Raw genomic sequence first — 48,018 nt, forward strand, 5'->3', positions numbered from 1 at the left:
CAGAATCGGCGACCTCATGCCGTGGCGCTTCCGCAAGGCGTCAAGCCCCCATCAATAGGGTGACGGCTCAGCGCTTACGCCTATTTGAGTGGTCTCATCGGCGGAAACGATCAAGATGCTTGCGCATGAAATCAGATCTTGGCCCTAGCTTCGTAGCGACCTGCCACGCACTTGTAGCGATTAACGTGCCAATCCTCAGACCGGTAAATGGGGTGGTTCGCCTTCCATTGCGCCAAGCTTGCTTGGCCACCGATCATGCACCCTTGGAGGGTAAGGCCCGGATCCAAGGACGAATTTGTGACAACCACCTCAGTGCAGTCCTGAGCGGTAAGGTGACAAAGCACGGCAATCACAGTCACGAGCATGATCCGAAATCCCCCAAAAAAATAACCAATCGCTGGAGAATGAAAGCAATAGGCGCGAAGTCATGGTGGCAAAATTGCAGCGACCGATCCAACGGCTTCGGTGCTGGCTGCCGGCTGACGGGATCGGACGAAAATGAAACGAGATGTGACTGAAATATTCGCCTCGGGTCGACCATCTTGGCCGATCAGGATCAATCCGGCGCCGCCGTTTGCCACATTCAGAATAATTGGTTCGCCGCTCCATGTCTTGATTGGGTCCATTCCGATAGTGAGAAATTCGCCAACAGGTTGGTCGAAATATTGGAGGCGCAATTGCGGGCCGACTTCGGCCGCAGCGAGTTCAAGGCCCAGCCGCTGAGCGCTAGCGTAAACGTCGGCCAATGTAACGGTATCGGTGGTGAGACCGAGCTGCGCAGGCGATAGATCGACAAGCTCCACATTTGTCTTCTGTGAGCTAACGGTGAACATTGGCCGAGCAAGGATTTCAGCTGCCTGACCACCGACATTGCAGCCCTTGCTATCGAGCTCGTTGCGCAACGCAAGAGAGTCGGCGAAGGTACCTATTGTAATAGTCTTCCATGTCGCAACGTCACGAGCGGACCTGATATGCAGTTCGGGCACTGTGGCCGAGCGCGTCTTGAGCTTCAGTTGGTTCTGCAAGACATCGCGGGCTGAGCATTGAGCGGACGCGGTGCCCGCGAAGGGAATGACGCAGGCTGCCCAGATTATGGAAGCTAAAACGTAGCGGCAAACCCGCGTTGCGCTTGAATGGTCACTGCCTGCCGCGCACCGGGCTCGGCTTCTGAAAATAGACATGGCTATAGCTTTTTTTGAAAGCGTTGGACAAAAAAGCCCGCCTCCGAGTCAATGGGAAGAACGGAGGGAAATGACGTCCAATGAACATTCCCCGGCCGACTTTTGAAATGCGTCCGGAGGCGGGGCCTATGGCTAAAGTATTCCAATTTCCAACTGGCAGACGGCAGTCCGTAAGCCTGATAACCCGCCCGCCCCATCAGTCCAAAAGGGGGAATGATGTCTGTGAAGGATAACACTCCGAGCAAATCGGCTCAACAGTTAAGGACCTGCTTAGGGTCAGAAAACGAAGACCTCAAATTGAGCAAATCTGGTCCGCTGGCGCTCGCTGGGCGGTCCCTGAATTCCAGTGCCTATCTAACGCAGAATTTGCGCATCCTAGGGCACAAGAAGACAAGGCACCAAGGGGAGAGGAGAGCGCCCGCCATCAGTCTGATAGGCATATCCGTTTGATCGAGGGCTTGATTGCCCTGTCTGATGACAAAGACGACATTTCCCCCACATCGATATCCGGTGTGATCCATTGCCAATCATCGAATTCCAAACAATCCCATCTTTTTAATCGTTCAGACTGACGAGGGAAGCACCTATGGAATTCCCTCAATCTGTGAGTTTGAAGTATCCTGTGAATGGCCCTGACACGCCTTTCGATGTCGACGTGCGGTTTGGGGTAGTCGAGCTTGGCTTGCTTGATCGTCCGCAGGATTATTTTTTCCCGGATCGGGAGATGATTTTTGACATCGTATTGTTCTGCGAAAACCTCCGAGGCGTTACGCGTAAGAGGGTCTAGGAAATCTCTAAAACCTGCGATCTTCGTCGCCCTCGATGTCTCTAAGCGGGGCTCAACGTGGATGGCTTCACACTCGCCCGTCAGCTTGGAGTGCCGGTCGTCGTAGAAAACGTCATATTTGCTCGGCTTGCTCTTTGCGCCTTTTAGCTTGCGCGAGTATCGGCTGGCGTCGATCTCAAACTCGTCTTGATCTCTCCGGTGCCGCTTCAGTCTGATATGATTGCGGGCAATTTCCCACGCCTCCTCGCGGGTATGCCCTTCGGTCGGCTCAAAATCGAACGCTGGATGGATACGATACAGGTTGAGGCTTTGGTCAGCAGCCCGCTTATAGCGGTACAGTATCTTGAATGCCTCTCGCGAGGGCAGCTGGATAATCAGCACGTATCGCCAGATTGTTTTGCAGTCCTCCTTGTCCGACTTGATGCGCCAGACGACCTTCGCGCAATTTAGGCCGATGGCTTCGAGTAATTTGAGGGGAAAAAAGCGCCGTGACGAGACGCCTATCGTGTCATGATAAGGAATGACGCGCGCGATGGCATCTCGTGGCTTGTTCGCGTTCTGGTAGTGCGATAATGTGGAGGGCATCGTTGCATGTTTCCAGCGTGCATCGGGGAATTGAGCTTCCAGGTTGCTCGGTTCAAAGGAGAAGGCCCCACGCTGCGACAACAGCATGGGGCCATTTCTTTTTAGGTCGAGACCATCTCGTCGGCATCGACACGACGGTATGTCACGCCGTTCAAGACAATGACGGACCCGAGGTCGGGTAGGAGCCTGCTCACCTTGTTGACTTGGGCGAGGGCGAGAACATCTGTGACTTGGAACATCCATCGGGAGCTCTGTGCATCGTTGAGCTTCCGGCCTTTGAGTTTTCCGCGACGTTCAAGATTGCGAACTGAGCTGTAGCTGATGCCGAGCAGTTCGGCTGCCTGTTGCCGATCGCACAATTGGGCGTCTGCACTGAGGGGCCGGGCAGGAGGAGGAAGTTTTTGGGAGGGAATAGTCGGGCGGCTTTTCATAGCGGCATCCAATGGCTACCGCATCCCATCTTCGATGGGCTGCGAAAGAAATTGGATCGCGAAGCTGTCGCAATCGAGGACCGTGACACCGCCGACACAGTCGCCACCGCTCATGCGGTCATGTCACTAGCATGCACAAATTAACAAGGCGGTGCAAGGGGATATCCAGAGGAAGACAAATGCCCCGTCCGGGGGCGTTCTCCAGACAGGGCGCGCGCCTCGACAGGAGCGGTCTGGAGCCGTTTTTTCGATCCCGGGGAGGGAGGAGATAGGGGGACGCCCAAAAACAGCGCGTGCCCCTTCCGCTGCGTCCTCTCGGAATCAGTTCTGACGACTACGTTTCGCCTTCAGACGGACGACATTCCCGGCGGGAGGATTGACGAGATTGGAGACGTGGGCGGCGAGGGCAGCAACGGCATCTGCGATCTCGGGCAGGAAGTCGTAATGCGAATAGGTCCGGGCGACTTTCGTGCCGACGGAGTGGCCGATACTCGCCTCTTTAACTTCGTACTGGATGGGTGGTTTAAGGGTGTCGAGTGTGGTGCGGAATGTTCTGCGCAGGTCGTGGGTCGTAAAGGGTCGAGAGTGTGGAAGGGCTTCGCGCATCTTGTCTTGCAGCACCTTCGTCATTTGTCCCCAAGCGTTGAACGCGCCTCGCCCGCGAAGCGCCGGGAACACGAAGGGGCATTTGTAGAGCCGGGGTTGGGCTTGGATGAGTGTCAGCGCGAGGGCAGGTAGTTTGATTTCGGCAGGATGCCCCTTAGCGCCCTCAACGACTGGAAGATGCCACACGCCGCCGCGCAAATGGGTCCATTCGAGGGTGTTCGCCTTCTCACGCCGTTGTCCGGTCAAAAGAAGGAAGCGGCAAAGCGCGCCGAACGTCCCCATGTCCGCAGTGACGCGCCACAAAGTGACGATCTCCTCGGAGGTGAGAACCCTATTCCGAGCGCGCTTGTCGTATTTGGACATGCCCTTGATGACCGGGCTCACGTAGTTTTCGGTTGGATCAAGGTTTAGCGCATAGAAGTTCGCCATTGTCCGGAAGATCGTCAGGATGGCGTCTCGCATCGACGGGCTTTCAATGGTGTCGTCGAGATGCTTGATGAGCTGCGCTCGCCTGACGAGTGCAAACTCCTGATCCTTAAACGCCGGGATCAGGTGCTTCCGGATACGCTGCTCGGCGACCTTTGCAGTAAGATGGCCCCCTTCTTTGACGTGCTTTTCGATGAAGGTCTCGGCGACATCCTGGAACAGCGACGGAATGTCGTTATGCTTCGCAACGGCTTTTTGCGGATCGCGGAGGAAATCGATTGCCGCATTCCGGGCCTCTGCGATGGTCATGACGGGGTATCGGCCTAGTTTCGTAACGCGCGTCCGTCCGTTCGGGAGATACCACATGACGCGCCACGTCTTGGTTCCCTCAGGGTTGACACGGAGGATGAGGCCGCGCACACGGTCGTCATAGTGGTCCTTAGGGACGAGTATGGGCTGGCCTGCGTTGTCGAGGACGACGTGTAGCTTGCCCTCGTCATCTCTCTTCATCTTCTCGGCGGGCTTGAGGGTGCGGATTTTAAAATCCGTGAAATCAGTCCGTTCATCGCGATGTGACATTGTTGGGAACGCAAACAATTGTTGAGGACAGGTCGAGTGCAACGCGTTGACAGGCAGCGACAACGCGCAACAATCAGTATACACGAAAAATGGAAAAATACGAGTAAAAACATGAACTTAACTGTTATCCAGTGGCAGGGCTTGACAGCCCTTAGCAAGTCGAAGACCTCACAATCCGCAATAATTATTGAGTATCTGGTTCCCTCTGAATTTCGCTAAAAACCGAGCGTGTCGTTTAGGCGATTTTTCGACGATTTGGGGGATATTGATCCGCATGTGCGGGATTGTCGGCATTCTCGGGCGCGAGCCGGTTGCAGAGCAATTGGTGGATTCGCTCAAACGTCTCGAATATCGCGGCTATGATTCCGCGGGTGTCGCCACTCTCGAAGGCAAGCACCTGGCGCGCCGCCGCGCCGAGGGCAAGCTGAAGAATTTGGAGAAGCGGCTGGAAGCCGAGCCGCTGAAGGGGACGACCGGCATCGGTCACACCCGCTGGGCCACGCACGGCAAGCCGACCGTCAACAACGCCCATCCGCATGCGACCGATCGCGTTGCGGTCGTGCATAACGGCATCATCGAGAATTTCCGTGAGCTGCGCGAGGAGCTCGAGAAGAAGGGCACGGTGTTCCACACCGAGACCGACACCGAGATCGTGCTGCACCTCGTCGACGATCTTCTGACGCGCGGAAACAAACCGGTGGAAGCGGTCAAGCTGACGCTGGCGCGCTTGCGCGGCGCCTTCGCGCTCGGCTTCATCTTCGCCGGCGACGACGACCTCATGATCGGCGCCCGCAACGGACCGCCACTCGCGATCGGCTATGGCGACGGCGAGATGTATCTCGGCTCGGACGCCATCGCGCTCGGCCCGTTCACCGACACGATCAGCTATCTCGAGGATGGCGACTGGGTGGTGCTGACCCGCAAGGGCGCCAACATCTTCGACAAGGACGGCCAGTCCGTCGAACGCGACAAGATCAGGCACGCCGCCTCGACCTCGCTGGTCGACAAGGCGAACTACCGCCACTTCATGGCGAAGGAAATCCACGAGCAGCCGGAAGTGGTCGGCCATACGCTGGCGCGCTATGTCGACATGGCGACCGAGCGGGTCTCGCTGCCGGTCAAGCTGCCGTTCGATTTCAAGGACATCCAGCGCATCAACATCACGGCCTGCGGCACCGCGAGTTACGCCGGTATCGTCGCCAAATACTGGTTCGAGCGCTTTGCGCGCCTGCCGGTCGAGGTCGATGTTGCCTCCGAATTCCGCTACCGCGAAGCGCCGCTGCGCAAGGGCGATCTAGCGATCTTCATCTCGCAATCCGGCGAGACCGCCGACACGCTGGCGGCGCTGCGCTACGCCAAGGCGGAGGGCGCGCACACGATCGGCGTCGTCAACGTGCCGACCTCGACGATCGCGCGCGAAAGCGAGACCGTGCTGCAGACGCTGGCCGGCCCCGAGATCGGCGTCGCCTCGACCAAGGCCTTCACCTGCCAGCTCATGGTGCTGGCAAATCTGGCTATCGCGGCCGGCAAGGCGAGAGGCGTATTGTCCGATGAGGACGAGACCAAGCTCGTTCACGGCCTCGTCGAGATTCCGCGTCTGATGTCGGATGCGCTCACCACCGAGGTTCAGATCGAGAAGCTCGCGCACCGGATCGCAAAATCCCGCGACGTGCTCTATCTCGGTCGCGGCACCAGCTTTCCGCTGGCGCTCGAAGGCGCGCTGAAGCTGAAGGAAATCTCCTACATCCACGCCGAGGGCTATGCCGCCGGCGAGCTCAAGCACGGCCCGATCGCGCTGATCGACGAGACCATGCCTGTCGTCGTGATCGCGCCCTATGACCGCGTGTTCGAGAAGACCGTCTCCAACATGCAGGAGGTCGCGGCCCGCGGCGGCAACATCATCCTGATGACCGACGCCAAAGGCGCTGCGGAGGCGACGGTGAATTCGCTCGTCACCATCGTCCTGCCCGACATGGCCGCGGCCTTCACGCCGATGGTCTACGCCGTTCCGGTCCAACTGCTCGCCTATCACACGGCGGTCGTGATGGGCACCGACGTCGATCAGCCGCGCAATCTCGCGAAATCCGTGACCGTGGAATAGGCAGAAGGGATTCAGGTCGCGCTCTTCCAAAACCTGCTAGAAGCCCCTAGCTTGGACGAAGCGACCGACCTGGAACCCGAATGACCACCCGCGACGACGCGCCAGCGCCTCTTGATCCTGCCCCGGAACCGCATACCGGCCTGATGGGCCGGTTTCGCAATTATTTCCTGACTGGGCTGATCGTCACCGGTCCGATTGCGATCACGCTGTATCTGGTCTGGTGGTTCGTCACCTGGGTCGACGGCGTGGTGCGGCCATTCGTGCCGCTGGCCTATCGGCCGGAAACCTATCTGCCTTACGGCGTTCCCGGCTGGGGACTGATTGTCGCATTCTTCACGCTGACGCTGGTCGGCTTCCTCGCGGCGAACCTGATCGGCCGCACGCTGGTCGATGTCGGCGAGACTTTCCTCGGCCGGATCCCGGCGGTGCGCGCAATCTATCGCGGCCTGAAGCAGGTGTTCGAGACGTTGTTCTCGGGCAAGGGTTCGAGCTTCCGCAAGGTGGGCCTCGTCGAGTTTCCTTCGCCCGGCATGTGGTCGATCGTGCTGATCTCCCAATCGCCGAACGAAGAGGTTTCACGCAGCCTGCCGGGGCAGGAGGAACATGTCTCGGTGTTTCTGCCGTGCTCACCGAACCCGACCACCGGATTTTTCTTTTACGTGCCCAAGAGCAAGATCATCGAGGTCGACCTCACCGCCGAGGATGCCGCAACGCTGATCATGTCGGCCGGCGTGGTGCAGCCCGGCTCGGCCCCGGACCCGAAGAAGGCCGCCGCGCTCGCGGGCATGGCCAATGCCGCGCGCATTGCCAATGCCTCCACGCTCCAGCCCGAGCCTGCGAAGGCGGAGTAGGGCTATTCCCCGGCGGGATAGCCTGCGGTCACGCAGGCGTTTGCGTCCTCTGCTATCGTTCCAGTCGGACCGAGCGTCACGCTTGGAAGTTGAACTGGAGCGCCTCGATGTCAAAGACCATTGCGATCCTCGCGCCCGGTGCCATGGGCAGCGCGGTGGCCCGTCGCCTTAGCGAGAACGGCGCGCGCGTGCTGACGTCTTTGAAGGGACGCAGCGAGGCGACGCAGCAGCGCGCGGCGGATGCCGGCATGATCGGCGCCGAGGACGATGCGATCGCGGGTGCCGATATTATTCTCTCGATCGTGCCGCCGGGCGAGGCGGAGGCACTGGCGGAGCGACTGGCCGGCCTGATCGTGAAGCGGGCGAAGAAGCCGGTCGTGGTCGACTGCAACGCCGTCAACGTCGACACGGTGAGGCGGATCGAAGAGATCATCGGCTCGGCGCAGGCGCCCTTCGTCGACGGCGGCATCATCGGCTTCCCGCCGCAGCCGGGCGGCAAGAGTCCGGCCTTCTACATGTCCGGCGAGCACGCCAAGGATCTCGCCGTTCTCAGGGATTTCGGGCTCGACATCCGCATCGTCGAAGGTCCGGTGGGTGCCGCCTCTGCGCTCAAGATGTCCTATGCCGGCATCGTCAAGGGTCTCGCCGGCATTGGCTCGGCCATGGTGGTCGCGGCGACCAAGGCGGGAGCCGCGGACGCGCTCCGCGACGAGCTCGCGCTCAGCCAGCCCGCAATCCTGGCGCGGCTCGAGGTCGCACTGCCGGACATGATCCCCAAGGCCTATCGCTGGGTCGCCGAGATGCACGAGATATCAGGCTTCCTCGGGCCCGATCATCCGGCAAGCCAGATCTACGAGGGTTTTGCCAAATGGTTCGAGCATCTCGCCGCTGACGCGAAGGGAGAGGCGGTCGATGCGGCGCTGCTGAAGGCGTTGCCGCCGGTGTCGCGAAGAAGAAGGCCTGATGATCAGGCTTTCGGGCCCGAAGCGTCAGACCAGTTGACCATTACCGCGTCCAGGCGATCGCGATCCCGTGAGCTGACTTCATGTGTCCTGAGGGACCGAGCATCCCGCGCATCACGACGTGCATGATGCAGCATAAATCGGAGCTCAGCCCGGGATGCCGCGCGATCGTGGATCGCGACACCGCGCCGCCGCAGCAGGCGGTCAAGACGGACCCCGATCTGGAGTAAGAGTCGCCACAAAATCCGTGATGTCCCGGTCGCTTCCCAGGCGCACGACTGGGACCTCGGCGCCATATTTTAACCGTTCCGCCTCGATGACCGGCGCACGTTCGGTGCCATATCGCCAGGCCTCGCGCATCAATTTCCAGTCGAACTGCTCCGGGCATCCCTTCGGCAAATCGGGCCTCATCGCGTCGCGATCGACAGCCGAGCGCCGGAGAATGCGCCACTGGCACAGCCAGCGCGGGCGGTCGATGACGACCAGAAGCTCGGCACGCGCGAGCGTGAGATCGAAGGCCAGTCCTGAGAAGCTGCCATCGACGACCCATGCATCGGCCGCGATCGCTTCACTGACGCGGAGGCGAAAGCCTGCCGTTTCGGATGGTTTCCATCCCGGCCGCCAATAGAGCACGTCGAGATGGATGACCGGCAGCCCGAGCTTTCTCCCGAGCTTGAGCGCAAGAGCAGTCTTTCCACTTCCCTGGCTGCCAACGACGATGATCCGGCGCATGATGCGAGGGTTTCACGAAATTTGCCGCATTGAAAGATAGTCGCGCGGGCCGAACTGATCGAGGCGTGGAGAGTCCATCCACATCGTCAACGCGAGCGGCATCTGCTATTGTTTTACGGACGCAGGATTTCTGCGATGGGAGTTCGAATGCGGGTTTTGGTGATCGGCGCGGGCGCGCTCGGGGGGTATTACGGCGCTTGCGTCGCGCGGGCAGGTGGCGACGTGACGTTTCTGGTTCGCGCGAAACGAGCCGAGCAATTGCGCCGGGATGGATTGCGGATCGTGAGCCCGCATGGCGACTTTGCCGTGCAGCCGAAGATCGTCGAGGCCAGCGATCTCAAGGCGCCCTACGACGTCGTGCTCGTCGGCGTGAAAGCCTACTCGCTCGACGACGCAATGAGCCAGTTCGCCCCCGCCGTCGGCACCAACACCATGGTTCTGCCCATCCTGAACGGGTTGAAACATATCGACGCTCTGACCGCGCGGTTCGGCGCGGCGTGCGTCCTCGGTGGCTTGGCCAATGTCAGCGCCGGGCTCGATGCGGATGGCCGTGTCGTTCAGTTCATGGCCAATCAGACCATCGTCTTCGGCGAGACCAAGGGGGCGCTGAGTGAGCGCACGCTGGCTTTGGAGAAGCTGTTCAACGTCCCCGGGATCGACGTGCGCGCCAGCGAAGCGATCATGCAGGACATGTGGGAAAAGTTCGTCCAGCTCTCGACGCTCGCCGGCGTCACCTGCCTGATGCGCGCAAGCATCGGCGACATCCTGGCCGTTCCGAACGGCGAGCAATCAATCTTTCGCTTGTTCGCGGAATGCTGCACAGTTGCGACCGCTTCGGGTTTTGAGCCGCGGGCCCCGTTCATCGAGTTCGACCGAAAACTGTTCACGACCCTGGACTCGCCGCTCAAGGCCTCGATGCTGCGCGACATCGAGCGCGGCTCGATGACCGAGTCCGAGCATATCCTGGGTGATATGGCCAACCGGGCACGGTCGCTTGGCATCGAAACGCCGCTGCTGGATCTGGCACGGGCGCATGTTGCGGCTTATGAAGTCGGGCGCCGGAGAGCCGCGAGCTAGCCAGCCCCGATCAAGGGGATCGCCTCGTCCCGCTCGTAGAGATACAGCAGGCACCTTAGCGCCTCGCCGCGCTCGCCTTTCAGCTTCGGATCGTCCTTCATGATCCGAAGCGCCTCGTCTCTGGCCTGCGTGATGAGCTGGCCGTGGACCTCCGAGCGCGCGATGCGGTACCCGGGCAGGCCGCTCTGGCGCACGCCCAGCACATCGCCTTCGCCGCGCAGCTTCAGATCCTCCTCGGCGATGCGAAAGCCGTCGGTGGTCTCGCGGATCACCTTCAGCCGGGCCTTCGACATCTCGCCGAGCGGCTCGCTGTAGAGCAGGATGCAGGTCGAGGCCTCCGAGCCGCGGCCGATGCGGCCGCGGAGCTGATGCAGCTGCGCGAGGCCAAAGCGCTCGGCATTCTCGATTACCATGATGGTCGCGGCCGGCACGTCGACACCGACCTCGACGACGGTGGTCGCAACCAGAAGGCCGATCTCGTGGGCCGCGAACTGCCCCATGACACGGTCTTTCTCGATGCCTTTCATCTGGCCATGGACCAAACCGACACGATCTCCAAAGCGCTTTTGCAGGCTCTCGAAACGCTTGGTCGCATTGGTGAGGTGCTCGGTGCCTTCGGCCTCGGATTCCTCGACCAGCGGGCAGATCCAGTACACCAGCTTGCCGGACTCCAGCGCGCGGCCGACGCCGTCCATGACCTCACCGAGCCGGCTCATGGCGACGGCACGGGTGTCGATCGGCTGGCGGCCGGCGGGTTTTTCGCGGAGCTCGCTAATGTCCATGTCACCGAAATAGGTGAGCACCAGCGTGCGCGGGATCGGCGTGGCGCTCAGCACGAGAACATCGACCGCTTCGCCCTTCGACGTCAGCGCCAGCCGCTCGCGCACGCCGAAGCGGTGCTGCTCGTCGACGATGGCGAGCGCAAGATCGCTAAAGAGCACGTCGTCCTGGATCAGCGCATGGGTGCCGACGAGCAGGTCGATCCCGCCCTCGGCAAGCTGGGTGATGATCTCGCGCCGCTCCTTGCCCTTTTCGCGGCCGGTGAGGATCGCAACCCGCATGCCGGCGCGCTCGGCGAGCGGCGCGATGGTCTTGATGTGCTGGCGCGCCAGGATCTCGGTCGGGGCCATCAGCGCGGCCTGCTTGCCGACTTCGGCGACGGCCGCAGCCGCTAGCAGCGCCACCACCGTCTTCCCGGAGCCGACATCGCCCTGGAGCAGGCGCAGCATGCGCACGGGCTGCGTCAGGTCGTCGGCGATCGCCTTCGCGGCGTTGCGCTGGGAGGGCGTGAGGGCATAGGGCAGGGCGTCGATGATCTTGTTGCGCAAGTGCCCGTCGCCGGCGTTGCGCACGCCGGCAGGCCGCCGCAGCTGCGCGCGGATCAGCGCAAGCGCGAGCTGGCCGGCCAGCAGCTCGTCGAAGGCCAGGCGTGACCAGAAGCGCTGATCGGGCAGGATGTCCGTCAGCTCGACCGGCTGGTGCACGCGATTGAGTGCTTCCGCAACAGGCGGAAAATTGCAGCGGCGCAGCACCTCCGGGCTGATCCATTCGGGCAGCGCAGGCAGCTTGAGCAGCGCCTGCGCGATTGCGCGGCGGAGCGAGCCGAGCGCGAGACCCTCGGTGAGCGGATAGACGGGATCGATCCCCGAGAGTTTCGAGATCGCTTCCTCGTCCAGCACGCGGTCGGGATGCACGATCTGCGGGATGCCGTCATACATCTGCAACGTGCCGGAAACGAAGCGCTTCTCGCCCACGGGCAGCAGCTTCTCGACATAGCCGGGCTTGGCGCGAAAGAACGTCAGCACGACATCGCCGGTATCGTCGCTGGCATAGACCAAATACGGCGCGCGCACATTGCGCGGCGGAGGCGGGCGGTGACGATCGACGGTGACCTCCAGCGTCACCATGGCTCCCTGGACGGCGTCGCGGATCTTCGGCCGGGCCCGGCGGTCGATCACCTGGCTCGGCAGATGCAAGAGCAGGTCGACCAGCCGCGGCGTCTCGCTCCGGCTGAGCAGATATTGCAGCAGCTTGTCCTGCTTCGGACCGACGCCGGGCAGGCTGGTCACGGGAGCAAACAGCGGATTGAGCAGGCTGGGGCGCATGAGGGCGAATCTAGGATCGTTTCGGCCCGTCATGCCCGGCTTTATGCCGGGCATCCACGTCTTTTTTCGTGGCGCCTCCAGCGGGTGCCGCCATGCCAAATCGAGGGCTGACACCGGCAGTTCCAGTGGCTATATCACGGCGGCCCGGCACGTCCGGGCTTTCGGCGTTTGACTGGATTTGAGACATGACGGGAACGACACGATCGAGCAGCGGCCTGGATGATCGCCGCAAGCGGCTTCTGTTCCGCTGCTGGCACCGCGGCACGCGCGAGATGGACCTGATCCTCGGCCGCTTCGCGGATGCTGAGATCGGCAACCTGTCTGACGCGGAGCTCACCGAGCTCGAGACCCTGCTCGAGGTCAACGATCCCGATCTCTATGCCGCCATCACGGGTGACAAGCTGCTGCCAGCCGAGGTCACCGGCGCGCTGTTCGCCCGCATCAAGGCCTATCCGATCGCGGACCGCCAGTCGTGAAGCAAGGGATGAAATCTCCTGCCGAGCTGCTCACGCCCGGCCGCGCGCTGACGCTTGCCAATGTCGCCGAGGGCGCCGAAGGCCTCATCGTCTCAGATCTGGCGCGCGCGATCGCGGCGCGGCCGAAGAAGCCGGCTGTCAGCCTCGCGGTGGTCTGCCGCGACGGCGGGCGCATGCAGCAGCTCGAACGCGCGCTGCAATTCTTCGCGCCTGATCTGCCGGTGCTGACTTTTCCGGCCTGGGACTGCCAGCCCTATGACCGGGTCTCGCCGCATGGCGGCATTTTGGCGCAACGCCTGACCACGCTGGCGCGGCTTGCGGCGCTCACCGGCAGCGACAAGCCGCTGATCGTGCTGACAACCGCGAATGCCGTTGTGCAGCGCGTGCCCGCACGCGAACTCGTTGCGGCGCAGGCGCTCTCGGTCGCACCCGGCAACGTGGTGCCGATGGACACCATCGTCGCCTGGCTCGAGCATAATGGTTACAACCGCTCGTCCACCGTACGCGAGCCCGGCGAATACGCCGTGCGCGGCGGCATTTTGGACCTGTTTCCGGCCGGCCTGGAGCAGCCCGTCCGCTTTGACTTCTTCGGCGACAGCCTGGAATCGATCCGCTCCTTCGATGCCGAGACCCAGCGCACGCTGCTCGACATGCGTTCGCTCGATCTGGTGCCGATCTCGGAATTCCAGCTCGTCACCGATACGATCCGCCGTTTCCGCATGGGCTATGTCGCCGAATTCGGCGCGCCCGAGCGCGACGATGCGCTCTACGAGGCCGTCAGCGAAGGCCGCCGCCATCCCGGCATGGAGCACTGGCTGCCGCTGTTCCAGGACCGGATGGACACGCTGTTCGATTACCTGCAAGGCGCCGCCGTCGCGATCGAGCCGCAGGCCGAGGACGCCATCCGCGAGCGCTTCAAGCAGATCCAGGACTATTACGAGGCCCGCCGCGATGCGATGGAGCATCCGGGTGGCGGCGCCATCTACAAGCCGCTGCCGCCCGACCGGCTCTATCTGACTGAGGAGGAGTGGAGCAAGCGCGAACGCGACATCCCGCTGGCGCGGCTGACGGCATTCTCGGTGCCGACCGACGGCACCAGCGTCGTCGACGCCGGCGCGCGCAAAGGCCGCGATTTTGCGCCGGAGCGTAACGACTCCACGGTCAACGTGTTCGAGTCTGTCGTCAGCCACGTCATGGCCCTGCAGTCTAGCCGCAAGAAGGTTGTGATCGCGCTGTGGAGCGAAGGCTCGCGCGACCGCATGACCTCGATGCTGCGCGACCACAAGCTGACGCACACCACCAGCGTCAACACTTGGCGCACGGTGCAGGCAACCCCGCGCAACGAGACCATGCTCGCCGTGCTTGGCCTGGAGAGCGGTTTCGAGACCGACGAGATCGCTGTCATCAGCGAGCAGGACATTCTCGGCGACCGTCTGGTGCGGCCGCGCAAGGCGAGCCGCAAGCTCGACAATTTCATTTCTGAGGTCACGAGCCTCACCGCCGGCGACATCGTCGTCCACGTCGATCATGGTATCGGCCGCTTCATTGGCCTTCAAACGCTGGACGTCGCCGGCGCGCCGCATGACTGTCTCGAGCTGCATTATGCTGCCGAGACGAAGCTGTTCCTGCCAGTCGAGAACATCGAACTCTTGTCGCGCTACGGCTCCGACCAGACCACGGTCGAGCTCGATCGCCTCGGCGGCTCCGGCTGGCAGACGCGCAAGGCCAAACTAAAGAACCGCATCCGCGAGATCGCGGGCGAGCTGATCAAGATCGCCGCCGCGCGCCATCTGCATGAGGCGCCGAAGCTGCCGGTGCAGCAGGGCCTCTATGACGAGTTCTGCGCGCGCTTCCCCTATGACGAGACCGAGGACCAGTTAGGGGCCATCGAGTCCACGCTGAAGGATCTCGAGCTCGGCCGCCCCATGGACCGGCTGATCTGCGGCGATGTCGGCTTCGGCAAGACCGAGGTGGCGCTCCGCGCCGCGTTTGCCGTCGCGCTCGAAGGCAAGCAGGTCGCCGTCGTGGTGCCGACCACGCTGCTGGCGCGCCAGCACGCCAAAACCTTCACCGAGCGCTTCAAGGGCTTTCCTGTGAACGTGGCGCAGGCCTCGCGCCTGATCCCGACCAAGGAGCTGAACCAGGTCAAGAAGGGCATCGCCGACGGCTCGATCGATATCGTCGTCGGCACGCACGCGCTGCTCGGCAAGGCCATCAAGTTCCGCGATCTCGGCCTCGTCATCGTCGACGAGGAGCAGCACTTTGGCGTCACCCACAAGGAGCGGCTGAAGGCGCTGCGGTCCGAGGTGCACGTGCTGACGCTGTCGGCAACTCCGATCCCGCGCACATTGCAGCTGGCGCTGACCGGCGTGCGCGAGCTCTCGATCATTGCCTCGCCGCCGGTCGATCGCCTCGCGGTCCGCACCTTCGTCGCTCCGCACGATCCGCTGATGATCCGCGAGGCGCTGCTGCGCGAGCGCTATCGCGGCGGCCAAGCGTTTTACGTCGTGCCGCGCATCGACGACCTCGCCGAGGTCAAGGATTTCCTCGACAAGAACGTGCCGGAGATGAAGGTCGCGGTCGCGCATGGCCAGATGCCGCCGGCGGTGATCGAAGACATCATGACCGCTTTCTACGACGGCAAGTTCGACATCCTGCTGTCGACCACGATCGTAGAATCCGGTCTCGACATCCCCAACGCCAACACGCTGATCGTGCATCGCGCCGACATGTTCGGCCTTGCCCAGCTCTATCAGCTGCGCGGCCGCGTCGGCCGTTCCAAGCTGCGCGCCTATGCGCTGTTCACGCTGCCGTCGCAGCAGAAGATCACGGCGCAGGCCGAGCGCCGGCTCACCGTGCTGCAATCGCTGGAGACGCTGGGCGCGGGCTTCCAGCTCGCCTCGCACGACCTCGATATCAGAGGTGCCGGCAACCTGCTTGGCGAAGAGCAGTCCGGCCACATCAAGGAGGTCGGCTTCGAGCTCTACCAGTCGATGCTGGAGGAGGCGATCGTCAACCTCAAGGCTGGCGTGTCCGAGCCCGCCGCCGACCGCTGGTCGCCGACCATCACCATCGGCATGCCTGTGCTCATTCCGGAGGATTATGTCAGCGATCTCTCGGTGCGGCTGTCGCTCTACCGGCGGCTCGCCGATCTCGACAGCGAGGAGGAGATCGAGAATTTTGGCGCCGAGATGCGCGATCGTTTCGGCGTGCTGCCCGACGAGGTGCGCTATCTCTTCAAGGTCGCCGCCATCAAGGCGTTCTGCCGCCAGGCCAATGTCGAGAAGATCGATGCCGGCCCGAAGGGCGCCGTCATCACCTTCCGCGACAATTCGTTTGCTCACCCTGATCGCCTGGTGTCGTTCATCAAGAGCCACGGTCAGGCCGCCAAGGTGCGGCCCGACATGAAGGTGGTGTTCCTGCAGGACTGGGAGACGCCGGAAGAGCGCCTCGCCGGCACCACCGAGATCATGCGGCAATTGGCGCAGCTCGCGAAGAGCAAGAAGGCGGCGTAGAGTCCGTAGTATTGCGGAGGCGGCGCACCACGATACAGGCTGCGCCGTGCCAAGGTCTGAAAACAGCGACATATCGGCACTTGCGGAATGACGAAGCAGCCGCCAGATTCCGAATTCACTAACTGAGTCCTGCGTACCGTATCCGTCGATCCGCGACTGGTTTACCGGCCGCGGTTTTTTTGTACCGGTTTGCGGGTTGGCCCGCACGTCGAAACAGGTGAGGTCGCGCGCGTGTCTATCAATACCGGTTCTAGCCAGGAATCAGAGCAGAACTCGGAGCACGACCACGACGATGTCATGTATCCGCAGGTCCTCCCGTTCGTGTTGATCCATACGGGATGCCTCGCGGCCATCTGGTCTGGCGTCACGTGGCAAGCGGCCGCGATGTGCGCCGCCCTGTATGGGTTGCGCATGTTCGGGATCACCGGCGGATACCATCGGTACTTCTCGCATCGATCCTACGCGACGAGCCGGGTGTTTCAGTTCATCCTGGCCTTCCTCGCGCAGAGCAGCGCTCAGAAGAGCGTGCTTTGGTGGGCTGCCAAGCACCGCCATCATCATCTTCACTCGGATACGGTGCAGGATGTGCACTCACCCCGGCACAAGGGTTTTGTGTTCAGTCATGTCGGCTGGATCTTTTACCGGCAGCATGATGCGACTGACCTCGTGAAAGTCGCGGATCTGGCGTCGTATCCCGAGTTGATGTGGCTGCACCGGCTGGAGCTGTTGCCTTCAGTCGTGCTCGCCGCACTGTGCTTCCTTGTTGCCGGATGGTCGGGGCTTGTGGTCGGATTCCTCTGGAGCACCGTGCTGCTCTATCACGCCACGTTCTGCATCAACTCGCTCGCACACGTGCACGGGCGCAAGCGGTACGTGACCGGCGATGACTCCCGCAACAATTGGCTGCTTGCTTTGCTGACGATGGGCGAGGGCTGGCACAACAACCATCATGCCTATCAGGCCAGTGCGCGGCAGGGTTTCCACTGGTATGAGATTGACCTCACTTATTACGTGCTGGTGGCGTTGTCCTGGCTCGGCATTGTCAGGGATATGAAGATGCCGCCCAAGCAGGTTCTGCGCAACGAGCATCGGTTGGGATCACGGGTGGTCAAGCAAGCGGCCGAGCAGCTCGCCGCCCGCTTCAACCCCGAGCACATCGCGCATGCCATCAGAACGTCGATCCACGAGACCGAATTGTCGGTCCGGGACACGCTCAGTCAGTTGCAGCACCACGCCGATTTGCGCCTGTCCAGCATGCCGACCCGCGACCAGTTGCTGGCCGAAGCGCAGCGCATGTTCGCCAAGACGATATCGCTGGACGACATTGTCGACCGCGCCTACGAGCTTCTGAATGATTCCGTCGGTTTTCTCCTGGCCGCTCCTGCGCCCGCCCTGGCGACCAACGCGAAATCCAAGGGGCGCGTTTAGCGCGCGGTTATTTCTTCTGGAGGCGTGGCGCGCGGATGGCTAGGACGCCGCGCGCGATGCATCGGCCGACAGCCGTCCGAGCAGCGACCTCGCCGTATCCGACGGCGACAGCGAGTCCACTGACACCACGGGATCGCTGCGCATCTCGTGCTTGCCGTTCGATGTGTGTTTCATTACCGCCGACAAGCGGCGGGCGATCATGTGCGCCGTGCGGAAGTCGGTCTCGGCGAACACCACGATGACAGAGCCGTCCTTCTGCGCCGCGCCAAAGTCCATCTGCCGCATCAGGCGGCTGAGGATGCGCGCAGCATCGAGTTGCGCGCGGGGATTACCGGGGTCGAAGGCGAAGCGTGCTACCGACAGGCCGCCGCCACGGACGAGCGTCTGCTCCACTGCCTTGGCGAAGTCGCGGGCGAAGGCTTCCACCGTCAAGAGACCGCTACGCGGATCGAGCCAGCCGCCGGCGTCGATCGAGCGCAGCGTGCGGCTCAGTTGCGCCTCCATGGCGTGCTGGCGGATCAACGGCAGTGCGTTGGCGGCGACCTTGGTGGGCTCGCCGGGGATCAGCTCGAGATTGGGCAAGTCATAGCTCTGCGTGAGCTGATGCGCGGTGACAACCACAGGCAGGTTGCGGAAACGCGTATCCTCCGCGAGCACCGTGAGAAAGGCGTCGGTGACGCGCGGGGTGAAACCGTCAGACAGAACGACACCGTCGATATCGCGTGTATTGAGATGCTTGGCGGCGGCCTCGATCGAAAGCGCGCCGACGACGCCGGTGCGCTCGCCGAGCGCGACCGACAGCGCAGGGTAGGCGGCGCCGCGGCCGATCAAGAGCACGATGGCATCGCGCACGGGATCGGCGTCCGGCAGAGCGACCTTCACCTCCGGCAGGCGGCGCAGCACGGTGGCATGCAGCGTGCGGATGCGGATCGCGGCGCGCAGGCGCGCGATCAGGCGTTCGGCGGCATTGCCGCGTGTGGCGAAAGGCAGCGCGTTGTGGGGCAGCGTTGCTTGCGCATCCAGCGCGACCAGCGGCAGATAAAGCGGCTGATCCGCGATCTTCTTCGCGAGCAGGGGCATGTACGGCTCGTGTCCGCCAGACATCGCCGCAAGGACGGCGGCCGGCTGCACCTCTTCGACGGCGCGCGACGCGCTCGCCCAATCGCTGTCGACGACGGGAAAGAGACGGGCCTCGTCCAGCGCCGCAAGGAAGGCTGGGCGCTCGGAATTGGACACAAAGAGGATCGGGCCCGCCTGGGACATCAGGATACTCTGATCACGCAATCGATGCTGCGCAATCTAGTCCGGCCGCCTTAATGCAGCGTCAATGTATCAGGCAAAACTGCGCTCAAACCGGGCCGGAGCGGTCGCGAAAAGCCTCAACCATCAGGGGGTTAAGACCGAGTTCGCTGAGCGCCTCGCGGGCGCGGGCATTGTCCTGGGCCCGGCCCGCCAACCGATGGCCCGAGAGCCGGTCGGGCAGGGCCGTCAGCAGCGCGCCCTGGCCGAGCCGGCGCGCCCATTCCTGCAGGTCGTTGGAGAGGAAGCGATAGCCGCCGACGGCCATGATGCCGGATGGCGGCGCAGTGATGCAGATTGCACCGCTGGCGCGGTCGATCCGGGCGGCATAGCCGGTGTCGACATAGTCGCGTGGCGGCTGGGCCGTCAGCGTCTCGCCGACCGGCTGCGGCGGCGCGTAGGCCGCGATCGGCACCATCGGGCCGCGCAGGCCGAGCGTGCCCTTCGGCGTCAGCAGGATCTCGCCGGCGATCGAGGAGCTGGACTGCTCACGTGGAGCGCCGTGCGGGCCGGGCATCACCGCGACAGGCACGCCGTCCTCGCCGCGCCTGGCGCCGAACAGACCGGCCTCGCCGAACAGGTAGACGTCCGTGAGCGGCGCATGCGGCGCGATCCAGGCTTCGCTCGCCGCCACCTGCTCCGGCGCGCGCCAGAGCCCGATGACATTGCGCAAGGTCGGCATCCGCGCCGCCAGACCGGAATCGCCGAGGCGCAGGGCGAGCTGGGCCGGCGCGATCAGCACGTCGCAGGCGTGCTCGTTGATTTGCTGCTCCAGCACCTCGCTCTCGAACGGATGATGCAGCGCCAGCGTGCCGCCGCACAACAGCCACGCCGCGAGCGAGGAGGCGAGGCCCGCGAACGACATCGGTGTGAACGCCGACATCACCGTGGCGCCCTGCTGGATGTCGGCTTCCAGCGACATCGCGAGCCCGCCCGCGATCAGGCTGAAATGCGGCCGCGGCACCGGGCGGAAACCTTCCGCCGTGACGTCGAAGGAGATCATCGCCGCCTTGCGGCCGTCCTGGATCACGGCGCGCGTGGTGCCGGGCGGGCGTGCCAGCACCTCGTCGAGCGAACCCATGCCTTCGGGCAAATCGGTGCCGAAGCCGAACACGTGGCGGATCGAGAAGGCCTCGGCGGCTGCGTGCATCGCGAGGTCGGCGTAGCTGACACTGTCGACCTTGCTCATGGTGACGATGGCGCGGGCCGCGGTGCGGTTGAGCGCGGCCGCCAGTTCCGCCTGTCGCCACAGTAGCGGCAGCACGGCCACGACCAGGCCGGCGCGATGGGCGGCCAGCACCGTCAGCACGAACTCGATGGTCGAGGGCAACTGGATCGCGATCACCGAATTGGCCGGTAGGCCCGATTCGACGAAATGCGCCGACAGCGCCTCGATGGCGGTGTCCGCCTCGGCGTAGGTCAGCCGCCGCGGCTGGTGGCCGGTGATGCGGGATTTGTTGAGAGGGTCGAGCAAAGCGGGCGCGTGCGGCTGCCGCATCAGCGTCCGCTGGAACAGCGTGTCGAGCGTCGGCGATACGGCTGGCTGGTTCACGGCGTCACTTCGCTGGACTGGCTTGAGGCTCACCCTTCGACCACCAAGTCTCCGGCAAATAGCCTGAGAGCGCAGTGGCCTGTGGTTGTTCTATCCGATTCCAGCGCGCGATCCATTGCTCGGATACGTTAAACAAGGGGATTGTGTAGAAGCCCGCCATCAAGGCGCGGTCGAGCGCCCGCACCGCATCGACGAAATCCGTATGATCACGGGCCTCCAGCAGGGCCTTGATCATGGCATCGACCGCGGGATCCCTCGCGCCCATATAGTTTCGGGTCCCCGGATTGTCGGCCGCCGCGCTGCCCCAATAGAAGTACTGCTCGTTGCCGGGCGACAGCGACTGATCCCAGCGGTTCTGGATCATGTCGAACTCGTAGGACAGCCGGCGCTGGTCGAACTGCACCGGATCGACCGCGCGCACGCTCACATCGATGCCGGCGCGCTTGAGGTCGCGCTGGAACGCGAGCGCGATGCGTTCCTGGTCGCGGGTCGTCACCAGCATCTCGAAGGTGAAAGGCGCTTTTGTCTGGCGGTTGCGCAGCACGGTGCCTTCGAGATCGTAGCCGGCGTCCGACAGCAGCTTCAGCGCTGCACGCAGCGTGGTCCGGTCGCGCCCCGAGCCGTCGGTGACGGGCAGGCGGTAGCTGCCATCCATGATATCTTCGGGGATCTGCGCCGCGAAAGGCTTCAGCAGCTCGCGCTCGCGCGCATCCGCGGGCCGAGCATAGGCCGACAGCTCGGAGCCGGCAAAATAGCCGGCGACGCGTGAATACAGCGAGAAGAAATAGTTGCGGTTGACCAGCTCGAAATCGAACAACAGCGTCAGCGCCTGGCGCACGCGGATGTCGGCGAATACAGGACGCCGTGTGTTGAACACCAGGAATTCCGAGGGCTGCGGCACGCCCGGCTTGAAGGTGTCGCGGATCACCTCGCCGCTCTTGGCGGCCGGGAAATCGTAGCCGTCGTGCCAGCGCAGCGGCTCGTTCTCGACGCGGAAATCATAGAGGCCGCGCTTGAACGCTTCGAACTGGCCATTGGCCTCGCGATAATAGTCGAGCCGGATCTCGTCGAAATTGAAGAGCCCGCGATTGACCGGGAGATCGCGGCCCCAGTAATCGGGATTGCGTGTGAGGGTGACGCTGGCGCCGGGCTTGACCGCCGTGACGCGGTAGGGGCCGGAGGCGATCGGTCCTGACAGCGTCGTCTCCTCGAAATTCGCAACGTCGACGGCGTGCTTGGGGAGGATTGGCATCAGGCCGAGGATCAGCGGTAGCTCGCGGTCGTCGGCCCCGGTGAGATCGAAGCGGACGGTGAGGGGATCGGGTGCCTCCGCCTTGGCGACCTTGGAATAGTACTGCCGGAGGTTCGGACGGCCATGGTCGCGCAGCAGCTGCCAGGAGAACAGCACGTCCTCGGCGGTCACAGGCTTGCCGTCGGAGAAGCGCGCACGTGAATCGATGTGGAACGTGACGTAGCTCCGCTCGTCATCGGTCTCGACGGATTTGGCGAGCAGGCCGTAGAGCGTGAACGGCTCGTCCTGGCCGCGCGCCAGCAGGCTTTCGACCACGTAGGCGCGGATCGGCTGCACCGCCAATCCCTTCACGATGAACGGATTGAGACTGTCGAACGTGCCGAGAATGCCCCAGGTCAGCCGGCCGCCCTTGGGGGCGTCAGGATTGGCGTAGGGCATGTGGGTGAAATCGGCCGGCAGCGCTGGCTTGCCGTGCATGGCGATCGCATGCAACTCCTCGGCCTGCCCAGCGCTTGCGATCAGGCCGACGCTGAGGATCAAGGCGAGGCTGCAAAGACGGAGACCGGGCCCCTCGAGCAGGCGCTGGAACATGAACATTCGGACACGTTGATTCGAGGGCTGGTGTAGGGAATCCTATCACAGGGATTTCACTGGGCGTCCGCCCGGATGTGGCCAAAGACGCTTGTCGGCATTGATCTTTCCGTCGACCACGTTAAGAAGGCACGCAATCGCGCAAGAGCGCCGAGCCCGTCACTGATCTGCCTCAATTGACGGGGAGAGAGCCGCGCCCAAGGCGGCTTGGTTCGGTGCTTCGGAGCGGTTCGGGCACTTCCCGTTCAGAAAGGGTTTTCTGCAATGAATTTCCGTTATTTGGCCGCGTCCGTCCGGCCGCGCGGGCGAGTTCTCGCTCTGTTGACGGCGACGGCATTGGCCATCCCGTTTGCCGCTGAAGCCCAGACCCCCGCACCGGCCCCGGGCGCCCCCAAGGCTGCCCCGAAAGCCGCTCCAAAGGCAGCTCCCAAGGCTGCTCCGGCGCCCGCGCCGGCTCCCCAGGCCCAGCAGGCTCCGGCACAGCCGGGTGCTCCGGCGGCGCAGGGTGCCCAGCCCGCCGATCAGCAGATCCAGCTGATCTACGCGCCCTGGACCAAGTTCTGCCTCAAGGGCCAGGATGCCAACGCCAAGCAGGTCTGCTTCACCGGCAAGGACGGTCGCATCGAATCAGGCCAGCCGGTCATCGCCGCTGTCATCATCGAGCCGGAAGGCGAGCCGAAGAAGATCCTGCGCGTGACGCTGCCGCTCGGCATGCAGCTCGTGCACGGCACCCGCATCATCGTCGACAACAACCCGCCGCTGCAGAGCCCGTATGTGATCTGCTTCCAGAACGGCTGTATGTCCGACTACGAGGCAACGCCCGAGCTGATCGCCAACCTGAAGAAGGGCCAGAACCTCGTGGTGCAGGCGATCAACGCCAACGGTGCGCCGCTGACCCTGCCTCTGCCGCTCACCGGTGAATTCCAGAAGGCCTATGACGGTCCGCCGACCGATCCGAAGGTGTTTGAGGAAACCCAGAAGAAGCTGCAGGAAGAGCTTCAGAAGAAGGCTGAAGAGCAGCGCAAGAAGCTGGAGCAAAACGGCGGGGCGCCTGGTGCACCCGCTGCAGCTCCGGCGGGCCAAAAGTAATCGGACTCAGTCCCGGACATGAAAAAGGCGCCCGATCGGGCGCCTTTTTTTGCTGCCTGCTTGATGGCGGTGAAGCTCAGGTCGACGAACGGCTTAGTTCAGCGACGGATTGCGCGGGCGGTAGCCGCCATCCTTGTTCTTGATGAAGATCTCGGCCACCTGGGAATGCCGGATCGGCTCGCCGGACTCGTCGGGCAGCAGGTTCTGCTCGGAGACATAGGCGACGTACTCGGACTCCGCGTTCTCCGCGAGCAGATGGTAGAACGGCTGATCCTTGTGGGGCCGGACCTCTTCGGGGATCGACAGCCACCACTCCTCGGTGTTGTTGAATTCCGGATCGATGTCGAAGATCACCCCCCGGAACGAGAAGATCCGGTGGCGCACGACCTGTCCGATCTGGAATTTGGCTGTCCGCGCTTTAATCATCCTTCGTCGATAGACCAGGATTGTGGCCGATGCTAGTGGCCTGATCTGGAATTAACCTGCCGTTAAGGGGCGGATAACCCCTAAGCCTTCAGAAAACACTTCATCAATGGCCGATATCCTCAATCTGGCGCTACCATATTTCGGCTTGATCTTCGTCGGTTTCGCTTGCGGTAAGGTCAAGTCCTTGCCGGAATCGGGGCTCGCCTGGATGAACTTCTTCCTGCTCTACGTGTCGTTGCCGGCGCTGCTGTTTGCGATCATGTCGAAGACGCCATTCTCGGAGCTGAACAACCCGCCATTCCTGGTGGCGACCACGCTGTCGACAATGGCGGCGTTCACCATCGCGCTGGTGGTCGGCAAGGCGCTCGGGAAGCTGACGCTGCGTGAGGCGACGCTCGCCGGCCTCTCCGGCGGTTACGGCAATATCGGCTACATGGGGCCGGGGCTGGCGCTTGCCGTGCTCGGGTCAAAGGCGGCGGCGCCGACCGCGCTCATCTTCTGTTGCGACAGCATCTTCCTGTTCACGATCGTGCCGCTGCTGATCGAGCTGTCAGACCGCGACCATCCCTCGATCGTGCACGCCTTCGGCGTGGTGCTGAAACAGATCGTGCTCAACCCGCTGATCATGTCGGCCTGTTTTGGCGCAGCCGTTGCCGCGCTGCATATCGAGCTGCCGGTCGCGCTCGACCGCACCATTACCTTCCTCCAGAACGCGGCCGCGCCGACCGCGTTGTTCGTGCTCGGTGTGACCGTTGCGCTTCGCCCGTTCGATCGCGTGCCCTGGGAAGTGCCCGGCGTGATCGCGGTCAAGCTGCTGATCCATCCGCTCGCAGCGTTCGGCCTGATGCTGGCGTTCGGCCCGTTCGCGCAGCCCTGGGCCGCCACAGCGATTCTGATGGCCTCGCTGCCGCCGGCGCTGAATGTGTTCGTGATCGCCCGGCAGAACGATGCCTGGATCGAACCCGCCTCCGTCGCCGTGCTGCTCGGCACGTTCGCGTCGGTGGTCACGCTGACCAGCGTGATGTGGCTGCTGCAGACCGGCCGGCTCGCGTTTCCGTAAAGGCCGCTTGCGCTATTTGCGCCAGGTCGGCGTCAGTCCCTCGCGCATGGCAAAGCGCCTGAGCGGGCCGATGGCGCCTAACAGGTGCATGCCGACGGCGCGGATCGGTTGGAGCGGCAGGAAATCGTTGAGTAGCGAACGATTGGCGATGTCGATCGCAAAGGTCCTGCTCAGAATGTCCGGGCGCCGCGCCCGGTCGTAACGCCTGAGCACCTCATCCGCGCCAGGGTCCTTTCCCGATGCGATGGCCTCGCCGGAGAGCCGGGCGATGTCGGCCGCATCTCGCAGGCCGAGATTGAGACCCTGGGCACCGATCGGGGGAACCACATGGGCGGCTTCGCCGACCAGCGCAACGCGGTCGCGCGCGAAGGATTGCGGCCGCTCAATCGCCAGCGGAAACACATTGCGGCCGGGCTCGACCGTCATGCGGCCGAGGATGGAATGCGACTGCTTCTCGATCGCGACGGAGAGATCTTCGTCGCTGAGGCCGCGAAGCCGCTCGGCCTCGGCGGGTGCCGAGACCCAGACCACGCTGGAGCGGTTGCCGGGCAGGGGCACGAACACGCAAGGGCCATGCGGCGTGTGGAACTCGGTCGAGACGTTACGGTGCGGGCGGGCATGAGCGACGTTGAAGGTCAGGGCGGTCTGCGTCAGGTCGCGCCGCGTCACCGCAATGCCGGCGGCCTCCCGGCACAGCGAATGCCGACCGTCGGCGCCGACCACGAGCCGGGCTGTCAGAAACTGTCCGGCGGCCGTGCGCATCGCGACGTCATCGGCTTCGATGACGACGTTTTCGGCCTCGTCGTCGAAACGCACGAGGTTCGGAAACTCGGCCGCACGCGCTTCCAGCGCCAGCATCAGCGAGCGGTTGTCGATATTGTAACCGAACGCATCGAGCGCGATCTCGTGGCAGGAGAATCGGACCTCGGGCGCGCGGAACAGCCTGTTGGTGTCGTCGACGAGACGCATCACCTCAAGGCTGGCCGCCTTGTCCTTGCAGCGCGACCAGACCTCGAGGCTCTCCAGGAGATCGACGGAGGCACCCAGCAGCGCGGTGGTCCTGTTATCTGCATAGGGCAGGCGTCGCGCGACCAGCGCGGTCCGCGCCCCTCGCTGCGCCAAGGCAATTGCCGCGGCAAGGCCTGCCGGTCCACCGCCGATGACGCTTGCGTCAAAATGTGTCGATGCGTCTGTCATGGAACGACATTTGACACGCCCTGCGGCAAATTCAAGCCCACCTATTTTGCCTGATTTTATGACCGATTGCGCGGCGCAACGCCGCGGTGGCGGATGTGCAAACCGGTCCCGTTCTGGTAGCAGAGGCCATGGATAGCCAAGGGGATTCCCTCAAGCCGACGCCCGTGGTCCGTGCCGCGGCGTTTTCGGTGCACATCTTCACCGCCTTCGGCGCGGCGATCGCGCTGCTCGCGATGCTGGAGGCCGTGCGCGAGCATTGGGCGGCGATGTTCGGCTGGCTGGGCGTCGCCCTCATCATCGACGCCATCGACGGGCCGATCGCGCGCCTGCTCGACGTCAAGAACGTGCAGCCGAACTGGTCCGGCGACGTGCTCGACCTCGTGGTCGACTTCGTCACCTATGTGTTCGTGCCCGCCTATGCGATCGTGGCGAGCGGCATGCTGCTGCCGGTGGCGGCGCCCTTGCTCGGCATCGCCATCATCGTCACCAGCGCGCTCTATTTCGCCGATCTGCGCATGAAGGCGGACGACAATCATTTTCGCGGCTTTCCGGCGCTGTGGAACGCGGCGGCGTTCTATCTGTTCCTGCTGCACTGGCCGCCGCTGTCGTCGACGCTGCTGGTGGCGGCGCTAGTGGTGCTGACCTTCGTGCCGTTCCACGTGCTGCACCCTGTCCGCGTCGTGCGGCTGCGCTGGCTGACGATGTCGCTAATCGTGCTGTGGGGCGTACTCGGCTTCTACGCGCTGGAGATGGATTTTCGCGTCGGCACCGGCCTAACGGTTGCGCTCTGCGCGATCGCGTTCTGGATCGCATTCAGTGATGCATTGATCCGCCTTGTGAGATCGTTCGGATGATGCATTTGTTGACCAGCCCCGAGGCCTGGGCGGCGCTGCTCACCCTGACCTCACTCGAGATCGTGCTCGGCATCGACAACGTGATCTTCCTGTCGGTGATCGTCTCGCGCATCCCCGAGCCGCTGGCCCATCGCGCCCGGCAGATCGGGCTGGCGCTGGCTCTGGTCTTCCGCATCATCCTGCTCAGCGTGCTGGTCTGGCTGATCGGCCTGACCGCGCCGGTGTTCTCGTTCTCAGATTATGATTTCTCCTGGCGCGATCTGATCCTGATCGGCGGCGGCCTGTTCCTGATCGCGAAGGCGACGCACGAGATCCATGCCGAAGTCGACGCCGACGACGAGGAAGGCGAGGGCAAGTCCGCTCGCAGCGCCTTCTTCTGGGTGATCCTCCAGATCGTCGTCATCGACATCGTGTTCTCGCTGGACTCGATCATCACCGCAATCGGCATGGCCCAGGACCTCGAGATCATGATTGCGGCCGTCGTGATCGCCTGCCTGATCATGTACATTTCCTCAGGACCCGTGGCGCGATTCGTCGCGGAACATCCGACCACCAAAATGCTGGCCCTGGCATTTCTGGTGCTGATCGGCGTTGCCCTAGTTGCGGACGGATTCAAATTCCACATTCCCCGCGGTTACATCTATTTCGCAATTGCGTTCTCGGCGGCGGTGGAATTCTTCAACGTGCTGGCCAAGCGCAACCGCAGGAAGGTCGGCAAGCCGTAACCGTTCCAATCTGGGGCGAGTTGACAAGGCGGGCGCGATGTCTTTCGCTGGCTGATGCGAAGAGGAGGTCAGGTGATGACCAAAGCGGTCCGTGTGCACAAGGTCGGAGGCCCCGACGCGCTGGTCTATGAAAGCGTCGACCTGCCGGCGCCCGGACCCGGCGAGGTGCGCATCCGCCAGCACGCGGTCGGCCTGAACTTCATCGACGTCTATTACCGCACCGGCCTCTACAAGGCGCCGGGACTGCCCTTCATCGCCGGCAATGAGGCCTCGGGCGAGGTGGTCGCCGTCGGGCCGGGCGTGACGAATTTTCATCCTGGCGACCGCGTCGCCTACTACCATAATCTTGGCGCGTACACGAGCGAGCGCAACATCCCCTGGGAGAAGCTGGTCAAGCTGCCCGATCACATCACCCACGAGCAGGGCGCCGTGCTGATGCTCAAGGGCCTGACCGTCTGGTATCTCCTGCACAAGACGTTCAAGGTCGAACCGCATCATCGCGTGCTGATCCATGCCGCCGCCGGCGGCATCGGCCTCTTGGCCTGCCAATGGGCGAGCGCGCTCGGCGCCCACGTCATCGGCACGGTCGGCACGCGCGAGAAGGCCGAGCTCGCGGAGGCCAATGGCTGCGACCACGTCATCCTCTACAACGAGGAAGACTTCGTCGCGCGCGTCAAACAGATCAGCCGCAACGAGGGCTGCGACGTTGTCTATGACGGCGTCGGCAAATCGACCTTTCCGGGCTCGCTGTCGTGCCTGAAGCCGCGCGGCATGTTCGTCTCCTTCGGCAACGCCTCAGGCCCGGTGCCGCCGTTCTCGATCGCCGAGCTGAACAATCACGGCTCGCTGTTTGCGACCCGGCCGAAGCTCAACGACTATATCGGCACGCGCAAGGAGCTGCTGGAAGGCGCCGATACGCTGTTCTCCGCCGTCATCAACGGCAAGCTGCACGTGCCGATCAACCACGCCTATGCGCTCAAGGACGCGGCGAAGGCGCATATCGATCTCGAAAGCCGCAAGACGACGGGTGCGTCGATCCTGAAGCCGTAGATGGCGGTCCCGCGAGGACTCGAACCTCGAACCTCCGCGTCCGCAACGCGGTGCTCTATCCCTTGAGCTACGGAACCCTGCCACCTCGGTTTACGCCACGCGTCTTGCCGCGCCGGCCTTGGTCAGGATGTCGTCGAGACAGCCAATCATCTCGGCGATCTCTGCCTTCGTGACGTTCAGCGCCGGCATGAAGCGCAGGCTGTCGAGCTGCGGCGCGTTGAGCAATACGCCGGCCTCGAACGCCTGCGCGACGATCCCGGACGCGATCGGCAGCTTGAGGTCGAGCGCGAGCAACAACCCGCGACCGCGCACGCCGCCGAGGCCATGCCGCGCCGAGACCTTTTGCAGCTCGCTTTCGAGCAGCAGGCCGGTCTCGGTGACCTGCTTCAGGAACTCCGGCTTACCGACCTCAGCGAGCACAGCGAGCCCGGCCGCGCACATCACAGGGTTGCCGTTGAACGTGCCGCCCTGGTCGCCGTGCTCGAAGCAGGAGGCGCGTTCGGTCGCGAGCAGCGCCGCGAGCGGCACGCCGCCGCCGATGCCCTTGCCGAGCGTCATGATGTCAGGCGCGATGCCGGCGTGCTCATAGTGGAACAGCTTTCCGGTCCGGCCCATGCCGGTCTGGATCTCATCGAAAATGAGCAGCAGGCCGTGGGCCTCGGTCAGCGCCCGCAGCTCGCGCAGGAACTGGTCGGTCGCAGGCCACACGCCTGATTCGCCCTGGATCGGCTCGAGCATCACCGCGACGGTGTTGTCGTTGATCAGCCTTTCGACCGAGGCAATGTCGTTCAGCTTGGCTTTCTTGAAGCCGGCAACCTTCGGTTCGAACAGCGGCTCGAACGCCTTCTTGCCCGAGGCCGACATCGTCGCCAGCGTCCGTCCGTGGAAGCCGCCTTCGAAGCTGATGATCTCGAACGCGCCGCCCTTGTGCAGGCTGCCATATTTGCGCGCGAGCTTGATCGCGCCCTCATTGGCCTCCGCGCCGGAATTGGCAAAGAACACCTGGTCGAACGCGCTTTTCTCGACCAGCGCCTTTGCAAGCTTGAGGCTCGGCTCGTTGTAGAAGGCCGGGCTCGGCGTCAGCAGCCGCTTCGCCTGCGCGGCGAGCGCATCCGCGATGACGGACGGGGAATGGCCAAGGCAGTTCACGGCCCAGCCCTGCACGAAATCAAGATAGCGCTTGCGGCTGTCGTCCCAGAGGTATGAGCCGGCGCCGCGGACGAACACGGCTTTCGGCCGTGCAGTGATGTCCATCAGCGCGTCATACGGATGGGTGGCGGTGGTCATGTCGAACTCCTCTGGAGGCGGGTGAAAAAGGACGCGAAAAGCAAGAAGGCCGCACTTTGCGGGTGCGGCCTTCTCGAAAACTTTGCTGAATTACTGGTTCAGCGGCGTCGTCGGACATGGCGCAACCCATCATCGTCGCTGGTGCGACGACGGAAAGCTGCGCGGCGGTTGGTCCGAGAGTTGATCATGGGGCGCGTCCGTACAGCCGAAGGGCAGGGCTTGTCAAGCCGGTCGTTTGCGAGCCATCCGCTCGCTCAGGTCAGATGCGCGGCTTCCTCGGCTTTCTCGTCCCCCCCAGTCGGCATCCGCGATCGCGCTGTCGATCAGCTCGCCGCGCATCAGCCTGAGCGGCGAATTCCAGTACAGCGCGATGTTGTGGAAGGGATCCGTCAGCACCTTGAAGCTCCACACCAGTCCGGTCGTGACGCCGCGCGCGGCGAACAGCTGCAGCATGCGCGCCAGCCCGCCACCGACGCCGATCGCAAGCCAGAGCACACCGACGTGGCGGACGAAGTCGAGGCGATCGACCGGCGGAGCAAACAGGCCGAACAGCGTCGGATACGCGTACAGTGCAGTCGGCGCGCTGCCCCAGACCAGCAAAAGGATGATCTTGCGCGTCTGGTTGTAGCCGACCTTCACCGCTTCCTTATATTCGTTGCTGACGTCATTGACCGCGTCGTAGCCATTCGGCTCGAAGAAGAAGTGCCCGGCCCTGGCGCGTCAGCATCGCGAGCCAGCCGACTAAACCGGCGAGCGCGGGATCCCTGAACAGCAACGCGTAGCAGGCGAGGAAGATGATCGCGCTGATGAGGTGCAGCGTCTGGTTGACAGTGCTCTGGTGGTAGAAGCGGTAATCGTCGAAGCGCTGCGTGCGCAGCATGTCCGGGAGACGGCTCATCAATAATCCTCGCTCGCGTTGAAAGCGCGCGAGGATTAGGACGAGTCCGTGACCTCTGCGTGAATGCAATATAGTGTCACATTGGCGCGCGGGAGGATTACTCCACGCCGTAATGTGCGAACTCGTCGGCGATGGCGGCATTGATCGCCTTCGCCGCCGCGATGTCGCGCTCGGCGCCTTCACCATCGCCCTTCTTTCGCTTCGCAAGCCCGCGGCCGTAGAGCGACGAGTCGAGCTTCGGCTTTGCGCCCAGGGCGGTGTCGTAGTCGGCGATTGCCGCGTCGAGATTGCCGAGCTTCAAATAGGTGAGGGCGCGGCTATCCAGCGTGTAGGGATCGTTCGGCCGCATCCGCAGCGACTGCTCGCAATCGGCCAGCGCGTCCTGCAGGCGGCCGAGGATCGCGCGCGTCATGCAGCGCGAATTGAACACGCCGGCGTAGCTCGCATTGGCCGCGAGCGCGCGATCGTAATCCGTGAGCGCCAGCGCATAATCATGCGCGTCGAAATACATGTTCGCGCGCGCATAGAAATCGCGGTCGTTGTTGGGGTTGAGCTCGATCGACTTGGCGAAATCGGCCAGCGCGCGATCGCGATCGCCGCGATCGCGGAAGATGCGCGCACGGTTGCCATAGGCCGGGCCATAGGTCGGATCGAGCTTGATCGACAGATCGAGATCCGCCAGCGCACGTTCGGCCTCGCCATGTTCGCGATAGGCCGTGCCCCGGTTGTAGAAGGCGAGCGCGAATTTCGGATCGAGCTTGATCGCCTTGTTGTAGTCGGTGAGCGCATGCTCATAGTCGTCTTTGCCGATGTAGGAATTGCCCCGGTTGTTGTAGTACCACGCGTCGTCGGGAACGAGCCGGATAGCGCGCGTGTAGTCCATGATGGCACGGTCGCGGTCGCCGAGATCGTCATGGACGATGCCGCGATTGAACCACGCGGCAGCATCAGTCTCGTCGAGATCGATCGAGCGGTTGAGATCGGCCAAGGCACGCTCGGTCTCGCCCTTGCGCCGAAACATCTCGCCGCGATTGGCGAGCGCGACCGCATTCGACGGATTGGCCTTCAGCACGACCGAGCAACCGGCGAGCCGCTGGTCGTCACTGACCTTGTCGGAACCGAAGCACCATTGCCGCGCCTGCGCCGCCGACGGGGATTGCGCGGCGGCCGGAAACGTGAGCAGGGTCAATGTGGCCGCGAGCGCGCGCAGCGCCGGCCGGATATCGATCTTGTGATTGCGTGTCATTTGTTTGCTGCGCAGAAACCTATGAGCCTCTAGCGCGTTTGTGATCTCGAAACGCGAATTGGTTCGAACCGGACCTCAGCCGGGACAGACCAATGGGGACGGGACCATCAAGATAGTTTTTAGCCTTGTCCGACACGCCTTATCCGATTGACCTCGACAGCATTCGCGGCGCGTTTCCGCCGGGCATCGAGGCGCCGCCCCTGCTGCTGGATTTTGCCGGCTGGCTGAACGGTCGCCCCTGGGGCAGCGTCGGCTGCTTCTCCCTGCAAGGCCAGTTCTCCGATCAGGCCCCGATCTTCGATGGCAGCCCCTTGCGCGACCGCTTCGCGCTGTTCATGCGACTGCCTGACGGTTCGGCCGTCGGCGGCTGGTATGGCGCTGGTCTCGACCGTGACGCCCCCCCGATCGTGGGACTGGGCTCGGAGGGCGATTACGAGTTGCTTGCGCCATCCCTCGACGCATTGCTGGCGAAACTGACCTCTCTGCAATTCGACAAGGCCTGGCACGATCTGCGGCCGCATGACGAGGTCGAGCCGCAGACCGTCGAGCTTGCGCAATGGCTTGCGCGACGCCCGGCCGGCGAACCTGTCGCCTGTGAGGACGGGGAGCTGCCCGACTTCCGCGGCTTCGTCGAGAAGTGGAGCCGGGACCGCGAGGAATATTGGGCCAATCACCGCCTGATGGCCGAGCTCGGCTGGCGGCTGGCCGCGCATCTGCCCAGGGGCAAGAAGGCCTGGGACAAGACTCATTTCGAGGTTGCTATATCAGGCAAGCAATACGAGGCGCGCGTGCTATCGCGCGGGCCGCAGCCCTTCGAGGAAGCTGCCTCGATCGAATCCCTGCTGCGCGACCTGCGCGAGGAGATGCGCCGCGCCCAGCCCGAGCTCGGACTGTGGTACGCGATGAAATTCGGCCTCTACGCCGACGGCCGCGTCATGCCGAATTTCGAATACGATGTGCGCCCGACCATCAACGGCGAGCCGGCGCTGCTCACTGAGGCCAAGGCCGATCTCGCCCGCGCCCCGCGTCCCGAGCGCTGGGTGCCGAAATGGCTTGCTGCGGGCTGATCGCGCCCCGGCAGGCACCCCTTAAGTGTTTGGTTAATGTTTCCTTGCTAGTCACTGGACCGCTTCGGGATGGGGGGAGCGGATGAGATTCTTCGGGCGACGGACAAGCCAGGACCGCAATGGTCAGGTCGGGCAAGCAGTCTTCGAACATTCGGTTGATGCGGTCATGGTGCTGGCGGGACCCAAGATCATCGCCTGTAACGAGGCGGCGGTCAGGTTTGGCGGTTATCGTAGCAAGGCTGATCTGCTGTCCCGGTCACCGGCCGATATGGCCCCTGAATTCCAAGCAGACGGCCGTCGCTCGTCGGACTGCGTCAAGGAGACACTCGCGCGGGCGATGAAGGAGGGGCACGCCCGCTTCGAATGGATCACGCGCCGAGCGGATGGGCAGATGGTCCCGGTGCAGGTCACACTTGTTCCCGCGGAGATCGATGGCCAGCCCGTCGTCATCAGCTTTCGGCGTGATTTATCGGAGCTGATTGCCGCGCGGGAAGAGAAGAAGCGCGCCATCGCCAAACTTGCCGGCGAATTCGAGGAAACCATCGGCTCCATTGCCAACGCCGTGTCGTCGGCTGCCAAGGACGTGGAGGCGACGGCCGGCTCGCTCAGCTCGACCGCCGAGAACGCCGCGCAGCGCGTCTCGACCGTCGCTGCCGCCTCGTCCGAAGCATCTGCCAACGTCCAGTCGGTCGCGGGCGCGACCGAAGAGCTGTCGAGCTCCGTTGCCGAGATCAACCGTCAGGTCGCGACTTCCTCAAGCATTGCCGGCGAGGCGGTGCAGGCATCCGCGCGCACCAATGATCTCGTGAGGAGCCTGTCGGAGGCCGCAGCCAGGATCGGTGCGGTCACCGAAATGATCAATGCGATTGCGAGCCAGACTAATCTTCTGGCCCTGAACGCTACGATCGAGGCGGCGCGAGCTGGCGATGCCGGTCGCGGTTTCGCCGTCGTTGCCGCCGAAGTCAAAAGCCTCTCCAGCCAGACTGCCAAGGCCACCGAGGAGATCAGCGCTCACATCAGTGCCATGCAGCGGGCGACCGACGATACCGTTGCCGCGATCCAGGGGGTCGGCACGACGATCGGACAGATCAGCGACATTGCCAAGACGATTGCCGTTGCCGTCGAGCAGCAAGGACAGGCGACCCAGGAGATCGCGCGTTCGGTCAGTCAGGCCGCTACGGGGACCAGCGAAGTCGCCAGCAACATCAATGCCGTGACGCAGACGATCGACGCCGCTGGCGCATCCGCCATTAACATGCATGGCGCGGCGGGCCAGTTGTCGCGCCATGCCGATGCGTTGCGCGACAAGGTGTCCGGTTTCCTTAAGGCCGTGCGCGCCGCATAGCCCACGGCGCTCGGTTGATCGTCAAAACCCCGCGACGCTGCCGTGCAGATCGTATTGATCCGCGCGCTCGATCTTCGCGGTGACGATCTCGCCGACACGCAAGGGACGGCGGCTCGACAGATACACCGCACCGTCGATCTCCGGCGCATCGGCTTTGGAGCGACCCTTCGCGACCGTCGGCCCGACCTCGTCGATGATGATCTGCTGGCGCGTGCCGACCTTGCGCTTCAGCCGGCGCGCCGAGATCTTCTGCTGGCGCGCCATCAGCGCGTTGTAGCGCTCCTGCTTGACTTCTTCCGGCACGGGATTGGCGATGGCATTCGAGGTCGCGCCCGCAACCGGCTCGTATTTGAAGCAGCCGAGGCGATCGATTTCGGCTTCATCGAGCCAGTCGAGCAGATAGGCGAAGTCGGCATCGGTCTCGCCGGGGAAGCCGACGATGAAGGTCGAGCGCAGCGCAAGGTCAGGGCATTCCTCGCGCCAGCGCTTGATCCGCGCCAGCGTCTTGTCCTGCGCCGCCGGGCGCTTCATCGCCTTCAGCACTTCGGGGCTTGCATGCTGGAACGGGATGTCGAGATAGGGCAGCACCTTGCCCTCGTTCATCAGCGCGATGACCTCGTCGACATGCGGGTAAGGGTAGACATATTGCAGGCGGACCCAGGCCCCGAGCTCGCCGAGCTCGCGCGCGAGGTCGAGGAACTTGGCGCGGACCTGGCGGTCCTTCCACGGGCTCTCGGCATATTTGAGATCGACGCCATAGGCCGAGGTGTCCTGCGAGATCACCAGTAGCTCCCTGACGCCGGCGCCGACCAGGCGCTCGGCCTCGCGCAGCACATCATTGGCCGGACGCGAGACCAGATCGCCGCGCAGCTTCGGGATGATGCAGAACGTGCAGCGGTTGTTGCAGCCCTCGGAAATCTTCAAATAGGCGTAGTGGCGCGGCGTCAGCTTGATGCCTTGCGGTGGCACCAGATCGAGATGCGGATTGTGCGCCGGCGGCAGCGCGCGGTGCACGGCATCGAGCACGCTCTCGTACTGCTGCGGGCCGGTGATGGAGAGCACGCCGGGATAGGCCTGTTCGATCTGCTCGGGCTCGGCGCCCATGCAGCCCGTCACGATGACCTTGCCGTTCTCGGCCATGGCCTCGCCGATCGCCGAGAGCGATTCCTGCTTGGCGCTGTCGAGGAAGCCACAAGTGTTAACGATGACGATGTCGGCCCCGTCATGCTTGCGGGCGAGCTCGTAGCCCTCCGCGCGCAGGCGCGTGATGATGCGCTCGGAATCCACCAATGCCTTGGGACACCCGAGTGACACGAAGCTGACCTTGGGCGCAGCCGTCTGATCCATATCCAAATCTGCCTGATTGACGGGCTTGAGCTAGTCCCAATTGCCCATAATTACAACCCTTTGCATGACGCTCCGGCATGCTATGGATGAATCGCCTGCCGTGAGTGAGCCATGAGCGCCGAACAGTCGCCCAAAATCGTGATCGTCGACGAAAGCCCGGTCAGGGCCGCGATCCTCGAGGAGGGCTTGCGGGAGGCCGGGTTCACGCAAGTGGTCCATATCCGCGAGATGCAGAGCCTGCTGGCCCGTATTTATGCGGTGGACCCCGATATCATTCTGATCGATCTCGAAAACCCCAGCCGCGACGTGCTGGAGGCGATGTTCCAGGTCAGCCGTGCGGTGAAGCGACCGATTGCCATGTTCGTCGATCAGAGCGACTCCGCCTCGATCCAGGCATCCGTGGAGGCGGGGGTGTCCGCCTACATTGTCGACGGGCTGAAGAAGGAGCGCATCAAGCCGATCCTCGACCTCTGCGTGTCGCGCTTCAACGCCTTCGCAAAACTCCAGGAGGAGCTGGAGCGGACCAAGTCGCAGCTCGAGGACCGCAAGATCATCGAGAAGGCCAAGGGCATCCTGATGAAGGTGAAGGGCCTCACCGAGGACGAGGCCTACGTGCTGCTGCGCTCCACCGCCATGCGCGAGAAGAAGAAAATCGGCGAGATCGCCCAGTCGATCATCACCGCGTCGGAGATGCTGAAATGACCGCACCCCTTCGCATCGGATTCATCCCGCTGGTCGATGCCGCCGCGCTGATCGTCGCCGTCGACAAGGGCTTTACGGCCGCCGAAGGGCTCGAGGTCGAGCTGGTGCGCGAGGTCTCCTGGTCGAACGTCCGCGACAAGCTGAACATCGGCCTGTTCGACGCAGCGCATCTGCTCGCGCCTGTCGCAATCGCGTCTTCGCTCGGGCTCGGCCACGTCAAGGTGCCGATCGCGGCCCCCTTCAATCTCGGCATCAACGGCAACGCGATCACGGTGTCGCCGGCACTGCACTCCGCGCTGATGGAAGTGATCGATGGCGACCGCTTCGATCCGATGGTCACAGCAAAGGCGCTGGCCAAGGTCGTCGCAAAGCGCCGCAAGGCTGGCGCCGATCCGCTGACCTTCGGCATGACCTTTCCGTTCTCGACCCACAATTACCAGTTGCGATTCTGGATGGCGGCGGCGGGCGTCGATCCTGACGAGGACGTGCGCCTCGTCGTGCTGCCGCCGCCCTACATGGTCGATAGTCTCAAGAGCGGCCATGTCGATGCCTTCTGCGTCGGCGCTCCCTGGAACTCGATCGCCGTCGATCTCGGCATCGGTCATATCCTGCACTTCGTCTCCGACATTCTCGGGCGTGCGGCAGAGAAGGTGCTGGCCGTGCGGCAGGTTTGGGCCGACAAAAACCCGGACGTGGTCGCGGCGCTGGTGCGGGCCGCGGTGAAGGCAGCCGAATTCATCGAGGAGCCTGCCAACCTCGCCCAGGCCGCGCAGATCCTGGCACAGCCGGAGCGGATCGGTGTCGATGCCGAGGTAATCCAGCGATCGCTTATCGGGCGGTTGAAGATTTCGCCCGATGGCGCGATGCGCGAGAGCGGCCGCTATCTCCTGGTTGGACGTGAAGGGGCAGGGCGCCCGGACCCAGTCCAGGCCGCCTGGCTCTACGCGCAGATGGTGCGCTGGGGACAGACGCCGCTCAGCCCAGAGGCCGTGAAGACCGCCATGGGCGTGTTCCGGCCGGATCTCTACGACGCCGCCCTCGGGCAGAGCGGAGCGGACCAGCCCAACGCCCCCTTCAGCGCCTTTGCCGGGCCGGCTTTCGACCCCACTGATCTCGGCGGATATCTCGCCTCGTTTGAGGTCGGACGGCAGGCCAAATAGGCCTGCTCAAAGCTTAATCACATCGATTCGAAGCTTAATCTTTGGGCCGTTGCTGCCCGAAGCAGCATGAACCATGATCCACTTCATGCGCTGCACACAAGGGCAACTAACTGATTTCATGTGGTTTTGCAACTTATGCTGCGTTGGCACACTCCTTGAATAGAGGATCCCAGCCGCCCGGCGTGGGCGCCGGCGGCTCCAAGTCCATGGTGGATTTCCGCAGCAACGAGGCTGATCGGATCGCCCCGGGTTCCGGCAAAGGCGCGTGCCTGCAACCGGCTTCCCCGCGATCAACATCCGTTTCACCCGTTGACGCCGCCGAGCGCGGCAAGCTGGAGCTACGATATGGATTACGCGAAACCCTCCGACGTTGTGGCTTCGATGGTCGATGCCAGCCTGAAGAAGCTGGCGCTTGCCCCGCGGGATATTCTGATCCGCGGAGCGATTTCCGGGGCTCTGCTCGGTGCTGCCACCACGCTCGCCTTCACCGGCGCTCTCACCACCGGCCAACCGCTCGTCGGCGCACTGATCTTCCCGGTCAGCCTCGTGATGATCGTGCTGCTCGGCCTCGAGCTTGTCACCGGCAGCTTTGCCATCGTTCCGCTCGCGCGCCTCGAAGGCAAGGCGAGCTGGAACGCGGTGATCGCCAACTGGTCCTGGGTGTTCGTCGCGAATTTGCTCGGCAGCCTCGCTTTCGGCGCGCTGATCGCGATCTCGTTGACCAACATGGGCAAGGTCGAGGTCGCCGGCGTCGCCGCGAAGATCGTTGCGGTCGCCGAAGCCAAGACCATCGGCAATGCCGCGATCGGCACCGCCGGCATGGTCTCGGTCTTCGTCAAGGCAATCCTCTGCAACTGGCTGGTCTGCCTCGGCGTCGTCATGGCGATGACCTCGACCTCCACGGTCGGCAAGATCGCCGCGACCTGGCTGCCGATCTTCCTGTTCTTCGCGCTCGGCTTCGAGCACGCCGTCGTCAACATGTTCGTCATCCCGACCGGCATGCTGCTGGGCGCCAAGGTCAGCCTTTCCGATTGGTGGCTGTGGAATCAGATCCCGGTGACGCTTGGCAATCTCGTCGGCGGCTTCGTCTTCACCGGCCTTGCGCTCTACGCGACTTACAAGCCCGCCAAGCCCGCGGCCGATGTCGCGCAGGTCGCGGTCCAGGCAGCAGAGTAGGTTCATTCAGTCCATGAAACTCGATACAGCACCCACGGCCGATTTCTCCGACGAGCAGAAGCGGTATCTCGAAGGTTTCATGTCCGGCATGCAGGTCGGACGTGTCGGGCGCGCCTTCGCAGCCGGCGGAGCGCCTGCCGCCGGCGCTCCGTCTGAACCGATGGGGCCGGACGCTGCGGCGATCAAGGCGCAGGACAAGCTCACGGCGGCGGGCAAGAAGCTCGCCGATCAGGAGAAGTTCAAGCGCGAGATGCATCCGTTCGATGCCTATGAGCGGCTGAAGGACCAGGCGCGCAACAACGCCAATCCGACGCCGGCGGATAATTTCCGCTGGCGCTATTACGGCATCTTCTGGGTGGCGCCGGCGCAGACTTCCTATATGGCGCGCCTGCGTATTCCCAACGGCATTTTGAAGCACTGGCAGATGTCGGGCCTCGCCGACATCGCGGAAAGCTGCGGCGGCGGCTACACCCATGTCACCACCCGCGCCAACTTCCAGATCCGCGAGATCGAGCCGAAGAACGCGGTCAAGCTGATCGAGGGGGTCCAGGACATCGGCCTGTGCTCGCGCGGCGCCGGCGCCGACAACATCCGCAACGTCACGGGCACGCCGACGGCCGGCATCGATCCGCAAGAGCTGCTCGACACGCGTCCTTACGCGCGCGAGTGGCACTACCACATCCTCAACGACCGCTCGCTGTTCGGCCTGCCACGCAAGTTCAACGTTGCCTTCGACGGCGCCGGCAAGATCGCCGCGCTGGAGGAAACCAACGACATCGCCTTCACCGCGGTCGAGGTGAAGGACGGCCATGGCGTCGAGCCCGGTGTCTGGTTCAAGCTCGGCCTCGGCGGCATCACCGGCCATAAGGACTTTGCAAAATATTCCGGCATCGTCGTGCGCCCCGAAGACGCGACCGCTGTTGCCGATGCCATCGTGCGCATCTTCATCGAGCACGGCGACCGCACCAACCGCAACAAGGCGCGGCTGAAATACGTGCTCGACAGCATGGGTCACGACGGCTTCCTCAAGCTCGTCGAGGAGCAACTGAAGAAGCCGTTCGCGCGCGTTCCGGCCGAGGCGTTGCTTCCGCGTCCCTTGTCCGACCGCATGGCCCATATCGGCGTGCACAAGCAGAAGCAGGCCGGGCTCAACTGGCTCGGCGTGGCGCTGCCGGTCGGCAAGCTCACCTGCGAGCAGATGCGCGGGCTCGCCAAGATCGCGCAGGATCTCGGCGACGGCGATATCCGCCTGACGGTCTGGCAGAACCTGTTGATCTCGGGCGTCCGCGACGAGAGCGTCGCGCTCGCCACCGCCGCGGTCGAGAAACTTGGCCTTGCCACGCAAGTGTCGAACGTCCGGGCCGGCCTGATTGCCTGCACCGGCAATGCCGGCTGCAAGTTCGCGGCCTCCGACACCAAGCGTCACGCCGCTGCGATCGGCGACTGGTGTGACGAGCGCATCAATCTCGACACGCCGCTCAACATCCATCTGACCGGCTGCCATCACTCCTGCGCGCAGCACTACATTTCCGACATCGGCCTGATCGCGGCCAAGGTGCCGGGGGCGAGCGAGGACGATCAGGTCGAGGGCTACCACCTCTTTACTGGCGGCGGCTTCGGCCCCGACGCCGATATCGGCCAGGAGGTGTTTCACGATCTGAAGGCCGAGGATGCGCCGAAGATCGTCGAGAGCCTGCTCAAGGCGTATCTCGCCAACCGCACCTCGCCCGAAGAGACGTTTCTGACCTTCTCCCGTCGCCATGACGGTGAAGCCCTGCGCAAACTCGCCGAAGCGGAAGTAGCAGCATGACCCAGATGTCCGTGCCTCCCAAGATCGAGATCATTCCGGCCAATGCACCGTTTAGTGAGGGCCAGCGGCTCTGGCTGAACGGATTTCTCGTCGGCATGCTCGGCCTCGACGGCTCGACGGCTCTGTCGCCGATCGAGAACGGTGCCTTGCTGGCGCCGCAGGGCGATGGCGACGATGGCGAGGCACCCTGGCACGATCCGGCGATGCCGATCGCCGACCGCATGAAACTCGCCGAGGGACGTCCGCTCCGCCGCCGCATGATGGCGGCGATGGCGCAACAGGATTGTGGCCAGTGCGGCTACAATTGCGCCGACTATTCCGACTCGATCGCGAACAAGAGCGAAGCGCGTCTCAACCTCTGCGCCCCCGGCGGCAAGGAGACGGCGCGGATGCTCAAGCAGCTGTTCGAGGAGGTCGACAAGGCGCCGGCGGCGAAGCCCGCGGCAGGGGCGGCTAGGGCTGCGAGTGCGCCGGCTGCGCCTGAGGTGAAGGCCGAGCTTGGCCGTGCCCGCGAAAATCCGGCTGAAGCCACCTTCCTGTCGCGGCGCTTGCTCAACAAGGGCGGTTCGGAGAAGGAGACCTATCACGTCGAGTTCGACCTCTCCGAGAGCAAGCTCGACTATGTCGTCGGCGACAGTTTTGGCGTGTTCGCCCGCAACGACCTCGGTCTGGTCGACCAGATCATCGCGCTGCTCGGCGCGTCCCACACCACCAAGGTCAACAACAAGACGTTGCGCGAGGCGCTGGTCGAGGACGTCTCGCTATCGCCGGCGCCGGACAAGCTGTTCGAACTGCTTTCGTTCATCACCGGCGGCGCGCAACGCGAGAAGGCGAGGGCGCTGGCGCAGGGCGAGGATCCCGATGGCGATGCGGCAACGCTCGACGTGATGGCGGCGCTGCAGAAGTTTTCGGGCACGCGGCCGCATCCGGAGGCCTTCGTCGAGGCGCTGGAGCCGCTGCAGCCGCGGCTCTATTCGATCTCATCGTCGCACAATGCGACGCCCGGAAAGCTTTCGCTGACGGTCGATTCCGTTCGCTACGTCATCGGCAAGCGCAAGCGTCTCGGCGTCGCCTCGACCTTCCTCGGCGAGCGCATCGCCGAGGGCGACAAGCTCAAGGTCTATGTGCAGAAGGCGCACGGTTTCGGCTTGCCGCAGGATCCGAAGACGCCCGTCATCATGATCGGTCCCGGCACCGGGGTTGCGCCATTCCGCGCCTTCCTGCTCGACCGCAAGGCAACCGGCGCGCAAGGCAAGAACTGGCTGTTCTTCGGCCATCAGCGCAGCGACTGCGATTTCTTCTATCGCGACGAGCTCAACGCGATGAAGACTTCGGGGCTGCTGACGCGGCTGTCGCTCGCCTGGTCGCGCGACGGCGAGAAGAAGTTCTACGTGCAGGACCGCATGCGCGAGCTCGGCCGCGAAGTGTGGACGTGGCTCGCCGAGGGCGCGCATCTCTACATCTGCGGCGATGCAAAGCGCATGGCCAAGGATGTTGAGCGCGCGCTGGTCGACATTGTCGCCCAGTTCGGTGCGCGCTCGACCGACGAGGCGGTCAGCTTTGTCGCCGATCTCAAGAAGAAGGGCCGTTTCCAGGCTGACGTGTACTAAGGCCCGGGGAGACCAGCGTGAATCGCCGCCGTGGCGCAATCGCGCCCGCGGCGGCGTTCTACTGTGCATGGGGTTGTTTTCAAAGGTTTGGTCCGGGTGGAACCGGAACCGGTTCCATTTGGCTTGGATTTTAGCGAATAAGATTTCTGGAACCCGCGGCTGCGAAGAATTTTCGCCTGCAAAGCGAGCCAGGGAAGCGCTTCCATCGCTATTTGCACGATGGTCTTACAGCCGTCGTGCTGGATCGTTCATACTGGGCGGATGGTGCGTTGGAAATCGACCATCCGGGAATTGTCGGCGGAAGCCAGGCTTCATCTCTATGCGCGATCGGTCTCGCGCAGGGCAAAGGCGAACGCGCACCACATCGGCATCTTCGGCGCGTGCGCGCTCATCGCAGTGCTTCTCTTCGGCACGCTGTCGGCGCACCCGTTCTGATCACGACCCGCGCTTGAACGGCGCGACATCGATGCCAGCATCCTTCAAGGCCTGACGCAAGGTCCGCGCGATCTCGACGGCGCCGTGCGTATCGCCGTGAATACACACCGTGTCCGTGCGCATCTTGATGACCTTGCCGGTGACCGACACCACCGCACCGTCCTGCACCATGCGCACCACGCGGTCGGCGATCGCTTTCGCGTCGTGCAGCACCGCGCCGGGCTTCTTGCGCGAGACGAGGTTGCCATCGTCCTCATAGGCGCGGTCGGCAAACACCTCATGCACCATCGGCAGGTTCGCTTCCTCGCCGGCCTTCACCAGCTTCGAATTGGCGAGCACCACGAAGATCAGGCTGGGGTCGACTGCCTTGATTCCGGCCGCGATCGCCTTCGCCGTCATGTCGTCCTCGCAGGCGACGTTGGAGAGCGCGCCATGTGCCTTCACATGCGTGACCTTGTGGCCTGCCGCGGTCGCGATCGCCTGCAGCGCGCCGATCTGGTAGGCGACGAGGTTCTCGATCTCGGAGGACTTGAGGCCCGCGATCGGATGCCGGCCAAAACCGTGCAGGTCGCGATATCCAGGATGCGCGCCGACCGAGACGCCGCGCGCCTTCGCCAGCTCCACCGTCCGCCGCATGATGTCCGGGTCGCCGGCATGGAAGCCGCAGGCGACATTGACCGAGCTTGCGAGCTCGATCATGGCGGCGTCGTTGCCCATCTCCCACGCGCCAAAACCTTCGCCGAGGTCGCAATTGAGATCGATCGTCTTCATGGTTGCTCTCCGCCTTTGGTCTTGTTGTCGCTTACGGCTCTGCCGCGACCTGCCAGGTCCCGGCATCCATGGCGCTCACCGCATAGCCCGCAACATTGGCATCGCTGAGTGCCTCGATGTTGAGCTCGACGGTGTCCGACGAGCGCAGGCGATCGGGCAGGGTGCGGATCAGCTGCTGAAACCTGCGTGCCTCGTCCTGCGCCTCGGCCATCGTGACGGCCTTGAATCGGAACGCCGTTCCGGCCGAGGTCTGCGCGAGACGGCCGACATCGGCTGTGATCACGGTCGCGATCTTCGGGTAGCCGCCAGAGGTGCCGCGGTCCATCATCAGTGCGATCGGCGAGCCGTTGCCGGGCACCTGGATGCTGCCGTTGACCGTGCCGTCGGAGACGATGTTGTGGCCGTGCAGATGCTTGATCGCGGGGCCCTCGAGCCGATAGCCCATGCGATCTGACGTCGCCGAGATCTTCCACTCGCTACCCAGGAACAGCGCCTTGTTGGCATCGTCGAACTCGTCGTCCTGCGGGCCCAGCACGACGCGGATCGGTCCGGTCGCGGGCTTGGGCAATTCGATCCGCAACTCGGGCGCACCGCTCGCGGCATCGACCGCGAATTCGTCGCCGGCCTGCAGCGGCCGCGGGTAGGGGCTGCCGAGCCCGGCGCGGGCGTTCACCGCAAGGCTGCCGAACACCTCTTCGCCCTTGATGGCGCCTTCGATCGCCAGATACGTGAACGCGCCGCCACGGGCAAAGCCAAGTGTCAGCGTCTCGCCATCCTTCAGCGTCACGGACGAATCCATAGCCACCGGTTTCCCGGCGATATCGGCGTTGCGCGGCGCGCCTGATATGGCGACGCGCACGGCGCCGTCCCGGGCCGTGAAGGTGGCACCGAACGGGCCGATCTCGACCGCGGCTGCGAACGGCTCGTTGCCAACGAGCGTATTCGCTGCGGCCAGCGTCAGCCGATCCATGGCGCCGCTGACCGTGAGGCCATAGCGCTGCGCGCCGAGGCGGCCGCCGTCCTGGACGGAGCTCGCAGGCCCGATGCTGGTGACGATCAGCCGGCTCATGCGTCGACCCGTTCGGCGATGATCTCGCCGGCCTCGGCCGCGCGATCCAGCTCCTCGAACGTCTTGTGGTCGATCGCAAAAAACGTCACGCGATCGCCGGGCTCGGTGAGGAAGGTCGGATTGCGGTGGAGTTGATAGGTTCGCACAGGCGTGCGCCCGAGCAGATGCCAGCCGCTCGGCGCGGCCAGGCACTGGATGCCCGCCTGGATGCCGCCGATCGAGATCGTTCCTGCAGGCGTGAACAGCCGGGGCGACTGCCGCCGCGACATGTGCAGCGATTTGTCGAGGCCGCTGAGATAGGACCAGCCGGGCGTGAAGCCGATCATGGCGACGCGATAATCGCCGCCGGCGTGGCGGGCGACGATGTCGTCGGGTGTGGTGCTCAGCGCCTTTGCGACATCCTCGAGATCGATGCCATGCTCGCCGCCATAGGCGACGGGAATGCGCCAGCGCCGTGCTTTTGTGGTCGGCGGCAGCGGCTGGGTCGCGAGCGCAAGCAGCTTTTCGCCGAGCGCGTCAAAACCGATCTTGCCGGGATCGTAATGCACCAGCAGCGAGCGATAGGTCGGGATCGTCTCGGAGATGCCCTCGATGGGGCTTGCCGCCAGCGCCTTGTCGAGCGCGAGCACGCGCTCATTGGCGGCGTCGTCGATGGTGCGGCTGAACTCGACCGTGACGGCGCTGTCGCCACTGGGCAGAAGGCGGGGCGGTGGAAGCGTCGCGGCCATGAGATGTCGAATTCGGGCCTTGAGGAAATGCGCGGGCTCGACCTTGAGTTCCGCCTCAACCTGCTTCGCGTAAATGCGCCCGCAAGTCCAATAAATTAATGCCGGGGGTGACGATAAAGCCTTGTTATCGCGTCGCATAACCGCCCGGCAGGGTCGCATTCTTGACAGGGCTTTGGCCCTTGACGACGAGCCTCCGGCTCGCAAGATGCGCGCGTTCTTTCCTGCACCTCGGAGCTCGTTCTCGTCCATGTCGCTGTCCCCCGAAGCCCGCAAGACCCTCGCCGGCATCACCACTGCCACCATCACCACGGTCCTGCTGAAGAAGGGCCTGCGCAATGTGTGGATGCGCGGCGCGCGTCCGCTTCGCCCGGGCCTGCCGCGCCTGGTAGGACCGGCGTTCACGCTGCGCTTCGTGCCGGCGCGCGAGGATCTGGCGACGCCGGAGTCTTGGTCGTCGCCGATCTCGACCCGCACCGCGATCGAGGCGATGCCGGAAGGCTGCATCGCCGTGGTCGACGCCATGGGCATCACCGACGCCGGCATCTTCGGCGACATCCTCTGCGCGCGCATGATGAAGCGCGGCGTCACCGCGCTCGTCACCGACGGCGTCGTGCGTGACGTCGAGGGGGTGCTCGGGACCAATCTGCCGGTGTGGTGCGACGGCTATGCCGCGCCGCCGTCCGTGGCCGGCCTCACCTTCGTCGGCTGGGGCGAGCCGATCGGCTGCGGCGGCGTCGCCGTATTCCCGAACGACATCGTGGTCGCCGATCAGGACGGCTGCGTGCTGATCCCGGCGGCAATGCTCGAGCACGTCCTTGCCGAGGGCGTCGAGCAGGAGCGGATGGAAGCCTGGATCGTCAACGAGGTGAACAACGGTGCGGTGCTGCCGGGCCATTATCCCATGAACGCCGAAACCAAGGCACGCTACGCCGCCAGCAAGAAGTAACAGGAAACGAGGACACCATGGACATCACGCTAGCAGGCACGCGGCCGACCCGTCGCGCGCCCAAGGAAAATTTTACCGGCACCGTGTTGCAGGATCCCATCAACATGGCGCCCGCGCCGGCACGGCTGAACGTCTCGCGCGTCTCGTTCGAGCCGGGCGCCCGCACCAACTGGCACCACCATCCGCTTGGGCAGACGCTCTACGTGATTTCCGGTGTCGGCCGCGTCCAGACCAAGGGCGGCCCGGTCAAGGAAATCCGTCCTGGCGACACCGTCTGGATCCCGCCAGGTGAAGTGCACTGGCACGGCGCCTCGCCTGGTAACAGCATGTGCCATATCGCCATGCAGGAAGCGCTCGACGGCGTCTATTCGACATGGCTCGAGCCGGTCACCGACGCCGAATACGGCGCGGCGCTGGGCTAGAGCGCTCCGCTTACATCCGCTCCGCCGTCCACGTGCCCGAGCACATGGCCCCGCGCCATGTGCCGGAGCCTGACGTGCCGCTGAGCCGGCCGGAGCCGACCGCGTGCTTGATGCCGGTGCTCAAGGAGACGTTGATGCTGCCGGCATCGGCGACGCGCCCTGACGCCGTCACTGCCGTGCTGCTCGAGGCGATCTGGCCGTTGCTGATGCCGATCGCGACAGTGGCGCCGTTGCCGCAGGTTTCGCTCGACGACGAGATGCGGACATTCCATGTCCCGTCGAAGGTCGAGCCCGCGGCATCGGCCTGCGCGAGCGGGAAGGCGATGGCGATAATGGTGGCGAAGAGACCCTTGCGAAATCCGTTCATGACACGCCCCTTGTGATTGACCATGCGGGGATCGTGTCACGGGCACGGAACCGGCGATGTGAGGGCTGTCACGCGCGTCAGGTTCTCTGTGAGGTGACGCACATCGGAGTGACATCGCGGGCAAAAGCAAAGGGGCCCGGATCACGGGCCCCTTGTCTTTCTCGAAATTGTCGAGCGAGGTCTAGTTCACGCGCGTCCAGGTTTGACCGCCGCAGAACATGCCGCCAAAGGCGCAGCCCTGCACGCGCAGGCGGTCGCCTCCCTTTAGCGAGATCGTCGAATCGTAGGTGGAGCCGCTGTTGGGATCGAGGATGCGGCCTGACCATTTCAGGTCCTTGCCAGGCTTCATGTTGATCAGAACTTGCTCGCCATTCTGGTTCGATTTGCTGTCGACCGAATAGCCGCACAAATTATTGCCGCACTGCTCGATGCGGACCTTGCCTTCCTTCTCCTCGGTGAGCCAGACGCCGAGCGGTGAATTGAGATCGCGCGCGGGTGCGGCTGCGGGAGGCGGCGGTGCGACGGCCGCAGCCTGAACAGGCGCCGGGGCAGGCGCTGGCGCAGGTGGTGGAGGCGGCGCTGGCGGTGCAGCCGCTACGGTCGGAGCCGGCGGTGGAGGTGGTGCGGGCGGCACCGCGGCGACCGTTGGGGCTGCACTCGGAGCCGGTTGTGGCGGCGGCACCATATCGTCGGGC

Annotated in this window: 39 protein-coding genes, 1 tRNA gene and 2 pseudogenes; 21 read left to right on the forward strand and 21 right to left on the reverse strand. The window is 63.9% G+C overall.

The genetic code is table 11. The features are described 5' to 3' along the window. Nucleotides 1–425: 425 nt before the first annotated feature. From XI06_RS16190 to XI06_RS16205, 4 genes are all read right to left on the reverse strand, one after another. Nucleotides 426–1,025: a hypothetical protein gene (locus tag XI06_RS16190; protein WP_333909340.1), complete on the reverse strand. Its 600-nt coding sequence runs from the start codon at nt 1,023–1,025 to the stop codon at nt 426–428. 580 nt (nt 1,026–1,605) lie between these two features. Beyond that, a complete protein-coding gene (locus tag XI06_RS16195; protein WP_271605879.1) occupies nt 1,606–2,640 on the reverse strand; it encodes a hypothetical protein in 1,035 nt (344 codons plus the stop codon). A 14-nt stretch (nt 2,641–2,654) separates the two neighbouring features. Beyond that, nucleotides 2,655–2,984, reverse strand: a complete 330-nt coding sequence (locus tag XI06_RS16200) for a helix-turn-helix domain-containing protein (protein WP_271605880.1) — start codon at nt 2,982–2,984, stop codon at nt 2,655–2,657. Nucleotides 2,985–3,305: 321 nt separating this feature from the next. Beyond that, nucleotides 3,306–4,658 carry a tyrosine-type recombinase/integrase gene (locus tag XI06_RS16205; RefSeq protein ID WP_271605881.1) on the reverse strand — a complete coding sequence of 451 codons (1,353 nt, stop codon included), beginning with the start codon at nt 4,656–4,658 and terminating at the stop codon, nt 3,306–3,308. 211 nt (nt 4,659–4,869) lie between these two features. Between XI06_RS16205 and glmS the strand changes: the two genes are divergently transcribed. From glmS to XI06_RS16220, 3 genes and pseudogenes are all read left to right on the forward strand, one after another. After that, complete coding sequence (gene glmS / locus XI06_RS16210; RefSeq protein ID WP_237862284.1) at nt 4,870–6,696, forward strand: glutamine--fructose-6-phosphate transaminase (isomerizing); 1,827 nt, start codon at nt 4,870–4,872, stop codon at nt 6,694–6,696. Nucleotides 6,697–6,776: 80 nt separating this feature from the next. Then, nucleotides 6,777–7,547, forward strand: coding sequence for a DUF502 domain-containing protein (locus XI06_RS16215; protein ID WP_237862285.1), 771 nt, complete (start codon nt 6,777–6,779; stop codon nt 7,545–7,547). Nucleotides 7,548–7,654: 107 nt separating this feature from the next. Further along, nucleotides 7,655–8,511 (forward strand): annotated as a pseudogene (locus tag XI06_RS16220) (DUF1932 domain-containing protein). A gap of 202 nt (nt 8,512–8,713) precedes the next feature. On the opposite strand, the gene XI06_RS16225 reads toward XI06_RS16220, so the two are convergent. Further along, nucleotides 8,714–9,241, reverse strand: a complete 528-nt coding sequence (locus tag XI06_RS16225) for an AAA family ATPase (RefSeq protein ID WP_237868824.1) — start codon at nt 9,239–9,241, stop codon at nt 8,714–8,716. Between the two features lie 147 nt (nt 9,242–9,388). Here XI06_RS16225 and panE point away from each other — a divergent pair, with 147 nt between their 5' ends. After that, complete coding sequence (gene panE, locus XI06_RS16230; RefSeq protein ID WP_237868826.1) at nt 9,389–10,318, forward strand: 2-dehydropantoate 2-reductase; 930 nt, start codon at nt 9,389–9,391, stop codon at nt 10,316–10,318. Here panE and recG read toward each other — a convergent pair. Beyond that, nucleotides 10,315–12,423 (reverse strand): ATP-dependent DNA helicase RecG, encoded by a 2,109-nt coding sequence (gene recG / locus XI06_RS16235; RefSeq protein ID WP_237868828.1) that lies wholly within the window; start codon nt 12,421–12,423, stop codon nt 10,315–10,317. The genes panE and recG overlap by 4 nt on opposite strands. A 185-nt stretch (nt 12,424–12,608) precedes the next feature. On the opposite strand from recG, the gene XI06_RS16240 reads away from it, so the two are divergent. From XI06_RS16240 to XI06_RS16250, 3 genes are all read left to right on the forward strand, one after another. Further along, a complete protein-coding gene (locus tag XI06_RS16240) occupies nt 12,609–12,899 on the forward strand; it encodes an FAD assembly factor SdhE (protein ID WP_237862290.1) in 291 nt (96 codons plus the stop codon). Continuing rightward, nucleotides 12,896–16,414, forward strand: coding sequence for a transcription-repair coupling factor (gene mfd, locus XI06_RS16245; RefSeq protein ID WP_237890113.1), 3,519 nt, complete (start codon nt 12,896–12,898; stop codon nt 16,412–16,414). The genes XI06_RS16240 and mfd overlap by 4 nt, the downstream gene beginning before the upstream one ends. A gap of 297 nt (nt 16,415–16,711) precedes the next feature. Continuing rightward, complete coding sequence (locus XI06_RS16250; RefSeq protein ID WP_237869982.1) at nt 16,712–17,842, forward strand: acyl-CoA desaturase; 1,131 nt, start codon at nt 16,712–16,714, stop codon at nt 17,840–17,842. Between the two features lie 39 nt (nt 17,843–17,881). Here XI06_RS16250 and XI06_RS16255 read toward each other — a convergent pair whose 3' ends face one another. From XI06_RS16255 to XI06_RS16265, 3 genes are all read right to left on the reverse strand, one after another. Next, entirely contained in the window at nt 17,882–19,105 is a 1,224-nt protein-coding gene (locus XI06_RS16255) for a GGDEF domain-containing protein (protein ID WP_237862292.1), read from the reverse strand. Between the two features lie 85 nt (nt 19,106–19,190). Further along, a complete protein-coding gene (locus XI06_RS16260; protein WP_237868832.1) occupies nt 19,191–20,693 on the reverse strand; it encodes an AMP-binding protein in 1,503 nt (500 codons plus the stop codon). Between the two features lie 4 nt (nt 20,694–20,697). Then, nucleotides 20,698–22,542: an extracellular solute-binding protein gene (locus tag XI06_RS16265; protein WP_237868834.1), complete on the reverse strand. Its 1,845-nt coding sequence runs from the start codon at nt 22,540–22,542 to the stop codon at nt 20,698–20,700. A gap of 258 nt (nt 22,543–22,800) precedes the next feature. Here XI06_RS16265 and XI06_RS16270 point away from each other — a divergent pair, with 258 nt between their 5' ends. Then, the gene (locus tag XI06_RS16270) at nt 22,801–23,625 is read left to right on the forward strand and encodes an invasion associated locus B family protein (RefSeq protein ID WP_237862295.1); all 825 of its coding nucleotides are present in this window, start codon (nt 22,801–22,803) and stop codon (nt 23,623–23,625) included. Nucleotides 23,626–23,718: 93 nt separating this feature from the next. Here XI06_RS16270 and hspQ read toward each other — a convergent pair whose 3' ends face one another. Further along, a complete protein-coding gene (gene hspQ / locus XI06_RS16275) occupies nt 23,719–24,051 on the reverse strand; it encodes a heat shock protein HspQ (RefSeq protein WP_018317973.1) in 333 nt (110 codons plus the stop codon). A gap of 106 nt (nt 24,052–24,157) precedes the next feature. On the opposite strand from hspQ, the gene XI06_RS16280 reads away from it, so the two are divergent. Continuing rightward, on the forward strand, nt 24,158–25,111 hold the full coding sequence (locus tag XI06_RS16280; RefSeq protein WP_237862296.1) for an AEC family transporter: 954 nt from the start codon (nt 24,158–24,160) through the stop codon (nt 25,109–25,111). Nucleotides 25,112–25,123: 12 nt separating this feature from the next. Here XI06_RS16280 and XI06_RS16285 read toward each other — a convergent pair whose 3' ends face one another. Then, nucleotides 25,124–26,308 carry a UbiH/UbiF family hydroxylase gene (locus XI06_RS16285; protein WP_237868836.1) on the reverse strand — a complete coding sequence of 395 codons (1,185 nt, stop codon included), beginning with the start codon at nt 26,306–26,308 and terminating at the stop codon, nt 25,124–25,126. Nucleotides 26,309–26,436: 128 nt separating this feature from the next. Here XI06_RS16285 and pcsA point away from each other — a divergent pair, with 128 nt between their 5' ends. The 3 genes from pcsA (at nt 26,437) to XI06_RS16300 (ending at nt 28,937) form a co-directional block, all read left to right on the forward strand. Beyond that, the gene (gene pcsA / locus XI06_RS16290; RefSeq protein ID WP_237862298.1) at nt 26,437–27,162 is read left to right on the forward strand and encodes a phosphatidylcholine synthase; all 726 of its coding nucleotides are present in this window, start codon (nt 26,437–26,439) and stop codon (nt 27,160–27,162) included. Next, complete coding sequence (locus tag XI06_RS16295; RefSeq protein ID WP_237862299.1) at nt 27,159–27,887, forward strand: TerC family protein; 729 nt, start codon at nt 27,159–27,161, stop codon at nt 27,885–27,887. The genes pcsA and XI06_RS16295 overlap by 4 nt, the downstream gene beginning before the upstream one ends. Before the next feature lie 75 nt (nt 27,888–27,962). Then, nucleotides 27,963–28,937 (forward strand): quinone oxidoreductase family protein, encoded by a 975-nt coding sequence (locus XI06_RS16300; RefSeq protein WP_237868838.1) that lies wholly within the window; start codon nt 27,963–27,965, stop codon nt 28,935–28,937. A 1-nt stretch (nt 28,938) separates the two neighbouring features. Here the strand turns inward: XI06_RS16300 and XI06_RS16305 are convergent. From XI06_RS16305 to XI06_RS16320, 4 genes and pseudogenes are all read right to left on the reverse strand, one after another. After that, nucleotides 28,939–29,014: transfer RNA gene (locus tag XI06_RS16305), tRNA-Arg, on the reverse strand. Between the two features lie 13 nt (nt 29,015–29,027). Continuing rightward, nucleotides 29,028–30,224 carry an acetylornithine transaminase gene (locus XI06_RS16310; RefSeq protein WP_237862301.1) on the reverse strand — a complete coding sequence of 399 codons (1,197 nt, stop codon included), beginning with the start codon at nt 30,222–30,224 and terminating at the stop codon, nt 29,028–29,030. Nucleotides 30,225–30,478: 254 nt separating this feature from the next. Next, nucleotides 30,479–31,122, reverse strand: a pseudogene (locus XI06_RS16315) (hypothetical protein). A gap of 97 nt (nt 31,123–31,219) precedes the next feature. Beyond that, a complete protein-coding gene (locus XI06_RS16320; RefSeq protein WP_237868839.1) occupies nt 31,220–32,368 on the reverse strand; it encodes a tetratricopeptide repeat protein in 1,149 nt (382 codons plus the stop codon). 125 nt (nt 32,369–32,493) lie between these two features. Here XI06_RS16320 and XI06_RS16325 point away from each other — a divergent pair, with 125 nt between their 5' ends. Both XI06_RS16325 and XI06_RS16330 read left to right on the forward strand, forming a co-directional pair. Beyond that, nucleotides 32,494–33,435, forward strand: coding sequence for a hypothetical protein (locus XI06_RS16325; RefSeq protein ID WP_237862303.1), 942 nt, complete (start codon nt 32,494–32,496; stop codon nt 33,433–33,435). 82 nt (nt 33,436–33,517) lie between these two features. Further along, entirely contained in the window at nt 33,518–34,780 is a 1,263-nt protein-coding gene (locus tag XI06_RS16330) for a methyl-accepting chemotaxis protein (protein WP_271605882.1), read from the forward strand. Nucleotides 34,781–34,801: 21 nt separating this feature from the next. On the opposite strand, the gene rimO is transcribed toward XI06_RS16330, so the two are convergent. After that, nucleotides 34,802–36,127, reverse strand: coding sequence for a 30S ribosomal protein S12 methylthiotransferase RimO (gene rimO, locus XI06_RS16335; protein ID WP_237862307.1), 1,326 nt, complete (start codon nt 36,125–36,127; stop codon nt 34,802–34,804). Between the two features lie 111 nt (nt 36,128–36,238). Between rimO and XI06_RS16340 the strand changes: the two genes are divergently transcribed. From XI06_RS16340 to XI06_RS16360, 5 genes are all read left to right on the forward strand, one after another. Further along, on the forward strand, nt 36,239–36,829 hold the full coding sequence (locus XI06_RS16340) for an ANTAR domain-containing response regulator (RefSeq protein ID WP_128951752.1): 591 nt from the start codon (nt 36,239–36,241) through the stop codon (nt 36,827–36,829). Continuing rightward, nucleotides 36,826–37,989: a CmpA/NrtA family ABC transporter substrate-binding protein gene (locus tag XI06_RS16345; RefSeq protein ID WP_237868840.1), complete on the forward strand. Its 1,164-nt coding sequence runs from the start codon at nt 36,826–36,828 to the stop codon at nt 37,987–37,989. The genes XI06_RS16340 and XI06_RS16345 overlap by 4 nt, the downstream gene beginning before the upstream one ends. A 345-nt stretch (nt 37,990–38,334) precedes the next feature. Next, nucleotides 38,335–39,165: a formate/nitrite transporter family protein gene (locus XI06_RS16350; protein ID WP_237862309.1), complete on the forward strand. Its 831-nt coding sequence runs from the start codon at nt 38,335–38,337 to the stop codon at nt 39,163–39,165. 13 nt (nt 39,166–39,178) lie between these two features. Then, the gene (locus tag XI06_RS16355; RefSeq protein ID WP_237862310.1) at nt 39,179–40,975 is read left to right on the forward strand and encodes a NirA family protein; all 1,797 of its coding nucleotides are present in this window, start codon (nt 39,179–39,181) and stop codon (nt 40,973–40,975) included. Continuing rightward, nucleotides 40,972–42,585: a sulfite reductase subunit alpha gene (locus tag XI06_RS16360; protein ID WP_237868841.1), complete on the forward strand. Its 1,614-nt coding sequence runs from the start codon at nt 40,972–40,974 to the stop codon at nt 42,583–42,585. The genes XI06_RS16355 and XI06_RS16360 overlap by 4 nt, the downstream gene beginning before the upstream one ends. 435 nt (nt 42,586–43,020) lie before the next feature. On the opposite strand, the gene XI06_RS16365 is transcribed toward XI06_RS16360, so the two are convergent. The 3 genes from XI06_RS16365 to pxpB are packed head-to-tail and all read right to left on the reverse strand — an operon-like array spanning nt 43,021 to nt 45,588. Then, nucleotides 43,021–43,791, reverse strand: a complete 771-nt coding sequence (locus XI06_RS16365) for a LamB/YcsF family protein (protein WP_237868842.1) — start codon at nt 43,789–43,791, stop codon at nt 43,021–43,023. 31 nt (nt 43,792–43,822) lie between these two features. Continuing rightward, a complete protein-coding gene (locus XI06_RS16370; RefSeq protein WP_237862313.1) occupies nt 43,823–44,860 on the reverse strand; it encodes a biotin-dependent carboxyltransferase family protein in 1,038 nt (345 codons plus the stop codon). Next, nucleotides 44,857–45,588 carry a 5-oxoprolinase subunit PxpB gene (gene pxpB / locus XI06_RS16375; protein ID WP_237862314.1) on the reverse strand — a complete coding sequence of 244 codons (732 nt, stop codon included), beginning with the start codon at nt 45,586–45,588 and terminating at the stop codon, nt 44,857–44,859. The genes XI06_RS16370 and pxpB overlap by 4 nt, the downstream gene beginning before the upstream one ends. A 247-nt stretch (nt 45,589–45,835) precedes the next feature. Between pxpB and XI06_RS16380 the strand changes: the two genes are divergently transcribed. Further along, entirely contained in the window at nt 45,836–46,534 is a 699-nt protein-coding gene (locus XI06_RS16380) for a ribonuclease activity regulator RraA (RefSeq protein ID WP_271605883.1), read from the forward strand. Nucleotides 46,535–46,551: 17 nt separating this feature from the next. Continuing rightward, entirely contained in the window at nt 46,552–46,956 is a 405-nt protein-coding gene (locus XI06_RS16385; protein ID WP_237868845.1) for a (R)-mandelonitrile lyase, read from the forward strand. A 10-nt stretch (nt 46,957–46,966) separates the two neighbouring features. On the opposite strand, the gene XI06_RS16390 is transcribed toward XI06_RS16385, so the two are convergent. Both XI06_RS16390 and XI06_RS16395 read right to left on the reverse strand, forming a co-directional pair. Then, on the reverse strand, nt 46,967–47,323 hold the full coding sequence (locus XI06_RS16390) for a hypothetical protein (protein ID WP_237868847.1): 357 nt from the start codon (nt 47,321–47,323) through the stop codon (nt 46,967–46,969). 181 nt (nt 47,324–47,504) lie between these two features. After that, a partial coding sequence (locus tag XI06_RS16395) for a DUF2147 domain-containing protein (protein ID WP_271605884.1) occupies nt 47,505–48,018 on the reverse strand: 514 nt, incomplete at its 5' end.

This window comes from Bradyrhizobium sp. CCBAU 11434, assembly GCF_028128895.1.
Classification (GTDB): Bacteria; Pseudomonadota; Alphaproteobacteria; order Rhizobiales; family Xanthobacteraceae; genus Bradyrhizobium; species Bradyrhizobium zhengyangense.

Excerpts from the sequence above, each read along its gene's own strand:
- XI06_RS16195 (WP_271605879.1), bottom strand. The coding sequence starts at position 2,640 with ATGCTGTTGTCGCAGCGTGGGGCCTTCTCCTTTGAACCGAGCAACCTG.
- XI06_RS16200 (WP_271605880.1), bottom strand. The coding sequence starts at position 2,984 with ATGAAAAGCCGCCCGACTATTCCCTCCCAAAAACTTCCTCCTCCTGCC.
- glmS (WP_237862284.1), top strand. The coding sequence starts at position 4,870 with ATGTGCGGGATTGTCGGCATTCTCGGGCGCGAGCCGGTTGCAGAGCAA.
- XI06_RS16215 (WP_237862285.1), top strand. The coding sequence starts at position 6,777 with ATGACCACCCGCGACGACGCGCCAGCGCCTCTTGATCCTGCCCCGGAA.
- XI06_RS16225 (WP_237868824.1), bottom strand. The coding sequence starts at position 9,241 with ATGCGCCGGATCATCGTCGTTGGCAGCCAGGGAAGTGGAAAGACTGCT.
- panE (WP_237868826.1), top strand. The coding sequence starts at position 9,389 with ATGCGGGTTTTGGTGATCGGCGCGGGCGCGCTCGGGGGGTATTACGGC.
- recG (WP_237868828.1), bottom strand. The coding sequence starts at position 12,423 with ATGCGCCCCAGCCTGCTCAATCCGCTGTTTGCTCCCGTGACCAGCCTG.
- XI06_RS16240 (WP_237862290.1), top strand. The coding sequence starts at position 12,609 with ATGACGGGAACGACACGATCGAGCAGCGGCCTGGATGATCGCCGCAAG.
- XI06_RS16250 (WP_237869982.1), top strand. The coding sequence starts at position 16,712 with ATGTATCCGCAGGTCCTCCCGTTCGTGTTGATCCATACGGGATGCCTC.
- XI06_RS16255 (WP_237862292.1), bottom strand. The coding sequence starts at position 19,105 with ATGTCCCAGGCGGGCCCGATCCTCTTTGTGTCCAATTCCGAGCGCCCA.
- XI06_RS16265 (WP_237868834.1), bottom strand. The coding sequence starts at position 22,542 with ATGTTCATGTTCCAGCGCCTGCTCGAGGGGCCCGGTCTCCGTCTTTGC.
- XI06_RS16270 (WP_237862295.1), top strand. The coding sequence starts at position 22,801 with ATGAATTTCCGTTATTTGGCCGCGTCCGTCCGGCCGCGCGGGCGAGTT.
- hspQ (WP_018317973.1), bottom strand. The coding sequence starts at position 24,051 with ATGATTAAAGCGCGGACAGCCAAATTCCAGATCGGACAGGTCGTGCGC.
- XI06_RS16280 (WP_237862296.1), top strand. The coding sequence starts at position 24,158 with ATGGCCGATATCCTCAATCTGGCGCTACCATATTTCGGCTTGATCTTC.
- XI06_RS16285 (WP_237868836.1), bottom strand. The coding sequence starts at position 26,308 with ATGACAGACGCATCGACACATTTTGACGCAAGCGTCATCGGCGGTGGA.
- pcsA (WP_237862298.1), top strand. The coding sequence starts at position 26,437 with ATGGATAGCCAAGGGGATTCCCTCAAGCCGACGCCCGTGGTCCGTGCC.
- XI06_RS16295 (WP_237862299.1), top strand. The coding sequence starts at position 27,159 with ATGATGCATTTGTTGACCAGCCCCGAGGCCTGGGCGGCGCTGCTCACC.
- XI06_RS16300 (WP_237868838.1), top strand. The coding sequence starts at position 27,963 with ATGACCAAAGCGGTCCGTGTGCACAAGGTCGGAGGCCCCGACGCGCTG.
- XI06_RS16310 (WP_237862301.1), bottom strand. The coding sequence starts at position 30,224 with ATGACCACCGCCACCCATCCGTATGACGCGCTGATGGACATCACTGCA.
- XI06_RS16320 (WP_237868839.1), bottom strand. The coding sequence starts at position 32,368 with ATGACACGCAATCACAAGATCGATATCCGGCCGGCGCTGCGCGCGCTC.
- XI06_RS16330 (WP_271605882.1), top strand. The coding sequence starts at position 33,518 with ATGAGATTCTTCGGGCGACGGACAAGCCAGGACCGCAATGGTCAGGTC.
- rimO (WP_237862307.1), bottom strand. The coding sequence starts at position 36,127 with ATGGATCAGACGGCTGCGCCCAAGGTCAGCTTCGTGTCACTCGGGTGT.
- XI06_RS16340 (WP_128951752.1), top strand. The coding sequence starts at position 36,239 with ATGAGCGCCGAACAGTCGCCCAAAATCGTGATCGTCGACGAAAGCCCG.
- XI06_RS16345 (WP_237868840.1), top strand. The coding sequence starts at position 36,826 with ATGACCGCACCCCTTCGCATCGGATTCATCCCGCTGGTCGATGCCGCC.
- XI06_RS16350 (WP_237862309.1), top strand. The coding sequence starts at position 38,335 with ATGGATTACGCGAAACCCTCCGACGTTGTGGCTTCGATGGTCGATGCC.
- XI06_RS16355 (WP_237862310.1), top strand. The coding sequence starts at position 39,179 with ATGAAACTCGATACAGCACCCACGGCCGATTTCTCCGACGAGCAGAAG.
- XI06_RS16360 (WP_237868841.1), top strand. The coding sequence starts at position 40,972 with ATGACCCAGATGTCCGTGCCTCCCAAGATCGAGATCATTCCGGCCAAT.
- XI06_RS16365 (WP_237868842.1), bottom strand. The coding sequence starts at position 43,791 with ATGAAGACGATCGATCTCAATTGCGACCTCGGCGAAGGTTTTGGCGCG.
- XI06_RS16370 (WP_237862313.1), bottom strand. The coding sequence starts at position 44,860 with ATGAGCCGGCTGATCGTCACCAGCATCGGGCCTGCGAGCTCCGTCCAG.
- pxpB (WP_237862314.1), bottom strand. The coding sequence starts at position 45,588 with ATGGCCGCGACGCTTCCACCGCCCCGCCTTCTGCCCAGTGGCGACAGC.
- XI06_RS16380 (WP_271605883.1), top strand. The coding sequence starts at position 45,836 with ATGTCGCTGTCCCCCGAAGCCCGCAAGACCCTCGCCGGCATCACCACT.
- XI06_RS16385 (WP_237868845.1), top strand. The coding sequence starts at position 46,552 with ATGGACATCACGCTAGCAGGCACGCGGCCGACCCGTCGCGCGCCCAAG.
- XI06_RS16390 (WP_237868847.1), bottom strand. The coding sequence starts at position 47,323 with ATGAACGGATTTCGCAAGGGTCTCTTCGCCACCATTATCGCCATCGCC.